Genomic DNA, 43,090 nt, shown 5'->3' with positions numbered 1-43,090 from the left:
GGGGTATGTGCGGGCGGGGATGGGGTTGCTACTGGCGGTGTTGGGGTTTCTACTGGCGGTGGTGGGGTTGATACGGGCGGTGCTGGGGTTTCTACTGGCGGTGCTGGGGTTTCTACTGGCGGTGCTGGGGTTTCTACCGGCGGTGCTGGGGTTTCCACTGGGGGCGCTTGAACTTGAATCTTGCTGGTCGCAGATTCGGTATCTACCGCAGCGGCAGTTAGGACGTAAACTCCCAGGGGTAAATCAGAGGTATCCAAGGTGAACTTGACCAATCCGTCTTCATTGGTCTCTCGGGTAATCTCCGATACTAGATCGCCAGAGGAATTCCGAATTTCTACAACAGAATCGGAGGAATCTCGCAATGTAAAAGTTACCTCTACTCCTGATTCCTGGTAGCCACTGACCACAAATTCTTTGTTAGAGCCTTGGATAATAGTTACGTCTTCCTCTGAGAAAGTCGGGGGAGCAGGGACGGGGGTATCATCAATCGGCGGGTCAGACGGAGCCGGTATCGGGGTAGGTGTTTCAGTGGGAACCGGACTCGGGGCTGGGGCCGGCGTTTCACTTCCGGTAGGAGCTGGCGAAGGCGTTGGCGTGCTCGCTAGTTCTGCGTTAGCAACTGGTGCAATCAGGGCTACGTTGTTTGTCTGTGTTCCAGTTTCCACTGCGTGGGAGGGGGAAAATGGAATCATCGTAGGGGCGATAAGTAGAACTGCGGCAATGTTGGTTTTCTTAGTCATGATAGGTGACCTGCTTTCGTAGGAGTTATGAAAGTGTGGATTGATAGGCAACCACCCTGTTTCCGCTTTGGGTAATAAGGTGAGTTGTAGTCTGAGCCAAGATGTATTTGTTGGTGAGGGCATAGCCAGGATTCTTTTCTTCAAAGACGTAAGTTGCTCCGGTCTCTGATTGCCCTATTGCGAATATTCCTTTGGGTGTTAGGGGTGAAAGGTTATCGGGCACAACTGCGGTGAGTTCTCCGGTGGAGAGTGAAAAGATATACTGCCCGTATGCGGCAAGCCTATTGTTCTGACCAAATTTCCATGTGAGGGCATCTGACGGGGCCAAGTCTGCATAGGTGCCATTGACCTGAGCAGTAATTTCTCCGTTATCAAGGGAATGGATAAGGAGTTTCACGGGTTTTTTGGGGTCAGATAATGAAGAGATATTCTCAGCCCATAGTGAGGCTGTGTAGCCATTGCCAGCTGCCACCCATTGAAGCATCCGCTCTTGGGCGTTGGGGGCTGATAACTCGACAGATCGAACAATCTCCCCTTGCGCGGTAGTCACTTCTACTGGCATATCGTAACCAATGGAGAGAAGGCCATCTTTACCTATTGACCAAGGTGTCATATCGAGTGGGTATTTGAAGTCGTGGAGCCCAGTTTTTGTAAGGGTTTGAGCTTTGTCTGACGAAGTAATCAGGAGGTTTTGGCCACCACGGGAAACAGTACTATCGGCAGGAAGGCTTACCGTGACTATTTGGCCGTCTTTACCGATGGTAGGATTCCAGGCTTTGAGGACGCTTTTTTCTGTGTTAAGCCAGATTATTGAAGGCTCACCGTCTATGTGGGTTTCGTCAATGATTGCTATTTCATCATGGGTGTTGATGCTCCTGATTTCTTGGCCGTTAGTTGGGTCGTAAAAAGTGATCTTTTGATTATCAATGATTGCGACTGCTGCTTCTGTGGCGTGGACGCGAGCTCCCTCGGGGATTGCAAGGGAATAGGAAGGCTGTTTCGAGTAACCTTCCGGCAAGTCTTTAACTTCATTGGTGATTTCGGTTGCTTCTGGTTTTTTATTTGCTGAGTCGTTGGATAGGTAGGTGAGGGTTGCTGCAGTCCCGCCACCTAAGAGAGCTAGGCCCCCTACGCCTAATGCACCTAATAGAACGGTTCTCCTACTTGGTTTCCAACGTGGCATTTCGGGCTCTAAGTATTCTTCATCGTGAACAGCTGCTTGGGGTACGGGGCTCATAAGCTCTTCAAGTAGCGGTGTAGGTGTCGAGTGCGCTAATTCACTGGGTTCTTGTGTATTTGAATCATCGGCGTCTTCAACTGTCGCAAATGCGACAGTTGGTTCATTAACTTCTGAGGCTTCGAGTTCTGCTATTTCTGACGAGGATGCCGGCTCATCGGAGGGCAGCTCGAAAGGCGCAGAAAGTTGGGCTTCAAACTCACCTGTAGAGCTGGTTTCATCAACCTCCTGAGTAGGAACAAATTCTTTGTGCAGTTCCTCATAGGGGAGAACCTTAGCGATGGAAACTGAAAATTCGTTGCCGGTATTATCGGAAACGGTCTGTGCATGTGCAAGAAAATCTCGCAAGGAACGGAAGGAAGCAGGTGTATGCCCAGGAACGTGTAGCGTCCATCTATGGACGAATAGTGACGCTAGAGGTAGTTGATTTGCCTGTGGGTTGTGTGTATCTTCACATAGGGTCATGCCTGAGTTGTAGCTGACAAGATATTGGGCAAGGACTTCTGATGAGTTGAAATCTTGGACTGAAAGAAGGAAGTCCGACTCATGAATAAGACATTGCTGATTGATGATCTCTTCAATACGTTGCCAGTTTTCTACGGGAACATCGGTCTGGTCTATACAGAGGCTCATGCGCTCAGGCTCCAGAATGATTTCTTCCAGTGCAGTTTTCATTTCAAACTTCCTTTAGGCGCTACTATTCACAGGGCTTTCGTAATCTTTTAGCGGCGGGAGAGTAATCAGGTAAGTCAGGTAAATAAAAAGAGGGTGGCGGCAGGAGTATCCTGCTACCACCCTCAGGGGCTATTAGTACCTTGAGCCTAGTAGGGGTTCTCGTTGATAACCTGGTTCGGGTCATCAACCGCTGTTTCTAGGCATTCTTTGAGGTCATCAATTTCTGTGTCCTGATAATCGATCCACCAGCTGGCGTAGGTGATATGACGAGCAGGTACTAGGTATTCCGCCTCGAATTGCTCTTCTGTATGAGTTGCCTCGGGGCCTCGTACGAGTTCTTCGAAAGCTTTCATGAGGAGTTCATTCCGGGACGTGGTTGCCCAGGCCACTTGCTTCTCAGTTCCCTCTAGCGCGGGTAGTCCTAGCTTTTCCTGGTTAGATAGTGCCTCTTCAAGGAGCTTTGCTTTAAACTCTTCAGCTCCTTCTTTTCTGTAACACCTCGAACAGATGTTACCTGAGAGCCAGTTAGCAAACCCCTTTCGTTTTCCAGCCGGCTTCTTACTTAGATCGTGTTCCTGCTTATGCCCGCAGCTATGAGTGATGGAATAGTGGGTAGGGATAGCCATGATAGCTGACCTTTCTTATTTGAATTGCTGGTTTCATTGAGCATTAGGTTGAGGGAGAGGTACGGGTAAGTCAGTGAGTGCATAAACTGCTTGGGTCAGCGCCTGGTCATTGATCCCAATGTATGACTGCGTTGTGACAATATCTGCGTGCCCAAGAAGCTCTTGGACTACACGGATGTCCTTGCACTTGGCATAGGTAGTTGTGGCAAACCAATGTCTGAGATTATGCGTAGTGTATTTTCCACCGAGGTTTTTCTTGATTCTCTTGGCTATGTAGTCGTGGTTCTTGTGGCCCTTAAACCTACCGGGGAAGTAATAGCCTGATGTTTTGAGTTCAAGGTAGGGCTTTAACGCTGGGTGAACTGGGATATGCCGAATTGTCCTTCCCTTGCCGGTGATAGTCAACCAGTTGTTTGCGTAGGAGCTGGTGTGGAGAGCCGCAATTTCTGTTCTCCTAAGACCAGCGTAGGCTCCCAGCAGCACCATGAATACTTCCTCGGTAGTTGAACTTTTTTGGATGCCTTGCTCCAGTGCTTCGTCAGGCAGGGGCCTTGCTTTTCTACGAGGTACCTTTACAGGCAGTAGGAGTGACGTGGGGTCTTTTTCTCTAAAGCCAGTGAGGTGGAGGTAGCGGAAAAATCTGCTGATTGCCGAGAGAGCATTTTTCTTGGTGACCGGCTGCCACCTTGGGTTAGCCAACCAAGTTTGTATTTCATGCGAGCCTATTGTTTGAGGGCTGCTATCTGGGTATTTCTTTCTCAGGTCATTGACCCACCGTGTTCGATTTTGAATAGTTGATTGTTGTTGCCCGGCAGCTGTCAGCCATATGGTGAAACTAGAGATGGATTCTTCCCAGAGGCTGGAGTTGGTCGTTACTTTCAAGGTACCTGTACTCTTTCAGTCGATATGCTTAGTGTCATGCCGACTGGGTGCATATTATTGACAGCTGGAGTCGAGTACGTTGTTTGGTTCGTGGGTTTAGAGGTGTGGAGCCGCTCTGAACCCGCTTATTTTTTGGGCGGCCTGCGAATATCTATTCCATATATTTTTTTGATGAATGAGCGGATATTTAGATGCCAGCGGTTATCTGATGGGGTGCTTGGGAAAGAAATTGGTGCCTTTTCTGGGTGAGCGCGATGTTTCGCTTTGTAATGGCCGTTTCTAGCTAATTTTATTGTGAAGCCGTGTTCTTTGAGTACTTTTGCTAGGTCCTTTCCGCGGGCTGGCGGTTGGGGATTTCCTTGAGGTTTCATCGTTGCTACCATTTGAGCTCTCGGGGAGGCTGATATAGAGGGATACAGTTATCGCTGAAAATAATTTGTTCCAGACCTTCTTTGGATCTGTTCGCGGTGTATTGCAGTGAGTATTGAAAGGCAACTTGGTCGGTATACAGTGAGTTGACTAGTTCTGAGGCATCGTAGGTTAGGGCCCAGGGGTATGGGCTTGCTAAAAGGGTGTCCGCAAGCTTCTCATGCTGATTGCGAGTCATGCCGTATTTGTAGAGCCGGTTCCCTTCTTTGACGTATGGGGGATCTACGAATATGAAGAGTTCGTCGTCATTTATTCCAGAGTCAGCGAGCTCCTGAACTGATTTCACCCCGTCATGGCCTATGAAACGTATGGAGTGAGAGTATTTTTTGATGTGTTTTATCTGATCTATCGTCCTTTTTATGTTCCATCGAGCGCTAACTGTGTACTGTCCGTCCTGTTTGGCTCCTCCGATGGGGGATGCCTTGGGGTCAATGATTCCTGAGCGTGAGCAGCGGTTTACCACAAGTGTTGCAGCAGCGATTTCAAGGTCATTGCCGGGCAAAGGATTAGCAAGAATACTTTGGGCTTCGCGGAATTTTATAAGCGACATGGATGAGTACTGTACTTGCAGATATTTCTCAAAATCGGTTGCGTTGCAGAGGATGTACGTCCAGAAGGTTGCAAGCGATGGGTTGGCTTCACAGAACCATAGTTCTCCGATTAGGTCTTGTTCGAGTAGCTTTAGTCCTGCCCCCAACCCTCCGCCGAAAGGTTCGAACCATATCTCGGGAGCACCATTTTGTGTGTGTAGTTTTGAGAGGTATTTACTAATTTTTGTTTTGCCACCGGGGTAGCGGAGAGGTGAAACGTGTAATTTGTACATGATATTTTACTGATTCTTATTTTGATAAAAATATGTCAGGGTCTTGGACTTCGATAATTAAGGTTGGATGAAAGTGCTCAATTTCATCTATCTTTGAATTTATTTCTTCCTCGTTGTCTGAGCTGATTATTTCAAGTAGTATTTCCTGGTTCCGCGTTTTCCCGGTTATTATTTTCATTGCATATCATGCTTGCTGTAGGTCATGACTTGTAGGGTGTCCTCTAGTGGAGCATTGGGCCCTAACTCCCTAGCTAGGCTAAACAGAGATCTTATTTCGGCAGCAGGTTCATATCCGTGCGAGAGTAGTGCTTCCTGAAGAGTATTTACGTTGTATGGGCTATATGATTTGTAGTAGAAAACGTCCTTTTTGGGGTCATTAAGGATTTCTACGCAAATTATTTTTTGCTGATTTTCGTCTAGGCGGCTGTAGAAATGCGCAGGTTCAACGGTTATTTTGGCTGTTAGTATTTTCCTTTGTTCTACAGGGCGTGTGGTGGACTGTTTGCGGGCGAAAAGGGAATCAAACATTATTGGGGTCTTTCTTACTTCACTGTTCTAATGTAGGAATCTGCACCGTGGCGATAAATCGTCAGGGTGCCGGTGCCGATACCGTCTACCCAACGGATAGGGTGATCTTTCCAATCGCTGGTGACTTCGTGTTCTAGAAGTACTCGTTCTTTGTAGGGAACGGTTGGATCAAGCCAGTAAATGGTGTCTTGGATGATGAGGAAAGGTGAATTTATGCTGCGGGCACTGTCTAGAAGATTTTTGAGTTCTGGCTTTAGCTGGTCTTCGGTAAGTCCCGGTCGGCCGTTGACCTCAACGTAGTTGCTTGATGAGCCTGCCGAGTTCGTGATGATGGGTGCAGATGAGACGGTTTCGTTGGGGTTATTTCTTTGTTCGGGGTGTGTGCAGCTAGTTGTCAGCAGGGTGAGGGCTAGTGCTAGTAGGCTGAAGGCTGTTTTGGGGTTCATGGTTCTCTCTTTCGTGCTGTGATTTGTATGGATGTGGTCAGCGGTGAAATTACGGTAGCCTGGGTAGGTACTTTTAGGCTCACATTTGGTTTTTGATGGAGTGTATTTTTTTGTGATAGAAGTGCTGATAATTGGAGCGTCGATTTACCTACAGATGTTTAGTGATAAAGCCCGTAGTGGCTTCTAGTGCGGCGAGGAGAAAGAAGATTAAGAACAGGACGATTCCTTCGAAAAGAGCGAACTTATCTGCCCCGTTATCTTCGACTATGATGTAGAAAAGTATCGCTAGCATGACTATGAGTTCAAAAAACATTTTTTCCTATCGGTTTTGTATTTTATATTGCGAGATATGAGGTGCACCGTTTTAGGTAACTGCTCTAATATCGCGGGGTCTGGGTTAGTAGAGAGAATGACTGGGTAGCCCCACCCGATAGTTGCTGGTGTGTCTAGGAGAGTGAGATATTCAGGTTTTGTGGTATCTGCTTGTCCTGTGAGGCTGTTGTAGTACCACTCATGAATTGTGGTAAAGGTTTGGGAGAGGTTTTCCAACTCGTCGCTGTGATGGGCTATTAAATATTTGGTCAAGTTGTAATTTAGACCATATCCTATCCCCCAAATACAGGGAGATTTCCAGGTGCTTCCATAGGATGTTGCTACTTGGATTGCAGAAATTATGGGGTGCAAAGGTTGCCCTTCCTCCAGATAATGGCCGGGTATGCCTAAAGTATCTCCGGACTGTTCTCTGAGGGCCTTTGAGAGTTTTTCTAAGTTAGCTTTGAGCCCGTAGGGGGTTTTGTAGCCAAGCTCGGCGCGAGATACGGTGCGTAAGTATCTTTCACGAAGGTCATCTACATTGTTGAGGTCTTGCAGAAGGAGCGGGTAGAGATAATGAGCTGCTGTAAGATGGGCTGCCGCCGTGTAGTGGTGTTTCTCGATTTCGTTGAGATCGGTGTAGCTGAGCATTACTGACCGCCGCCGTTAGTAGCAGTCGTGATGTAGAATTTTTCGAGAAGCAGAGATACCCGCAGGATACGACTGTAAATTGAGTCTTTTAATCCTTGTGTTCTGGGTTCGAGTCCCAGTGGGGGCACCACCTGCTAGGACGCTCCGTTTGGTTTGAAGCCCAACGGGGCGTTTTTCTTGTCTCCTGCAGCTATTGAGACTGAGACTGAGAGTGAACAGTGAAAAATAAAGAAAAAATGCTTTCGAGTCTGGGGCTTATAGTTTTGGCCCCCACTGTTGTTTGGTACATATATCTTTTGTTCACGGGAACCGAAACCCCTCTTCAGACCTTTGTCACGGTAGTTTCTCTTACTTCTCTTTTTGCCCTATCCTTCTTCCTGTTTGCCTTTGGGGAGAATGTAAAGATGGCTATTGTAAGCGCAATCTTAGCTGTTTTCGCTATACCGTTTGCTTTTCTCGTGGCGTCTGTTATTGGTACCCAGCAGGGAATATATTGAATATATAGGAAGTAGCCGTGTAGGTAGATGCCCTGGATTTATCTCCGGGGCATCTTCATTTGCCGCAGGAGTAAAGGATTCTCCTTGGGGTTCAAGGGAGGTTTCTTGTCGGGCGGGGCTGGTTATCCTTGGCGGTTGAATTTTTTGCGTGAGGGTAGTTTTTTGGGGCTGGCATCCTATCAATATGGACTACTGATGAATTGCCTACCGGTGAAACCGCAACTCTTGAGGTAGCTGGTGTGCTGCTCGAACCGTTACCACCGCAGCGAAAATCGGTGACTACTTAGCAGGCGTTCTTCAAGAAATATTAGGATGCAGTGACGCCCTCACGGACAGTATCTCAACTATTCTCAACAGTGGAGGGATACAATCACAGATATCCCTCCACATGTTTCTCAAATCAAGGGGAGCAGTGCTCATGACATCCAACCAGGCATACGATCAGAATCACCCAGAATACGTTTCTTTATCCGCAGCCTATCTAGGGCACCTGATGACTAGTGCTCTTCTGGCTTTCCTGGCAGGCCTTATCTACTGGTTACTCTCATTCCTCTTCCCTGCCCTTGATTTTGGGGGTCAAAGCCTCGTTGTCTTTATCAGTGCTGTGGTCCTTGGGGGTGAGCTGATTGTGGTGCTGTTGCAACGTCCCTTTATTATCAAGGCGTCTCACGGTGACCCGGGTGGATGGGGCTATGCTTTACCTGAGTTTCTAGTGCTCCCTTGTTTGGCGGGGGTGGGGGCCTTTCTGATCTCTCATGAGGCAGTGGCTGGTCTTGTGTGTGCGCTTGTGTTCTTTATTGTTTTCGGGGTTGTGGGTTTCTTGTCTAAGCCGTGGAAGCCAGGTCTGTCTCGTGCTGAGATTCGGGAAAGGTCTGAGCAGACTAAAGATATGATTGAAGCAGACTGTGCGGATGAAAAATATCGTGATCTAGAGGTTGATTCTGCGCATCGGGATTTATTTAAGAAACGATATTACGATCTGTAAAAGGACGCGGGAGCTTTCTTCCGTGTCTTTTCATGTTCCCAAGCAGAACCTTGTCTATATATAGTTTTCCCCCGAGATGCCTATCAGCCTACTTTAGTCCCCGTGTTAACCCATTGGCTTACAACTCGGGAGGTAGCGGCCTTCTCAACCAATCGCCCTCCTCCGGGGTGTAGTTCAGCTCAAGCACATCCCCGAACAGCCCCTGGTGCCATGCCACAGGGGGTGCTATCAGCAAACAGTAAGGGATACTGCAATCTCAGAGCCGGTGACCTGATTTTAGCTCGGCTAGCTCTCCAGCCATTTGCGTCAGGTCGTTTTTGGCTCTGATGTCGTCCCTGACTTTAACAAGCTCTGGATAGTTATAGAAAAATGAAAGTTTTTGTGACTTGAGACTGTCGTCCTCTGGCCTATCCAAAACAACAAAATAAGCAAATGATTCTGCAAGATCCTCAACCGGATTCTCAGCAGCATACTCAGTGATGAAGTCATCGGGGCGCTGGTCAAAAGAACCCTGGTAAGAATCAATACGATTCGCACCTATGCCCGAATCTTTCTGGCTGATACCGGGATGGTCCTTCCAGAATTTATCGTAAAAAGCACTAAGGTAGGAGTCTTTTTTTAAGGTTCCCTCTTGAACGGCATGGGCAGTATCTTGATTCTCTTCTGAACTCATCTGTTGACTATTCAGGGCAATAATGTGTGCCATTTCGTGGATGATAGTAACCGTACTGGAGGGTGTTAGCTGCTGGTTCTTATTTAGAGTGTCATCCAGATCAACGGAGATAGTCCAGGTTGTCAGGTCCTCGTTGAGATTAACCGAGGCAAGAACCCCATCTTTACCGTCGGTCACTACCTCGTATGTGCTAATCATCGATAGGTACTGCGGGGGGATGATTTGTATGATTTTTTCCCAGATGATCTTGTCCTCTCGATCGACAGCACCGTCCTGTCCAACCAGGTTAGTAGAAGATATCTGACCGTCCTTGATTGCGTATTGGGCGTAAAGATCTGGCTCCTCCTGCCCCTCATCTTCTTGGACGACGTCCTGGCTGATGTGGCTGGGGGCAGGTTGCGCTTCAGGTTCATTATGGCAGGCGCTCAAGAGCATAGATGATGCGATAATCAGCGATGTTGCCAGGGTTCTTTTCACAGAAATTCCTTTGGGTTTTGAGCATTTCAAGCTCGTAGTGTCATGGAGCAGAAGGGTAATGGGATGCTTCAAGCTAGCTAAAATGCGGAGGAAGCAATTAGAAGTACTGGCCTATGAATACCAAACTTGGACGGGCATCTTAAATCTAATGGGAGGGCGTCTGATGCCCTCTGAAAATCTTATTTCTGGTAATCCGGTGGCATCAAAACTTATATAAGCGTAGCCGCCTAGAGGGCCTAGATAGAAGTCCATCCTTGGTGATCAGGCTAAAGAGCCGGGGACGATCTCCCTGATCTTCTTTCTAGCAGGGCCTATATACTTGCTTTTGGCAGAATAAGGTCAAGCAGACATAGGGGCTCTGGCTGTGCTGTTTGTTCAAAAGCGCTCTGGTCCCCTGGTCAAGACAAGCCGCTAACCCGTGAGCGAGGAGAAAAACCTGTGGTGAATGACAAGGAAGCGAAAGCCCCCCACCTGTACGCTGTTGACCTTGATGGGACGCTGCTTGCAGAAGATAAAACCTATGACCATGCTCAGTTCGACCGGGTCATGGATCTGCTGGCGGAGCAAGGCTCCTACCTGGCTATTGCTACCGGCAACCAGATGCCCAAGATCCAGCAGTACATGGCTGGACATGAGCACCACTCCAACCTCTACTACATCGCTGAGAATGGTGCCATTATCCACAATCAGGGGAAGGACCTAGCGCTCTGGAGTTTTAGCCCGGAATTGGTTGAGCAGACGCTGAAGGCACTCCAAGCCCACCCCCAGTTCGGTCTTGTTATCTCCTGCCGAAACGGATCTTATGTCCCCCAGGAGCGGCTTGAGCCCATCGCAAGCCTGATCCTTGCCCAGATTAAGGCCAAGGGTATTCAGGTGCCAGACCTTGACGAGAGCAACCCGCTCAGTGCCCTGCGACTTTTCTACCCCAATGCTCAGCTTCTGACAGATCGGAGTCAGCTTGCTGATACCGTAGTGAAGTTGGCGCTGACAAGCTCCGGGCAAGAGGATGCTTATGAAACCCTGGCAATGGTTCAAGAAGCTCTACCTGAAGGCATCGTAGCGACCTCAAGCGGTTTTGGGGCTATTGACCTGATTCTTGAGGGCCATCACAAGGGGCACGGGCTAGAGTGGCTGGCTAACCACCTGGGGGTACCTGGGCAGCAGACAACGGCTTTTGGTGATAGCGGCAATGATCTTGAAATGTTCCGCTACGCGGGCCGGGCACTTGCAATGGCAAATAGCGATCCGGTTCTCTTAGACGAGGCCAGCCTGCAGATCGGCTCTCATAAGGAAGGCGCTGTCTTGAACTTTATTGAGGGGGAGCTGACCTCGGCAGGGTAGAACTGAGTTCCCTTATCACGCCCTGAGAAAAAAGGGCAGAAAAAAGATGTTCTATCAGCTAGGCTGGTGAACAAGATATTTACGTGAACTCAGTATCACAGCGAGGAGAACATAGCGTGGCTGGAAACCCACTCATTAACAACATGACTAAGCCTCAGGGGGATCCCCGCTTCGGGCAGTTCGGTGCCGGCGGAACCACCACCGCATCGAACCCTTATGGCCAGCAGGCTCCCTACGGCCAGCCCGTATCTGCTGAGCAGCTCAACCAGATGTACACCGCGCCTGCCGCAACCCCAGTAGACACTAATCGTATTACCATCAACGACATCATCGTCAAGACCGGCCTCAACTTTGGTCTGGTCCTTGTGGCCGCAGTTATTGCCTGGCAGTTCCCCATTCTGATGTTTGTCGGTCTGGTTGGCGGTTTGGTTCTGGGCTTCGTCAACGCCCTCAAGAAGCAGGTTTCGCCTGCTCTGGTCATGACCTACTCGGTCATGGAAGGCTTCCTGGTCGGTGGCCTCTCACTCTTCTTCGAGGCTTCCTATCCTGGCATCGTTGTTCAGGCGGTTCTGGCAACCGTCATCGTCTTCGGGACCATTCTGGCGCTCTTCTCCTCTGGCAAAATTCGTGCCACTGCTAAGCTGACCCGCTTTTTCATGGTCGCAGCTATCTCTTACACCGTTTTCTGCCTGGTCAATCTTGTGACCTCGATGTTCTTTGATTTCAATGCTCGGAGCGTTGAAGTTATGGGTATTCCTCTGGGACTGATTATCGGTCTTTTCGCTGTATTGCTGGCAACCTACTCCCTACTGCTTGATTTCACCCACGCAAGTGAAGCTATCAAGTCAGGTCTGCCCGAGCGCGAATCGTGGCGTATCGCTTTCGGCCTAGTGGTATCACTGGTCTGGCTTTACATCGAGATTCTTCGCGTAATTTACTACATTCGCTCCATGGCTGACTAAGGGTAAGACAACCAATATAGGGAAGGGCAGAAGCTGGGAAACCGGCTTCTGCCCTTCCTATCTCCAAGGGCCTGAGAGCAACCTAGGGCAGGGGCGCTCCTGAGCCTTCAAGCAGCTATTTGTACCCAGTGTGAGCGAGCTTAGTCACTCTCAGAGAAACGACATGGGTTAGTCGGTGCCACAGGTACTCAAAACATGGGAAGATGGACAGCATGAGTAACGACACCTCCCCATCATCTCGATCTAGCTCTGCTGTTAGTCAGCAGCTTCCCTTTGCCTTGCGCGTTGCCTCGGCATGGGCCTGGAGGCTGATGATTATAGCCATTGCAGCCGCAACCCTCTACTGGGCGCTAGCCAAAGTATCGCTCATCATTATTTCTGTGATGATTGCAGCTCTCTTGGCGGGATTAGTATCACCTGTGGTTTACTTCCTGCGCCGCTACAGAGTTTCAAACGGGTTAGCAACAGCTATTACCGAAATTGGTCTGATTGCCCTGGTCATTGGGCTTCTAGCCATGGTGGGGCAACAACTAACCGTAGGTTTTTCGTCTCTCTCTGACCAAGTCATAGAGGGCTGGAACCAGCTCCTAGCCCTGCTTTACAACCTACCCATTGATCTGGGGGCAGATAAGGTCAACGAATATATCAGCCAGCTCCTAGCGACCTTGCAAAACAACACCTCGAGCATTCTTAGCGGAGTGGCCAGTGTCAGCTCTACTGCAGCCGATATTGGAACCGGTATGGTGATCGTCCTCTTTACGCTGATCTTCTTCCTCTTAGAGGGGGAAAAAATCTGGCTGTTTATCGTCAAGCTCTTTCCGCGCGAGGCCCGTCGGGCAGTCAACGGGGCCGGTCGCCAGGGCTGGAGATCCCTAGTGTCTTATGTGCGGGTGCAGGTTTTTGTAGCGGCTGTGGATGCGGTGGGAATCGGTCTCTCTGCTTTCTTCTTGGGCGTCCCGCTGGCAGTGCCCCTGGGCGTCTTGGTCTTCTTGGGTTCCTTTATCCCGGTTATCGGTGCCTTACTTACCGGAGCTATTGCAGTTTTGCTGGCCCTGGTAGCCAACGGCCCCGTTAATGCTCTGGTGATGCTACTTATGGTCCTGCTGGTCCAGCAGATTGAATCTAATATTCTCCAGCCTCTGGTCATGGGTAAGGCTGTGTCTCTGCACCCGCTGGCCGTGGTCATCGCGGTACTGGCAGGATCCATGCTTTACGGCGTCATTGGCGCTCTCTTCGCTGTACCCATCCTGGCAGTTACCAACACGGTGATTCGTTACCTTGCGGGACGAGAGTGGGAGAAAGACCCCTATATTCGAGAAAGCGAGTTCCTCTATCCTCACGAGCAAAAACGGTTAGAGCGAAAAGTTATTGCCGAAAAGGTTAAGGAACGCCTCAACCGTATTAAAGAAAAAGAAGGCGAGTTCAAGGCAGAAGAAGCTGCGACAGCTAGAGCAGATACAGGTCCCATGAATCACCAAGAAGCTACCAAATAAAGGGTACAGCCGTGCAAGATACCGCAGCTGAAAAGCTCCACGTAAGCATAGATAAGATCGAAGAAGCAACCCAACTACTCAAGGGTGTTATTGAACGCACCCCGGTTGCTCACTCCCGTGCCCTCAGTGAACAGATAGGTTCCGAGGTGTTTCTCAAATGTGAGAATCTACAACGATCGGGGTCCTTCAAGGTACGCGGTGCCTATGTGCGCATGGCTAGACTGACTCAGGCTGAAAAGGCCCTTGGAGTGGTCGCTGCCTCGGCTGGAAACCACGCCCAGGGCGTAGCCCTTGCAGCCTCTCGCCTGGGGATCTCTGCCCGAATCTACATGCCGCAGGGCGCTGCACTGCCCAAGGTTGCTGCTACCCGCAGCCACGGGGCAGAGGTTATCCTGCACGGCGTTAATGTTGATGAGGCGCTGGCTGAGGCCAAACGTTTCGCTGAGGAAACGGGTGCTGTTTTTGTTCATCCTTTCGATAATGAGGATATTATCGCGGGGCAGGGTACCTTGGGCCTTGAAATTCTGGAGCAGGTTCCTGATGTCGACACTATCCTGGTAGGTGTTGGCGGTGGTGGCCTGCTGGCTGGCCTGTCTATTGCTGTGCGTGAAAAAGAAAAACAGCTCGGCAAAAAGATTCGCATTATCGGCTTGCAGGCTGAACATGCTGCAGCCTACCCACCCTCACTAGCTGCCGATGCTCTGGTGCCCCTCAAAAAGGTATCGACTATCGCTGACGGTATTGCGGTAGGCCGGCCCGGTCAGCTTCCCTTCACCATCATTAAAACCCTGGTGGACGATGTTCATACGGTATCTGAGGACGAAATTGCCCGTGCCCTTATCTTCCTGATGGAACGCAACAAATTAGTTGTTGAGCCTGCCGGTTCTGTATCGGTTGCCGCTCTGATAAGCGGGAGCCTGAAAGAAAAGTACGGTGACCTGGGCACTACCGTCTGTGTTCTTTCGGGCGGCAATATCGACCCCATGCTCATGCTTAAGGTGATTCAGCGAGGCCTGTCAGCCGCTGGGCGTTACATGACTATCAAGATGATGCTCAATGACCGCCCCGGTGAGCTCACCACTATCTCGCGCATCATTTCTGAGCGCGATGCCAATGTGACCGGTGTGGACCACACCCGTGTGGGCGGTGCCCTGTCGATGGGCGATGTGTCCATCACCATTGATATGGAGACCAAGGGCGCTGAGCACTGCAAAGAAGTAATTGCGGCGCTAGAGGCCGCCGGCTATCAGCCGATTGTGGTCTACTAAGCCAAGGGTCAGACCCTGCCGTAGCCTGCAAGGACCGCAGAAGCAGCATAGATCCTCAAAAGCCCGGGTGCTTCCCTTCAAGAAGAGAAGCCCCCGGGCTTTTATTTTGCCTCATGGCTGGCTACTAGCCCTGGAAGGGTTTAGCGGAGACGATGGTAACAGGAATCTGCTTACCGTTCGGGGCCTCGTAGGAGAGCTCTTCACCAACCTTGTGCCCGTTGATGGCGGCGCCCATGGGGGACTTCTCAGAGAAGACCTGCAGGTCGCTACCATCGACCAGGGTATCAGCGACTTCGCGGGATCCCAGCAGGAAGGTCATAGTCTTGCCGCCGATCTTGGCTTCAACGACCATGCCGGGGGTGACAACGCCGTCATCGGCTGCAGGTTTATCTGATACCTGGGCATTTTCAAGCAGTTGCTGGAGCTGCTTGATGCGGCCCTCATTCTTACCCTGCTCTTCGCGAGCGGCGTGGTAGCCGCCGTTTTCTTTGAGGTCGCCCTCATCACGGGCCGCAGAGATACGGTCGATGATTTCCTGGCGGTAGGGTCCAGAGAGGTGCTCTAGCTCAGCCTTGAGCTTGTCGTAGGCTTCGGGAGTGAGCCAAGCGCCTTCGCGTTCTGTCATTATTACTCCTTGTAATCGGTGCGGTGTTAGATTCTCTTGCACCGGCTGAATCTGAGAAAGAGACAGAGCGATAGCCTGTACTCTTTCAAGGTTTTCGTGCCTAGTCTACCCATAGACGGTGGCCGCGCCTCAACTTGAGACGAGATAGCGGACGGTTAGGGGGCTTTCCAGCAACTGTCAACGGTCGTGGTGGTAGCTTCGCCCAGTACCCGTAGCTGTACGGTTTGAACCGAAATGCCGTTGCCGTTCTGGTCCGTGTAGGGGCCCACTGCTACTTCTTTCCAACCTACGGGCGCGCCCGCTGAGTTGAGCGCTTTGACGGCGCAGATGGCGGTGTCCTCGGGGTGTTTTCTGACCTCAAAGGTTAGCTTGACCTCATCGGAACTAGTCAGGGTGAACCCCACATCACGGGCCGTTGGCTGGTCGTTGGCATCGAGCTGTACCCACAGAACGAAAGACCCACCGATGACAGCCGCTATGAGGCTGAGCATGTACCAAAAGCCCTTGGGTAAGGGCTTTCGCTGGCGGGCTGTACCGTAGCGGTCTTGGAGCTTGGTGGCGGCCATGGCCGGGCCTTTCATACGGGGTAACATGGGGTGCTATCTTCGGGTTTCTGGCAGGTAGAATTGACCAGTGTGTTCGAGTGGGTAGCACTCCTTACGATACCCCAAACACCGGCCTGTCACCTTGCCTAAGAGAGTTATCGTATGACCGTAGCAGAAATATCTACCCCAGCCTATGACCCGGCCCTGGTGGCTCCCCTGAAGGATGATTACACCGGCCTGCGTATTCTGGCTGTCCACGCCCACCCTGACGATGAATCGTCAAAGGGAGCCGCAAGTATGGCAGCTTATGTAGCTCGTGGTGCCCGTGTGATGGTTGCATCGATGACCGGTGGCGAGCGCGGAGATATCCTGAACGCTGAGGTAGAGAGCAACCCTCTTGCTCACCGTGATTTGGCGGGTGTTCGCCGTGCTGAGATGAAGCAGGCCGCTGAGGTCTTAGGGATTGAGCACCGCTGGATTGGTTTTGTCGATTCAGGGCTTCCCCAAGGTGATCCCTTGCCCCCGCTTCCCTTTGGCTCTTTTGCCAGCCTGCCGCTGGAGCAGGCTGCGGCTCCTTTGATCCGGTTGGTAAGGGACTTCAAGCCCCACCTTATTCTGACCTATGACGAGATAGGTGGCTACCCGCACCCGGACCACATCATGACCCACCGGGTGTCGATGGAGGCTTTCCAGAAGGCGGGGGAGCCCGGTGCTTACCCCGGGACCGGTCAACCTTGGCAGGTTTCTAAGATTTACTATGACCGCGCTTTTAGCCTGGACCGTATGAAGGCTTTTAACAGCTATCTTGAGGCTGAGGGTCTTGAGTCTCCTTTTGCCCAGTGGATTGCAATGTCCTTGGAAGAGGACGCTGAGGGGCACCGGCCCCCGATATCCCGGCACCAGACTACTACCCGCATTAACTGTGCTGACTTTTTTGAAAAGCGTGATCAGGCTCTGCTAGCTCATCGTTCCCAGGTGGCGCCGGACTCCATATTTTTTGTGGTATCGCCCGAGATTCAGCAGAAGATTTGGCCTTTTGAGGACTATGTGCTGGCTCATTCCCGGGTAGGCACCGAGTTACCCGAAACCTGTTTTGCGGCTGGTATCGACTTCACTGCAAGCTAAGTGCCTTACCTAGCTGTCATCGCTTGGGGCAACCTGGGCGCGTAGAATGGTTTACGGTCCTACCGGCCGTGCCCGCTTTTAACCCCTCAACGGAGGACATCATCACCGTGTCAGCACTGACTCCCTTTATTCTCCTCGCCGCTGAGGCTACCCCCACCGTTATTACAACGGTGAACCCGGACGGTTCTTTTAGGGGCTCACCCGGCATTATTGGCTTTATCGTGACTTCTATTATGGCTCTTGCCATTATCATGTTGGGTCTTGATTTGACGCGCCGTGCCCGGCGTCTGCGGTACCGCAGTGAGTACGCTATTGCGCGTGAAGCTGAGGAACGTGCTGCGGCGGAGGCAGCCGCTGCTGGGCAGCAGGGCCAGGTTGTTCCGACAGTTCGTGATGAGGCTGTTGTTGCTCAGGATCATCTACGACGCCCGCACTAGGAAAACGGTCTGATAGCTTTATCGGTCCTGTGGGAGGCGGTATCCCATGCCGGGTGCCGCCCCGTGCTATACCGGGGGATGCTTACAACTGGCTCCCTAGGCTAGCTAGTGCAATAGGCTGATAAGAACTGCAATGTAGTGCTGGATAAAACCCAGCACGGTGAATACATGGAAGAGCTCATGGAACCCAAACACCTGGGGCAGTAGGGCCGGTTTTTTGGTGGCGTAGAAGCCTGCCCCCACAATGTAGGTGAGCCCACCGGTAGCAATGAGGACGGTGGCCGTGGGGGAGACCTGCCAGAAGTCACCCAGGAAGAAGACAGCGATCAGGCCCATGATGACGTAGATCGGGGTGTAGAGCCAGCGGGGTGCCCCCGTCCAAAAGATTCTGAAGAGGGATACTGAAAGCGCGCAGCCCCAGATAACCCAGAGCAGAACGGAGCGCTGGGTGCCTGTCAGCAAGGTGAGAGCAATGGGGGTGTAGGTGCCCGCAATCAGGAGGGTGATATTGGCGTGGTCAAGCCGTTTGAGCACCATACGCGGGCCGGCGGACCAGTAGCCCCGGTGGTAGATTCCCGAGGCGCCAAAGAGCAGGACCCCAGTGAATGCAAAAATTGCGCAGGCTACACCCAGGGTGCCACCGCCAGAGAGAAGAATCAGAATAATTCCGGCGACAAAGGCGATAGGGGTAAAGCCAGCGTGAATCCAACCGCGCAGGAGCGGTTTACCGTGGGTACGGTAGAAGTCCATGATTTCTTCTTGGACCTGGGTGACTTGAGGTTCTCGATACGTATTCTCTAATGCTTCGGTTCCACCGGTCTGGGAATTGCGAACATCTGAATCCATATATTCAGTATGGCAGGTTAAGCCGGCTTGGTTTGTTACTTGCCAGAAATAGAATGCGGATCTTCAAGCTAGGTTTGTACTGGTGGGGTCAGCCGATGTGCGACACAGGGTAGAATGAGCAGGGTAGAACTCACCATGCACCGTCTTTTCAGGAGCCTTACATGAAGTTACCGCAACCTCTTTACACGGTCTATGAGCGGTCGCTAACAGCAGGGATTCCTGGCTCAAAGCTACCCCAGCACATTGGTGTGCTGGTTGACGGCAACCGCCGCTGGGCAGCTCTCTTGGGGGAGAGTACCAAGCACGGTCATGAAGCCGGTGCCGCCCGCATCATTGAGTTTCTCGGCTGGTGTACCGAGCTTAAGATTCCTATGGTGACTCTCTACATGCTTTCTACCGAGAACTTAAAACGTAGCAGCGAAGAGCTTAATGATTTGGTAGAGGTCATCGAGGGGTTCGCGCAAAAACTTGCTGCCGCTCAAATTGCGCGGATTAAGGCTGTGGGCCGTCTCGATTCTCTCCCCGAGAGTCTACGTTCCACTCTTGAAGAGGGAGAGAACCAGACCGCCTCGCTGTGCGGGCTTCAGGTAAATATCGCCGTCGGGTACGGCGGTCGTCAGGAGATTACCGACGCGGTGCGGAGCCTGCTCCGTGAAGCAGCCGAGCAGGGCGCCAGCCTTGAAGAGCTTTCCGAGAAGGTCACCATTGAAGATATCTCCCGCCACCTGTATACCAGCGGCATGCCTGACCCGGACCTGCTGATCCGCACATCGGGGGAACAACGACTTTCCGGTTTTATGACCTGGCAGTCGGCTTACTCTGAGTTCTATTTCTGTGAGGCCCTATGGCCCGATTTCCGCAGGGTAGATTTCGTGCGGGCCCTGCGTGACTACGCCCAGCGTCAACGCCGTTTCGGCTCTTAATCGAATATGGTGCACGAGCTTTATCAGTTGCTAGCCGACGCTCTGGCAGGTAGCTGGCAGTCAGGCTTAGCGGCCCTCCTGATGGGGTGGGTGGCCGGTTACTACCTTCTCTGTGCCAGTCGCCTGTGGATTATCGATGCGCGGGAGCACCGCCTGCCTGACCGGATTGTTCTGCCCATGTACGCGCTAGTCGGCCTGCCTCTACTGGGGGTTATCCTGCTGACAGCCCCCGATAGCTTTGAGACTGCCCGCCAGACTGCTTACTCCGGGGTGATCATGGGAGGCTTCTACTGGGTGATGCGCCTTGCTTCTGGCGGGGCCCTCGGCTTGGGCGACATCAAGCTTGCCGGTGTCTTGGGTCTGCTCCTGGGCTACTTCTCCCCGCTTAACCTGCTCTGGGGCAACCTGCTCATCTTCCTCCTGGGCGGCCTCTACTCCCTGGCACTGATACTCACTGGCAGAGCACAGGCCAGAACCCATATAGCCTTTGGCCCTTTCATGCTCTTAGGCACCACCATTGCCTTGCTATTCCCCGCTACCTAAATGTGCCCCCCGTCCCGGTCGCTCCCTGAAAGGAGACCCCATGCCTACCCCAGACTTCATCACCCAGCTCCGTAGCAAAGTCGGCCACGAGCTCCTGTGGCTATCGGGTGCTACCGCGGTTATCCAGCGTGAGAATGGCGATATCCTCCTGGTACGCCGCAGTGATAACGGTCAGTGGACTCCGGTGACCGGCATCGTTGACCCCGGGGAAAGCCCCGCCCTGACCTGCCTACGCGAAGCCCAGGAAGAGGCGAACGTGGTGATTGAGGTGGTTGCCCTGGGGCAGGTTAAAGCGGACCCGTCTATGACCTTTGGTAATGGGGATCGCTGCCAGTTTCTGGACCACACTTTCTATTGCCGCTATGTGTCAGGAGAAGCCACCGTCAACGACGAAGAATCAAGCGAGGTACGTTGGGTGCCGCTAGAAGACCTCACCCAGTTCTGTAGCCCGCGCATGTTAGACCGCATCGACGCGGCCCTCAAGCACCGTCAGGGCGCCCGCTTCGACCTTCTCTCCCACCCCTAAGACAGCAAAAGCCCCGACCCATACAAGGGCGCCGGGGCTTTGCTCTTAGCTAGCGGGGGAGGTTAGAAACTACCCAGCATCTTGGTGACATCGAGTGCCTGATCGAGCTGTTCTTCGGTGACCTCACCGCGCTCAACGTAGCCCAGAGCAATCACGGCTTCGCGGACGGTAGTCTTATGAGCTACCGAGTACTTAGCGATCTTTGCAGCGGCCTCGTAACCAATGAGCTTGTTCATGGGGGTCACGGTGGAGGGCGAAGCCTCCGCCAGGAATCGAGCACGCTCTACATTTGCCTCAAGCCCGTCAATCATCTTATCGGCCATCACACGCGAGGTATTGGACAGCAGACGGATCGATTGGAGCAAATTAGCGGCCATGACTGGAATACCCACATTCAGCTCAAAAGCACCGTTGGTCGATGACAGGGCGATAGTGGTGTCATTACCAATGACCTGGGCGGCAACCATAATGGCCGCCTCACAGATAACGGGGTTGACCTTACCAGGCATAATCGAGGAGCCGGGCTGAAGGTCGGGAATATGGATCTCACCCAGACCGGTATTGGGTCCCGAACCCATCCACCGAATATCGTTATTAATCTTCATGAAAGAGTAGGCGATATTGCGCAGCTGGCCAGAGGCCTCAACCAGACCGTCACGGTTGGCCTGAGCCTCAAAGTGGTTGCGTGCCTCGGTCAGGGGCAGGCCGGTTTCCTCAGCCAAGAGTTCAATCACACGCGCGGAGAAACCATCAGGTGTGTTAATGCCGGTACCGACAGCGGTGCCACCCAGAGGTACCTCAGCTACGCGGGGGAGTGAGGCATGGATACGCTCAATACCGTAACGTACCTGAGCTGCGTAACCGGAGAACTCCTGGCCTAGGGTTACGGGGGTAGCGTCCATCAGGTGAGTGCGGCCGGACTTAACAACGTCCTTGAACTCAAGAGCCTTACGCTCGAGTGACTCAGCCAGGTACTCCAGCGCAGGGACCAGATCCTTGAGCAGAGCCTCGGTAGCTGCCAGGTGGACGGAGGTTGGGAAGACATCATTGGAGGACTGAGAAGCGTTCACATGGTCGTTGGGGTGAACCTCAATATCGTTACTGGACAGGGCGCGGTTAGCCAGGGTGGCGAGTACCTCATTGGTGTTCATATTCGATGAGGTACCGGAGCCGGTCTGGAAAACATCGATGGGGAAGTGCTCATCGTAGGCACCCGAAGCTACCAGGTCAGCGGCGTCGCGGATAGCCTGGGCACGGGTAGAGTCAAGCACACCGAGCTCTTCATTGGCGCTCGCAGCTGCTTTCTTGATAAGAGCTAGAGCACGAATGTGGGCGGGCTCCAGAGTTTGACCTGAGATGGGGAAATTCTCAACGGCACGCTGGGTCTGGGCACGGTAGAGGGCGCTTTTGGGGACGCGAACCTCACCCATAGTGTCGTGTTCAATGCGGTATTCAGTGTTTTCAGTCATAGCTATAGCTTAGTACGTTTGCGTGATGCCTGTCGCATCCGAGTCGGAAGATGACAGCTGTGAAGAGCACTAAATTGTGATGAGTGGGGAGGAGGAATAGACCAGGTCGGCTTTGCCATCAGCCAGATGGTAAAAAACCCCGATGACGGCAATACTGCCATCCTCGATACCTTCTCGGATAATCCCGGACTGTTCGGCAATACGGGCTGCTGTTTGTCGGGTGTGCTCAACTACCATGTCGCTGATACTGGCATTTTCCGGCAGTTCGGGGGAGATAACTGAGGGCAGGATTCCTTCTACCAGGTTGCGGATAAAGCCCGGTGGCATAGTCCCGGATTCGAGAGCCTGCCTGGTTGCCGTAATTGCACCGCAGGCATCGTGCCCCAGTACCATGATGAGATGAATGTTGAGTTCACCGGCTGCGTATTCTAAAGAACCTAGAACGGCATCATCGAGTACCTGCCCGGCAGTACGAACCACAAAAGCATCGCCCAGACCCAAATCGAAAATAATCTCAGCTGCCAGGCGGGAGTCCCCACAGCCAAAAATAGCGGCAAAGGGGTACTGCCCATCGACCAGTTCAGCCCTACGAGTAGCGTCTTGATTGGGGTGGGAGCGTGTACCCGCCACAAAACGGGCGTTGCCTTCTACCAGGCGTTCCCAAGCCTGGATGGGGGTTTCAATGCTGGTACTCATGCTGGGCTTCTTTCCGGCGATCAATCTGTTGAAGACTAACCTAGCAGGCAGTTTCCCGCTCCCGGCAGATGAACTGCCACTTATCTTGTGGTGTGTCCTAGCGGATGCCGCTGGAGGGCGTGGGCGCGACTGTCGAGGTGGGGGAATCCATGTAACCGACTGTTGCTTCAATCAGGGCCTGGAACTCAGAGGCTTCAGCTTCTCCCTTGAAGATGAGAGTGGTTCCCTTGACCTCTCCAATGTAGAAAGTAGTCACCTTAGATTTATGGTCGGGATCAACCAAGGACCGGACTTCCCATTCGAGGGATGCTACGTTGACCCTAGCCTCCGGTACCGCATTGCCTACGGTCTGGGCTATCCAGGTGGGGTTGGTGTTGGTAGCTTGAATCAGCTCAATGAAATGGTTGGTGGGTGTGACCTGGCCGGTTGACCAATAGTTGATACCATCCGCTTGGCCGGTGACCCAGCGGGCATAGTTGTAGTGCCAGCCCTCCTGCTGGGCAGCCGCCACCGGGTAGCCTGCCTGGTCACTGGCCTCATAGGCTACAAGGGCTAGGTCTACTGAGGGGCGGTAGGGGTTCTTATTGGGCTGCGGCATGAGCCAGATAACCGGTAGCAGAAGAAGAACCATGACCACCATGGAAATCACCATATTGCGCGCTGGGGCGTTGATGCGCTGGGCCTGCTTTTCTGTGATCTGGGGCAGGACACGGTCATCACCGTTCTCCGGTGCGGTAGCTGATGGCTGGCTGTCGTTGCCAGCTAGCTGCTGGGAGTCTGTGGGGCGCTGGGGGTCAGGAGTCATGGATGAAGTCACGTCTCCTATTCTCATATACGAAGTGGCTCCTACGCCAACCGAGGTTCATCGTGTCATATAGCCGATTTAGCTGGAGCGGACGGGGTGGGGCCATGAAAGGCAGAGATGAAACGAGTAGGCTAGAAGGTATACGGCGCAGCGAAGCGTCCCAGTGCGGTGTTGCGCCTAAAAATAATTGATAAGAACTCGAAGGTGAGAAGATGTCCCCAATAAGCAAGGAAGACCGCAATCTCGCGCTCGAATTGGTGAGAGCTACAGAAGCGGCAGCCATTGCGTCCGGCCCCCTGGTAGGTGCCGGTGATAAGAACATGGCAGATGGCGCGGCCGTTGATGCCATGCGTGCCCGTTTGAAAACCGTTCAATTCAACGGAACCGTTGTCATTGGCGAGGGCGAAAAAGATGAGGCCCCCATGCTCTTTAACGGCGAGCAGGTGGGTGACGGTAGCGGAACCCGCTTTGATGTTGCGGTCGATCCGATTGACGGTACCCGCCTTACCGCTCTGGGCATGGATAACGCTCTTTCGGTCATCGCGGTAGCCGAAAGCGGAACCATGTTTGATCCCTCCGCTGTGTTCTACATGGAGAAACTGGTCACCGGCCCTGAGGCCGCCGATCTGGTTGATTTGCGCCTGCCCGTCAAGCAGAACCTGCACCTTGTTGCTAAGGCTAAGGGCACCAGCGTTAGCCAGCTGACCGTATGTGTGCTGGACCGTCCCCGCCATGCCAAGCTGGTTGAAGATATTCGCGCCACCGGTGCGCGTACCCGCATGATCCTGGACGGTGACGTTGCTGGTGCTATTGCAGCTTGCCGTGAGGGCACCGGCGTGGACCTGATGATGGGTATTGGTGGTACCCCCGAAGGTATTGTTTCGGCCTGCGCTATTAAGGCAACCGGTGGCATCATTCAGGGCCGTCTGGCTCCTACCGATGAAGCGGAGCGCCAGAAGGCACTGGACGCCGGACACGACCTCGATGCGGTTCTCACTACCGATGACCTGGTTACCACCGATAACTGCTTCTTTGCCGCAACCGGTATTACCGACGGCAAACTACTCCGCGGTGTACGCTACGGCCGCGACACCGTAACCACCCAGTCGCTGGTTATGCGCGCCAAATCAGGTACTGTACGCCTGATTGAAGCTGAACATAAGCTCTCCCGCTACTCAGAGGTTCTCTCTAGCCTGATGCAGAGCTAAATAGCCACTGAGATAAAAGATAAAGCGCTGGCCCACCGATAGGAGTATCGGTGGGCCAGCGCTTTATGTCTTAGCTTAGGTATTTACTTACCCAGCTTGGTACCAAGAGCCGCTAAGGTGCCCTTGGCCTTGGGAAGGACTCTCTCGGTAGCAAGGCTCTTGCCTTTGCCCGCAAGCTCACGGGCTGAACGGATGCCCTTGTAGGCCCTGTATCCGTTAGTAGAGACGGGCAAATCCCAGGTGCCGGGGAAAGACACTGAGGTGCCCCCAAAAGATTTCTTAAATTTGGTAAAACCAGCCCATTCGTGGTCGGGATCATCGGTGGGGGCAATACCAAAGAGATCCATGTAGCTGAGGCCGGACTCTTTAGCATCGAAAATAATGTGTGACAGGAGCGGGTTGCCTACTGTGAGCCTGCGGTGCTCAAAGGAGGTCGCTGCGTGCGCATAGGTGCGAGTGTCATCTGAGTCGTAGCAGAGTGAAGCCCCGATCGGCTCTCCGTCAGCCTTAGCGATGAACAGGTTGGCCGCCCCCGCGGGCATCAGCACCTCAGCGACCGTCCTGAGGTAGTCGTCCTGCTGGCGGTTGAAGCCCAGGCGGTTAGCGGTCTGGTCCAAGTAGCCTAGCAGAATATCGACGTCTGCTGGGTTCTGAGACTTCTCGAAAGAAACACCCTTCTTGTGGATATTTCGGTGCAGGTTGCGGTTGGTTGCTGACATCCCCTTGAGAATGTCCTCTTCTGACTGAGTCAGATCAATGACCTGGGTGTGGGCCGGCTGAATCTGGCGAGGAGAGAGCTTGAAACCCTTGGCCGCAAGGAACGCTTGGCCACTAGGCTCACCCCAGATAGCGCTGTTAGTGGGTTCAACCCGAATAAACCAGCAGTTAGCGTCAGATGCTAGGCGCTTCATATCGGCAATAGCGGCATCGAAAGCTACTTCATTGTCAGCTTCGGGGCCGTAGGGGGCATAAAGATAGCGGCCGGTTGAACCGCCTTCCAGGGTGGCCATATATCGCCAGCCCTCACCCTGACCACGGAAAACTTGGTGGCCGTTTGCTTCTTGGAACTTAGCCCAGATATCTGACTGCAGGATATTACTCATGCTCACCAGCTTACCGCCTTTAGCCACCGGCTTTCTGCTCCTAAGGTACTGAGCAGGTCCCGTTCTCGCTCAGCTCAGCGACAGGCTGGGCGCGGTAGGCCACGGTTTCAATGACAGGGACACCGTTTGCCTCTGCGGCGGCGGAGACCGCTGTGGGCTGGATACCCTGGGCTGAGTCCGCAATTACCTGCTGGATGGCGGCCTGGAGCTGGTCAAAATCGGGGTAGGTGGGGAACAAGGCGTCAAAGTAGGGAGGGCCAGCCGCAAACTGAATGAGGCCGTAATTCTTGGACTTAAGAGCCACATCGCCTAGGGCCGCCAGGCCGTTTTGGGGCAGGTTGGTCTCGATGACCTGCTCACCGGCAGCGGTGATATCGGCAAACTTGGTCAGAACGTTGGCAGGATCAAGCTGTTTGAGCATAGCGGCCTGCACACAGCGCTGGCGGGCCTGCCTGTCGTAGTCACTGGCACCCTCACGGGAACGGGCATACCAGAGCGCATGGAAACCATCAAGGTGTTGAACACCCGGCTCAATATAGCCGTCAATGGGGTTGGGCAGGCCGGTAATCTCATTGGTGCCGCCGCCAATGGGTACACGACCACCCACATCAATAGTGATACCGCCCAAGGCGTCAATGAGCTGTTCGAAGCCTGACATATCAATGAGTAGATAGTTCTCTACGGTAATTCCCAGAACCCCAGAAACAGCGTCCATGGTGGCCTCGGCCCCGGGATCGTCAGCACCGGGATAAAGGTCAGCATAGTTAGCTGTGACAGTGGGGTAGAGGGCATTGAGGATGCACTCATCACCGCAGTTAAAACCCTCGGGGTAGACCTGCCAGAGCGGTGAGTTTTCCTCAAAGATAGCGTTCTGGAGGTTACGCGGAACCGAGATAGTGATGGCCTGGCCGGTTTTGGCATCAATAGATGCAACGGTCATGGAGTCGGGGCGGCGGCCCACACGGTCGGCCCCGGCATCACCACCCATGAGAAGAATGTTGTAGCGACCGTCCTGTTCTTTAAGCTGGGTCCCACCGGCAAAGATATTGCCCAGGACCCCGCGTCCTAGCCAAGTGACGTAAGCGCCGTAGGTTAGGCCACCACCGGTCACCAGAATTGAGGTTATGACTGCCAGCGTTACCAGAGTCTTGGAGCGGCCTTCGAGTAGGCCTGGGCGGATAGCTAATAGGGTATCGACCAGAAGGAGCACCCAGCCTGCGGCCAGCAGAATCAGCAGGCCGGTGACCAGCATGAGCGACCAGGCGCTTGTCAAGAGTGAAAGAACCAGGGTGCGGCGTACCGCCCACAGCACAACCAGCAGTATAACCAGCGCCCACATGGACAGAGTGACGATGAGTGCTCTGCGCCCCAGCACCCTACGCCCGGTCAGGAGCTGGGCTGAACCGGGCAGAACCAGAGTAAGTAGAAGTAAGACCCAGGCGCGGCGTGATCGTACCCCCGCCGAGGCCTTTTCTGGGTGGCGCAGAGGATCCGTGTAGAGAGGCTCAGCAAGGTGTTGACCACGCCCCCGGGTGCCACTAATAGGCTCGGGTGCCAAGGGCTGGTTACTCTGGCGGGACATAGGGTGCCTCCCTGAAAATGATGGTTCACAAGAAGCCGGTGTGGCTGAGTAGAAAACTACTCAACCACACTAGCGAAAGAAACTGGGTGCTAACGGGGCGCGCGGTGAGAAAAGAGTTTTTATTCTGCTCACCTCTGTCGCTCTTTAGGGGGCGTAGGGTGTTTTAGGTCCCTCATCGGTAGGCTTGGTAGCGGCCTTGGGAGCCTGCTGTGAGAGCGCAGGCCGGGGAGCGGATTCATCGAGCTCGTCTTTGTACTCCTGGACCTTAGCGCGCAGGGCTGAACCCTTGTCCTGGGCGCTTTGGCGGAGCGAAGCGGCAAAATCGACCAAATCTGAGCGGACCTGGCGGGCAAAACCGTCATCGCCTGAACCCAGGATTCGAAGGGCAAGCAGGCCAGCGTTGCGGGCACCGTCGATAGAGACGGTTGCCACGGGAACCCCTGCGGGCATCTGAACGATTGAGAGCAGTGAGTCCATGCCGTCGAGGCTCTTGAGTTTGATCGGCACACCAATCACAGGCAAGGGAGTCACCGAAGCCAGCATACCGGGCAGGTGCGCGGCACCGCCGGCACCGGCAATAATCACGCGCAGGCCCCGTTCCTGGGCCTTACGGCCGTAGGCAATCATGTCTTGGGGCATACGGTGGGCGGAGACAACATCGACCTCGTAGGGGATGCCGAACTCTTCCAGAGCCTGAACGGCGGCTTCCATGACCGGCCAGTCAGAATCGGAGCCCATCACAATACCGACGATGGGGTTGCTTGAATCGTAAGGGGAAGCCATGAGCGCTCCTTGGGGTTGGTGGCCTAAAGCCGGGTTACTAAAGATTGAGCATCAGACCGAGCCCTTAGGCTAGGCCGTTGGTGAGTAGGGAGGCGGCCTGGGCTGCCTGCTGCCTCAGGTCGCTGAGTTCAGCGCGCGACCCGGTCAGGTTAATATGCCCAATCTTGCGACCGGGCTTAACCGCCTTGCCGTAGTAGTGCACTTTAGCGGCCGGGTAGGCTTTCATGAGGGCGGGATAGACTCCAAAAATATCGTCGTTGGTTCCACCCAAGAAATTCTTCATGAGCGCCACCTCGCCCTTGATCGCGGTACTACCGAGGGGATAGTTGGCTACCGCGCGGAGGTGCTGCTCAAACTGGCTGGTGACTGAGCCGTCCTGGGTCCAGTGGCCAGAGTTGTGGGGGCGCATGGCGAACTCGTTGATCAGGAAGCCGTGATCACTGCCGGGTACTTCAAAGAGCTCAACGGCCATAACGCCAGTAACACCAAGCTCGGTTGCTACCGTAACAGCGGCATCCTGGGCCTTCTGGGCTACCCGGTCACTGATGCCCGGTGCGGGGGCCATGACCTCATCGCATACGGAATTGACCTGGATAGATTCGGCTACAGCCCAGGGTTCAACCTGGCCGGCATCGTTGCGGGCTACCAGGGCAGAGAGCTCCCGACTGAAAGGGACCTTTTCTTCTGCAAGCAAGGCAGAGAAATCAGTGCGCTGGGGGAGTTGCTCAAACCAGGAGGCAGATTCTTGGGCCGCCTGCTGAGCAGAATCAAGAACCATGACCCCCTTGCCGTCGTAACCGCCACGAGGAGTCTTCAGCACAAGCGGCCACCCGATGCTGTTACCAAAAGCCAGGAGCTCATCGAGGGTTCTTACCTCGGCCCAGCGCGGGTTGGGTAGCCCCAGCCGGTCAACCGCCTTACGCATCTGAATCTTGTCCTGGGCATAGACCAGGGCGGAGGGACGCGGTTGGACGTTGATTCCCTCAGAGATTAACCGTTCCAGCAAAGCCGTGGGAACGTGCTCATGGTCAAAAGTGAGAACATCAACCTCGCGGGCAAAAGCCGCCAGAGTTTCGTAGTCGCGGTAATCACCAATCGGTGCCTGCGCGACCACCGCACGGGCACATACTCCCGAATCTTCTGCCAGAACAGTCAGGTCAAAGCCAAGTTCCGTGGCAGCAGGGGCCATCATGCGGGCCAGCTGGCCACCACCAACAACACCAATTTTGGGTCCAGTCATAGGGTAGGTCACATCCACTAGGCTACCCGTGCGCAGGGGGCTTGTAAAAGTATTCCCCACATGATGAAGCGCTTGCCTGGTATGGATGCCTGGTATGGAGATTATTCCCAGCTAATCCACCGACACATGTAAGCAAAAAACACTCTTGAGAGCTAAGCGCCTGCTCGACAGGCTGTACTATGTGAACAGATGAGTGTCTTGCTCCCCGCCGCCAGGTACGCTATTACCTACCGTTAAAAAAACAACCGGGAAGCACTGCCAAGTAAGGGAGAAAATTGAGTTCCTTGACCCAACGTGTGCAGGTACTGTGGAAAGAACACGGTACCGAGATCCTCCAATTTTTAACCGTAGGGGGCCTTGCATTCGTTCTGAATTCCGCGGTTACTTGGTTCTTGATGCATTCAATCCTTGCAGATGGACATGCCAAGGCTAAAGTAGTCGCTGGTGTAGTAGCTACGGTCTTCTCCTGGATCGTCAACCGTATGTGGACCTTTAGGCAGAAGCGAACCGGCAACAAGACCCGTGAGGCTATCGAATTTGGCATCGTCAACGCTATTGGGATTGGTGTTGAAACATCTTGTGTGCTCTTTAGCCTCTATATTCTGCATCTCACCAGCCCGATGGCATCCTTTATCTCAGGTACCATCATCGGTACAATCCTGGGTACTATCGTTCGCTACTTCCTCTACAAGTTCTGGGTTTTCTCCCAGAGCAAGAGCCACACCCAAGACAAGACGGCTGAAGAGGAACGCGCGGAGCTCATTGAAGAGGCAACCAAGATAATAACTGGTTCTCTGCCTGTTATTGAGCCGGATAAAGCTGGGCCCGTTCGTCGCCCAAAACTCGACTGATTCGTTCTTGGTCCCACTCGATGTGGGGGTCCAGAATAAGCACTGCGTACCCTGCGCTCAGCGCTACAAGTGCCTGGGTAAGAGAGCCCGTAGTCAAATCCCGGCTCTGTAGGCAGAGGGCAGCAGTCTCCTGCCCCAGCTGGTTGTCGAGGTTCAGCACTCGCTCTTCAAGTGCCAGCATAAGCTCCCTGTAACTGGTGCCCTCCCAGGCTTTCTCCTGCGGGTCGGGCTCAGGGAAGCCCATGTAGACATCGGGGTGCAAGCGTACCTCGGCTGCGTAGTCAAGAGCCCCTACCGGTAGCTCCCCGTTAAAGCGCGGTGCCAAGGGCTCACTGGCAAGAACCAGCCTATGCTCCGCATCTGCTTTGGCGCACTCCGCCGGATCAAAAGCCGCAAAAACCTGTGCTGACCGCTCCCCATCAAAGGTAATTTCTGCCCCCACGCGAAGAGCTGCAAGAGCCAGAATCAGGGACCGCCAGTGCAAGCGCTTAGGCAGGGCAAGAAGCTGATTGGCCTCCAGGTCGCACTCGTCTACCAGTAAGTTAGCGGTTTTAGCCACCCAATTGTTAAGAACCCTGCCTGAAAGCTCAATACGTTCACCCTGTACTGAATACCAGAGCAGAGCTGGAGTCTGCCGTTGCGACAGGGTATCTATGAAACGGGGGAAAGTGGGCCTAGCGCCCATATCTGCTGAGGTCATGCCCCTAACTTTATGCCACTTTGCGCTGAATCTTCTAGACGACCGCATCTTGCATATACCACAGAGAAACGCAAATTATTGAACAAAAATCTCGTGTAACGTGAGAAATTTTTATCTCAGCTTGACGAATAGGGCATGACACGCGTGTAATTAGGTGCAGGGAATTTTTTATGCACCGTTATAGACCGCCTGTGCGCCAGCAGGCCATAGACGGTTTATCGTACTCAGATTGTGTGCATATCAACCGGTAATCCAGGTTCACAAGACCGGTTACCATACATTCAGTCCTCTACCGGGATATGAAAGGGAAGACCATGGGCCTACATAGCCGCCTCACATACGGTGTCGCCGGGCAAAAGCCTGATCTGGCCCATCACCACAACATGCACTCCACCCAATACCTTGAAGACCAGGCCACCGCACTGATTAACAGCTCAGTCCCTACCGGGCGAGGTAAGTCAGGTAGGTCCTCTGCCGCGCATTCAGCCGATATTTTCTCCAGCGATGCCGATGCCCTATCGCTCTGGCAACAGGCCGCGGGCATCTACAGCACTGATGGCGATGAAGGGGAGCTGTCCTGGCAGGCAGATGCCCTGTGCGCCCAAACCGACCCCGAAGCCTTCTTCCCCGAAAAGGGCGGGTCGACCCGCGATGCTAAGCGGGTGTGTAGTGAGTGCCCCGTGCGTGAGGCATGCCTTGAATACGCCATGGACAACGATGAACGTTTCGGAATCTGGGGTGGCCTATCCGAGCGTGAACGTCGCCGTCTCCGCAAGCAAGCTATCTAAGAAAGAAAGGCTTGATTCATGGCATCAACTCGCCAGTGCTCACGCCAGACCTGCCAACGTGAGGCTATTTTCACCCTGACTTATGCCTACGCCCAATCCACCGCTGTGATTGGGCCGCTGTCGGTGCACCGTGAGCCCCACGCCTACGACCTGTGTGAGTTCCACGCTGACCGTCTGACCGCGCCCCAGGGCTGGAGCGTCGTCCGCCTAGATGAAAGTGAAGCCTGGCAGGAAGCTAGTGAACCCCTTGGGCAGTCCTTTCCTCCTCTGCGCAGTATCTAAGCGGCAGGTACTTTAAATCTTGCGCCCCGACTTTTATCTTTTGGGGCCTGGGTAGGCTTTTACCTTTTGGTGCTCCCAGCAGATTGCCAGCATTAGGGGTGGCCTGATAGAGACCTAGAAGCCTTTGATTTCAGATATGCTTTCAGGTGCACAACCTGAACAATCGCACACATATTCACCTAAGGAAGATGACCTACGTGGTAAATCCACCCTCCTCAGCTCTATCAGATCTCTTTACCCGTCGATCCTTTGTTGCCGTTGGCGCCCTGGGTACTCTAGCTCTGGCAGCTTGCTCATCACAGACTAAGCCGGTAGCAGAGGGCTCCGCATCTCCTGGAACAGCCAGCTCACCGGCTAGCACTAGCGCCGCGCCCAAGGAATTTACCGGCACCGTTGAGGTTTACCCCGCACTTGATGAGATAGAAATCAACCCCATAGAGAAGGTCAAGGTTACCTCTGCTGACTCCACCCTGACCGAGGTCACCGTCACCACCGCCGAAGGCCAAAAACTAGCTGGTGCGCTCTCTGAGGACGGTAGCAGCTGGACCTCCACCGAGAATATGCTCTTCCACAGCACCTACACCGTCAGCTGGACTGCCCAAGACGCTCAGGGAGCAAGAGGCCAAGGCGAAAGTACTTTCTCCACCGTGTCACCGGCCTACGAAGCCGATGCTCACATGAACATTGCTGACGGTGCCAGCTACGGCATCGGCCAGATTATCCAGTTCAACTTCTCAGAACCTGTCATCAATAAGGCAGAGGTAGAGAAGCGGATTACCGTTACCGGCGGCGGCGACCGAGCCGGTAAGTTCCGCTGGTACAGCGACTACATGGTGCGCTACCGCCCCGCAGATAAATGGGCCACCAACTCCACAGTGACCGTCACTATCGATATCTTCGGCCTTGACCTGGGCAAGGGCATGATCGGTAACCACACCACCACCCGCAGCTTCAAGACCTGGAACAAGCGCTACGCTCTGGCCGATAACAACACCAAAACCATCAAAATGTACGTTGACGACGTGCTGGTGCGCGAAGCTTACATCACCCTGGGCAACCCGGAGTGGCCCTCTGTTGTTGGCCAGCTCCCCATCATGGAGAAGGCTGAGAGCTACTACTTCAACCCCGGTTCCCTAGAACTCAAGAAGGGCGATGCCCACTACTATGAGCCTTTCTGGGCCTCCTGGACTTCCCGCCTGACCTCCGGTGGCGTGTTCGTTCATCAGGCTTTGCCCGGGGCCTGGTCATCGGTAGGTGCCTATAACGTCTCTCACGGTTGTATTGGGATGCTCCCCGAAGATGTCAAGTTCTTCTACGACACCTTCGGTGTCGGTGACATTGTAGAGACTATCAATACCGGCTACCTCCAGGCTGACCCCGATGACGGCTACGGCGACTGGAACATTCCTTTCGAAAATTACGATGACGAAGCATGGGTGGGTAACTGGTAAAAACCGGTTCTCTGCCCGCTCCTGAAAAACTCCCGCCTGTTTCAATCAGGCGGGAGTTTTTGTTCCCACAGCGTAAGATACTAGAGCAGAGATACTAACCCCGTGTGAGGAACCATGGCAATAGAACCTAACCACAACACCCCTGAAGGCGCAGAGACAACCCGCGAATGGGAAAAATTACTCCCCGCCGTTAAAAAGAGCGCCGGTACACCAGCTACTGTTACCCGGTCTTCGGCCCCCTCAGCGGCAGGGAAGGAAGCCGAGCAGGTCACTGACCCAGCGCCGTGGACTGCGCCTCTGGAACCGGTTGTTACAGAGCCCGCTGCTGTATCTGCTGCTCCGGTTGCCCGTGCTTCTCAGGCTAGGGACGCTGCAGAGCCGGTGGTAGGCACCGAATCTCCCCAGTTCCGGGCCCGGAAAACTCAGAAGAAAGCTACAGAAAAACCGCGTTTTCTGGTGCTCCGCCGACTGATCATCACCCTGTCCGTCCCTCTTATTACCCTGATGCTGGCTGTACGCTTTGTAGCCAGCTCTGCCTTTCTGTGGGCTGAATACCACCGCCCCGGGTTCCCCGCTGACACCTACGGCTTTGACACTGCTGAGCGCATGCGCCTGGGCTCTTACGGGCTGGACTATATCCTCAACCTGGCACCGGAATCATACCTGGCCGATATCCAGACCGGGGGAGTTGCCGCCTTCCTGCCGACCGAGGTTGAGCACATGACTGACGTCAAACGGGTCATTCTCTGCTCCCTGACCTTGGCCGCTCTGATGCTGGTGGCCGCCCTACTTTCAGCCCGCACTCTGCCCACCAAAGCACCCGGTCTGGTGCGCTCGAGCCTCTTTACCGGCAGCTTGCTGACCCTGCTACTCGCTACCGCTCTGGGCGTCTCTGGAATCCTGGGCTGGGAATCCTTCTTCACTACTTTCCACCAGGTCTTCTTCCCCCAGGGAAACTGGCAGTTCCGTATGTCTGACACCCTGATTCGTCTCTACCCGCCTCAGTTCTGGCTAGATGCCGCTCTGACCGCCGGCATTATTGTTCTGCTGGTAACGCTTGTGCTTCTGGTCAGTACCTGGCCCACCGCCCGCCGCAGGCAAGAGGCTCTCAAACGTCGTGCTGCCAACCAGAAAGCCTAGAGACCAGGCCCCTCCTAAATCCAACCGTCAAACCACATGCGCTCGCGCCACTCGGTATAGGGCACGGTCTGCGCCGTCCAAATAGGCCAGTAGTAGGTAGAGACCAGGAGAACAAAGACCACGAAGACCCCAACCAAAGCCAAGCCCAGCTTGCGTCGGCGGACGGTATCGCCAGAACGTCCTAAGGCCAGACCCAGAACACCTGCCAGCATAAGAATAAGGTAGGGCTCAAAAGAGAGCGCATAGAAGTAGAACATGGTGCGCGTAGGGTAAGCAAACCAGGGGAAGTAGCCCACCGCAAAAACCGCAAAGAGAGCACCGAACCGCCAGTCGCGGCGAATCAGAAAAATAACCAGGGAGAACACGCCAACCACAAGGAAGCTCCACCAGATAGCCGGGTTGCCAATGTTCAAGATAGCCTGCGAGCAGGAATCTACAGTACAACCGTCAGTACCCATCTTGGGGGACTCGTAGTAGTAGCTGGTAGGCCGCCCCAGAATGAGCCACTGCCAGGCCGGTGAAGCATAGGTATGCGGGGAATCCAGCCCCGAGTGGAAGGCATAGGCTGAGCGGTGGTATTCCCACAGCGAGCGCAGGGACTGCGGTAGCCACAGAACACCCTCACCAGGGTGCTCCTGCGCCCAGTGACGGTCGTAGGCATCCTGTGAGGCAAACCAGCCGCTCCAGATAGCCAGGTAGGTGACCAGACCTACCCCAATAAGCGAGAAGAAGGCCCGAATACCGTCGCGCAGGAAACCGGCCAGGTACCAGCGCCTGATACCGGCTATACGGCGGGCGTTGGCATCCCAGAAGACGGTCATCAGACCGAAGATAGCGATAAAAAAGAGGGCGTTCCACTTAACACCGACTGCTAGGCCCGCGCAGATACCGGCAATTAATCTCCAGGAGCGCAAGCCCAGTGTGGGGCCGTAGACCATGAGGCTATCCGGCGGGGTGCCCCCGTTAGCGGTGGCGGCTTCTGCCAGCCGTGAGGCTAGCCTGCGCCTGCCCTGGTAGCGGTCCAGAAGCAGGGCAACAAAGGTGGCTAGGAGCCAGAACATCAAGAAAATATCGAGCAGAGCAAACCGAGACTGCACCAGGTGAAGTCCGTCCACCGAAATCAGTAAACCGGCCAGCGAAGCCACCGTTACCGAACGGAAGAGCAGCCAACCCGCCAGCATGACCAACCCCACCGACAGGGTACCGGTAAGAGCCGCAGCAAAACGCCAACCCAGGGGATTATCGTCCCCAAAGACCGCCATGCCCAGTGCAATCATCCACTTGCCAACCGGCGGGTGAACCACATACTCCGGGGTCTCCAAAATACCGCTGGGGGCACCGGCTACAAAGCTGTCGTTAGCACCCTCAACCCAGTTGCGCTCATACCCAAAATGCAAGAGGGAATAGCCGTCTTTAGCGTAGTAGGTTTCATCGAACACAATAGCGTTCGGGTTTGAAAGGTTTACAAAACGCATCAGCCCCGCCAGGATCAGTACCAGCAGGGGAGCTAGCCACCCTCGGCGCGGGAAAGTAAGGGCTGTAACAGCCAGGCGGGCCCGCAAAGCGGACTCGCTAAAGGCTTCGGGCAGGGAAAGGACGGCGTTGGTTGGGTTTGCTTTCACCTAAGCAATGGTAATTGATTGGCCCGCCACATGGTTCGAGCCAACCTGAGATAGTAGGGTTAAAAGCTATGGAATCTTCCCCACAGCCTACAGCCCAGACCGAGACAAGCAGCGGTGCCCTCATACTGGGCGCTACCCCTATCGGCAATCTGGGCGATGCTAGCCACCGCCTGCGCCAAGCCCTGGCAACTGCAGATATCCTTGCCGTTGAAGACAGCCGCACCCTGCGTAAACTGGCCTCCGGGCTGGGCGTTACCACACAGGGGCGTGTGCTGGTCAACCACGACCACAACGAAACCGAACGGGCTAGACAGATTGTGCAGGCTGTGGCCGATGGGCAGACAGTCCTCCTCATGTCCGATGCCGGTATGCCTGCAGTTTCTGACCCCGGCTATGTAGCCGCTGCCGCTGTAGCCCAAGCAGGCCTGACCGTCACCGCTCTCCCCGGGCCCTCAGCTATGGTGACTGCCCTGGCCCTATCTGGCCTGCCGTCTGGGCGCTTTACCTTTGAGGGCTTCCTGGCGCGTAAAGGTTCTGACCGCTCCCGCAGGCTGGCCTCATTGGTAGCAGAAGAGCGCACCATGGTCTTCTACGAGTCGCCCCACAGGCTGGCTGCGACCCTCAAAGACTTTGCTAAGAACTTTGGGGAGCAACGCCGGGCGGCGGTCTGCCGGGAACTGACCAAACTTCACGAAGAGATAGCCCGAGGAACCCTGGCAGAGCTGATTGAGTGGAGCGAATCCAAGCAGATGCGCGGTGAAATCGTGATTGTGCTTGAAGGCGCGGGCGCTCCTGAGGCTGCGCAGGCTGAAGACCTGACCGACCTTGTCCTTGAAATGACCGAGGGTGGTATCCGCCTGAAAGCGGCCTGCGCCCAGGTGGCCGAAGCGCACGGGGTCTCCAAACGCGACCTCTACCAGGCAGTTCTCGATCTTAAAAACCAGGAAAGCTAAAAACCATGTGCACCAGTGACTATAGCCTGAGCCCCGAAGAACTCACCCAGTTAGCTGAGCGTTTTGCCACCCTCTTGCCCGATAGGCAGGAGCAGGGAGCTAGCATCTTTGAGAGCCCGCCCAGAATCGATGAGGGCGAAATACCCCCGGCCTACCGGGCAGAACACTACCGGGTGGAGGGCGAAGCCAGCGGCGAGGGCACCCGCCGCCGCGGTACCACCGGGGAAGACGGCCGCCGTCGTAACCTAACCTTTCCGCCCGCCCCCGCGCCCCTACCCTACGCAATCGTGGATAATCACACTCACATGGACCTGCTCGATGGAGAGGTAGCCATTACCGCCCGTGATGCTCTGGACACCGGTGAGGCTCTGGGCATTGGTGCTATCGTGCAGGTGGGTTGCGATGTTTCCAGCTCTCTCTATGCCGTGAGCATGGCCCAGGCTGACCCCCGCGTTCTAGCCGCTGTAGCCCTGCACCCCAACGAAGCACCCAAACTGGCCGAGGCCGGGCAGCTCGAATCCGCCCTGGCCGTCATCAACACCCTGGCCGCTGACCCCCGCGTCCGTGCCCTGGGCGAAACCGGGTTGGACTACTTCCGCACCGGTAAAGATGGCCGTCAGGCCCAGGAGGAATCCTTCCGTGCCCATATCCGTATGGCTAAAAAACACGGTAAGGCACTCCAGATTCATGACCGCGATGCCCACGACGATGTTGTGCGGGTTCTGCTGGATGAGGGCGCACCCGAGACGGTGATTTTCCACTGCTACTCCGGTGGGCCAGAACTGGCGCGAATCTGCAATGAGCGGGGCTGGTATATGAGCTTTGCTGGGACCGTAACCTTTAAGAACTCACGGGATATCCAGGAGTCGCTGAGCATGGCTCGCCGTGAGCTGATTCTGGCAGAAACCGATGCGCCTTTCCTGACCCCGCACCCCTTCCGGGGCCGCCCCAATGCCAGCTACATGACCAACTACACGGTGCGGTATATGGCCGCGCACCTAGACCGCGATCTCGAAGAGTTGTGCCGCGATATTAGGGCTAACTCACTGGCCGCTTACGGTAGCTGGGGTATCGAGGGCTTCTAGGGTTTTGCGCCCTTCAAGGACTGGGACTAGCAGATACAGCAAAGCCCAGAAAACTGGTAGAGAGTGAATGAGAGCCAATGAATTAGGCCATTCATTCCCTCCCCAGTTATAGCCCCCAAACCATACGGCGAAAGGCATGGAGAAAAGTAAGGTGCCGGTGGCCGCCAGGTAGAGGTAGCTACTCTGCCTGCGGGCCAGCCCGTAGAGGGTAGCAAAGATGATGAAGATAACGAACCAGACCCAGTGGTGGGTCCAGGAGATGGGGGAGAGTAGCAGCCCCAGCGCCGCAACCGCGCTGGCGGCCCCCAGGTACTGGCCCCGCCGGGCTAGGGAACGTGCTGCGAGGTAGGAAAGCACCAGAGCGGATACAGCAGAGATGACAAAGAGAACTGCTGCAATACCTGTGGGGAAGAGCATGGCCCAGGTGCCCAGTAGGTTGTAGTTGAGCGCTCCGGTGATGCTCCCTACCCGCCCGGATTCGAAGATCTTTTCAGTAAAGTATTCGCGGGCGATCTCAAAATCAACCGCGAAGCTGAGCACGATGCTGGCCAGGCCAGTGCCTACAAAACGGGCGAGTGATTTCCAGTCGCGGGTTGCCAGAAAGAGCAGACCAAAGACAGCCGGGGTGAGCTTGATGCAGGCGGTGATGGCAATCAGGATTCCGTGCCAGCGGGTGTTCTTCAGGTAGATAACGTCGGTCAGAATGAGTAGGACCAAGAAGAGGTTAATCTGCCCCAGCTCCATGTTAAAGCTGATGGGGAAGAACTTGAGCAGCAGAGGAGTGAGCCACAAACCTGCCGCCAGAGCTGGGCGCTTGCTGACTCCCATACCCCGGCAACTCAGGTAGACCAGGGTAACCAGAGCCACCACGTTGCAGATGAGGAAGATCGGCCCGGCTGTTTGGGCATTGGTCAGCAGAACAAAGGGCGTAAAGACCAGGGCGGCAAAGGGCGGGTAGGTGAAGCCGTAGACCTCCTCGGGCGGTAAGGCCCAGTCATAGAGCCTGCCGGTTTCCAGCCAGTGAGCTACCCCGCCGTAGTAGACCTGAAGGTCAAAGAAGTGCCGGGCCTGTATTTTCTCGTCCCAGAGGAAGGGATAGATACTGAGCACTGTGAGAGCCAGGGCTGTGGCTAAGGCCCATCTGCTGGTGAGCGCCCGCGCAAGGCTTACGCCGATGCTCGGTAGGGTTGGCTCAGCGGGACGATTGGGCATAGCGACCTCTGGGTGTGGGAAAGCAAGTACGGTCAATGATTTTACCGGCTTACCGGGCTAAAGGCTCCGAGCCAGTGAGCGGTGTGGCTTACCCGGGGTAAGTGGTTTCCCTGTGGAGTCTACCTGTGGGGTCTCTCTAGGTTGCGATACCGCTAGACTGGAGGGGTGACTGAACAGCAACTACTTGGCCCCCACCAAATCCGCGACCTGGCCGACCGCTTAGGCATCCGCCCCACCAAGACCCTGGGGCAGAACTTTGTGATTGACCCCAACACCATTCGTCGTATTATTGCGGCGGCCAATATCGGCCCCGACGAGACGGTGGTGGAGATTGGCCCCGGCCTGGGTTCCTTAACCCTGGGCATACTGGATGCCGCCAAGGATATGGTCGCTGTAGAGATAGACCCGCCCCTGGCCCAAGAGCTCCCAACAACTATTGCCGCTATGCGCCCCGGCTCCGAGAGCCGGATCGATGTAGTACTTTCCGATGCTATGAGAGTGACCGAGCTACCCCGCAGGCCCAGCGCCCTGGTGGCTAACCTGCCCTACAACGTCGCTGTGCCTGTTCTGCTTCACATGTTTGCGACTTTCCCCTCTATTGAACATGCTTTGGTCATGGTTCAGGATGAGGTAGCTGACCGCCTATCGGCTCAGCCCGGCTCTAAAATTTACGGTGTACCGAGTGTGAAAGCCAACTGGTTTGCTGAGGTCTCTAAGGCCGGTGTTATTGGTACCAATGTTTTCTGGCCTGCCCCCAAGATCAAGTCCGGGTTGGTATCCTTCAAACGCCGCAAAGAGTTACTGTCTGACCTGCCGCGTGAGGAAGTTTTCGCTATTGTCGATGCCGCTTTTGCTCAGCGTCGTAAGACCCTGCGGGCCGCGCTTGCGATCTGGGCGGGTTCTGCTGCTCGTGCCGGTGCTGTGCTTGAGGCCGCGGGGATTGACCCGCAAGAGCGCGGTGAAAAGCTGGATATCCACGACTACATCAAGATTGCCCAAGCGGCGCGGCAGGTACCCGCAGAGGGTTTCTCGGTCTCTACCGGTGGTGAGCAATGACCGTGCTGAGCTGTTCTGCAACTGCCCCCGGCAAGGTTAATCTGTATTTTGCAGTAGGACCTCTGCGCGCTGATGGCTACCACGAGGTAGCTTCTCTATACGCAGCGGTAGATGTTCTAGAGCGGGTAACCGTTCGTTCCGCTAAGGCCCCGGGTATTGCCCAGTCTTTGAGCGTTACTCCCGGCTCACCCGTGGCAGAGCAGGTGGCTGCTGGTACTTTTGACCCGGCCCTGGTCCCGCTGGATGCCAGTAACCTAGCCTACCGGGGCGCTTTGGCCGTGCTCCAAGAGCAGGGACTCAGGCTGCAAGATATCTCGGTGGAAGTCCACATTGAGAAGGCGGTGCCGGTGGCCGGTGGCATGGGAGGCGGCTCAGCTGATGCGGCGGCCGCCATGAAAGCTATGAACGCCTATCTGGTGCAGGCAGGCCTGGTGCAGGATTCTGTTCCCCGGGAGCGTTTGCTGGAGCTAGCGGCCTCTCTGGGGGCGGATGTGCCCTTTGCCCTGCTTGGCGGTTTAGCCGTGGGTTTGGGCCTGGGGGAGAAGCTCACCCCTCTTGAAGTGCCGGAAGCTACAGAGCAGCTTTGCTTTGGCTTCTGCCCAGCTTCGGCGGGCTTATCGACACCTGCAGTTTTCCGTGAACTGGACGCGGGCAGGGAAGCCGGGCGCTACCCGGCACCGGACCCTGTTCTGGAGGTACCTGCTACCCTGATTGACGCCTTGATCTCACAAGCTCCCTTGGCTGAGCGTCTTCCCATCATTTCGAGCTTGCTCCGCAATGACCTTGCCGCACCCGCTAGCAGTCTTCTGCCCGAACTCCAATCGACCCTGGAGCGGCTAGCCCACCAACCGGGTGTAGCTGCCAGCTTTGTGTCCGGCTCCGGGCCAACCGTTGTAAGCATCCGTGGAAGAACGAGAGCCGCAGGCTAAGAAGCGCTTGAAGTCTTAGATCCTATAAATCTGCTTCATGCTTACGTTGTAGGCGTATCTTTGAGATTACAAGGGTGATCCAAGAAGCGATAAGGAGCGGCTGGAGCACTAGGTTAATGTTTTGCGGTGTCAGGGCAATATTAAAGAAAGCTGCTGTGTTTTCTGGGGTGTCTACAAAAGAGAATGCGTTTTTAAGTCCGTCAAAAATAAACTGATAGACAGCAAGATAAATGGTTAGCCACTGGATGAAGTATTCAGATATTTCAATCTCTTTCATGTCAGGGCTATGCCGAGGAAATCTTTCAAAAAATTTTGCCCTAACCCAAAAGTGGACAATAGCTGTTATAAGAATAAGTATTGCGATCCCTAGCAAAAAGTTTCCGCCATCAAACTTATAGCTACTGAAACCCACGTTCAGCATGTCGTCTTCAAGCGGTACTGGGGCAGCCGGGTCCTGTGTACACCAGGTGTAGAGCGCAAGACCAGCCAAAAGAATTATAATCTGCCCGCTGAGAATCAAAGCTGAGGTCACTAAAATAATCAGCATATGGGCCAGAACCGTGATAAATGAATAATCATCATTGGAATCCCGAAATTTTTTGGGATTCGAGAGCCTGCCCACCAGGTAGAGCAAGGATAGTAATACTATTAACTGAATTACGAACGTCATGAAGTCATCAACCTAAACCAAAATTACTAGTAGCGGAAACCAGGGGGATAAGACCTCAAGAGATTAAGGGACGCAGTTTTCAAGAAAATGCCCTGGAGGAAAGTCCATCAACCTTTAGGGGCCCTCCAATTGGCTCCTGACCAGTACTAATTCCCCTCAACCCTATCCGCAAGTTCTAGCCAGCGCATTTCTAGTTCTTCGACCTCGTTCTGGATTGCCTCTTGCTGGGCGCTCAGCTCCGCCAGACCGGTGTAGTCAGACTGGTCGTGAACCGTCATTTTCTCATCCAGCTTCTGCCTCTGCTCGGCCAGTTTGTTGAGCTTACGGTCAATCTGGTTGATTTCCTTCTGGGCGGCCCTCAGCTCTGCGCCGCCCACCTTAGAAGCGCTTTCTGCAGACCCCTGCTTACCTAGGGGCGACGAATCAAGGGCAGTCTGGGCAGGGTGAGCCGCCGCCTGTGCCGACATGAGCAGATACTGGTCAATCCCACCGGGCAGGTGTGTGAACCTGCCGTCAAAGAGGGCGTACTGCTGGTCGGTGACTCGCTCCATTAGGTAGCGGTCGTGCGAGACTACCAGCAAGGTGCCGGGCCAGGTATCAAGAAGATCCTCCATAGCTGCCAGCATGTCCGTGTCCAGGTCGTTGGAGGGCTCATCAAGAATGAGTACGTTGGGTTCATCCAACAAAATGAGCAGCAGCTGCAGGCGGCGCTTCTGCCCACCCGAAAGATCCTTCACCGGGGTTGAAAGCTGAGCAGAGGTAAAGCCGAGCCGTTCAAGAAGCTGGCCGGGAGTCATCTCCTTACCACCGGTCACATAGGTGCTGCGCTTGCGCCCAATGATATCGGAAA

Annotated in this window: 44 protein-coding genes (1 of these 44 cut by a window edge); 21 read left to right on the top strand and 23 right to left on the bottom strand. The window is 54.5% G+C overall.

What is annotated here, in order from left to right; translation table 11 throughout:
* The 7 genes from ACN08Y_RS07955 to ACN08Y_RS07925 form a co-directional block, all read right to left on the bottom strand.
* A partial coding sequence (locus tag ACN08Y_RS07955) for a FlgD immunoglobulin-like domain containing protein (protein WP_419112336.1) occupies positions 1-740 on the bottom strand: 740 nt, incomplete at its 3' end.
* Between the two features lie 25 nt (positions 741-765).
* Positions 766-2,652 carry a hypothetical protein gene (locus tag ACN08Y_RS07950; protein WP_419112335.1) on the bottom strand — a complete coding sequence of 629 codons (1,887 nt, stop codon included), beginning with the start codon at positions 2,650-2,652 and terminating at the stop codon, positions 766-768.
* A gap of 146 nt (positions 2,653-2,798) precedes the next feature.
* Positions 2,799-3,278 carry a hypothetical protein gene (locus tag ACN08Y_RS07945; protein WP_419112334.1) on the bottom strand — a complete coding sequence of 160 codons (480 nt, stop codon included), beginning with the start codon at positions 3,276-3,278 and terminating at the stop codon, positions 2,799-2,801.
* A 33-nt stretch (positions 3,279-3,311) separates the two neighbouring features.
* Positions 3,312-4,160 carry a tyrosine-type recombinase/integrase gene (locus ACN08Y_RS07940; RefSeq protein ID WP_419112333.1) on the bottom strand — a complete coding sequence of 283 codons (849 nt, stop codon included), beginning with the start codon at positions 4,158-4,160 and terminating at the stop codon, positions 3,312-3,314.
* A gap of 376 nt (positions 4,161-4,536) precedes the next feature.
* Entirely contained in the window at positions 4,537-5,412 is an 876-nt protein-coding gene (locus ACN08Y_RS07935; RefSeq protein WP_419112331.1) for a DNA adenine methylase, read from the bottom strand.
* A gap of 542 nt (positions 5,413-5,954) precedes the next feature.
* On the bottom strand, positions 5,955-6,386 hold the full coding sequence (locus tag ACN08Y_RS07930) for a hypothetical protein (RefSeq protein ID WP_419112330.1): 432 nt from the start codon (positions 6,384-6,386) through the stop codon (positions 5,955-5,957).
* Positions 6,387-6,680: 294 nt separating this feature from the next.
* Entirely contained in the window at positions 6,681-7,349 is a 669-nt protein-coding gene (locus ACN08Y_RS07925) for a hypothetical protein (protein WP_419112329.1), read from the bottom strand.
* 218 nt (positions 7,350-7,567) lie between these two features.
* Between ACN08Y_RS07925 and ACN08Y_RS07920 the strand changes: the two genes are divergently transcribed.
* A complete protein-coding gene (locus tag ACN08Y_RS07920; protein WP_419112328.1) occupies positions 7,568-7,846 on the top strand; it encodes a hypothetical protein in 279 nt (92 codons plus the stop codon).
* Positions 7,847-8,264: 418 nt separating this feature from the next.
* A complete protein-coding gene (locus ACN08Y_RS07915) occupies positions 8,265-8,831 on the top strand; it encodes a hypothetical protein (RefSeq protein WP_419112326.1) in 567 nt (188 codons plus the stop codon).
* 256 nt (positions 8,832-9,087) lie between these two features.
* Here the strand turns inward: ACN08Y_RS07915 and ACN08Y_RS07910 are convergent, their stop codons facing one another.
* Entirely contained in the window at positions 9,088-9,981 is an 894-nt protein-coding gene (locus ACN08Y_RS07910) for a hypothetical protein (protein WP_419111266.1), read from the bottom strand.
* Positions 9,982-10,419: 438 nt separating this feature from the next.
* Between ACN08Y_RS07910 and ACN08Y_RS07905 the strand changes: the two genes are divergently transcribed.
* From ACN08Y_RS07905 to ilvA, 4 genes are all read left to right on the top strand, one after another.
* Positions 10,420-11,322 carry an HAD-IIB family hydrolase gene (locus ACN08Y_RS07905; RefSeq protein WP_419112325.1) on the top strand — a complete coding sequence of 301 codons (903 nt, stop codon included), beginning with the start codon at positions 10,420-10,422 and terminating at the stop codon, positions 11,320-11,322.
* A gap of 116 nt (positions 11,323-11,438) precedes the next feature.
* The gene (locus tag ACN08Y_RS07900) at positions 11,439-12,284 is read left to right on the top strand and encodes a Bax inhibitor-1/YccA family membrane protein (RefSeq protein WP_419104408.1); all 846 of its coding nucleotides are present in this window, start codon (positions 11,439-11,441) and stop codon (positions 12,282-12,284) included.
* A gap of 212 nt (positions 12,285-12,496) precedes the next feature.
* Complete coding sequence (locus ACN08Y_RS07895) at positions 12,497-13,777, top strand: AI-2E family transporter (RefSeq protein ID WP_419099908.1); 1,281 nt, start codon at positions 12,497-12,499, stop codon at positions 13,775-13,777.
* 11 nt (positions 13,778-13,788) lie between these two features.
* Positions 13,789-15,045: a threonine ammonia-lyase gene (gene ilvA, locus ACN08Y_RS07890; protein ID WP_419099907.1), complete on the top strand. Its 1,257-nt coding sequence runs from the start codon at positions 13,789-13,791 to the stop codon at positions 15,043-15,045.
* A gap of 124 nt (positions 15,046-15,169) precedes the next feature.
* Here the strand turns inward: ilvA and greA are convergent, their stop codons facing one another.
* Positions 15,170-15,670, bottom strand: a complete 501-nt coding sequence (gene greA, locus ACN08Y_RS07885; protein WP_419112324.1) for a transcription elongation factor GreA — start codon at positions 15,668-15,670, stop codon at positions 15,170-15,172.
* Between the two features lie 155 nt (positions 15,671-15,825).
* Complete coding sequence (locus ACN08Y_RS07880) at positions 15,826-16,263, bottom strand: DUF4307 domain-containing protein (RefSeq protein ID WP_419112323.1); 438 nt, start codon at positions 16,261-16,263, stop codon at positions 15,826-15,828.
* A gap of 114 nt (positions 16,264-16,377) precedes the next feature.
* On the opposite strand from ACN08Y_RS07880, the gene mca reads away from it, so the two are divergent.
* Both mca and ACN08Y_RS07870 read left to right on the top strand, forming a co-directional pair.
* Positions 16,378-17,340: a mycothiol conjugate amidase Mca gene (gene mca / locus ACN08Y_RS07875; protein WP_419112322.1), complete on the top strand. Its 963-nt coding sequence runs from the start codon at positions 16,378-16,380 to the stop codon at positions 17,338-17,340.
* A 107-nt stretch (positions 17,341-17,447) separates the two neighbouring features.
* The gene (locus ACN08Y_RS07870) at positions 17,448-17,777 is read left to right on the top strand and encodes a hypothetical protein (protein ID WP_419112321.1); all 330 of its coding nucleotides are present in this window, start codon (positions 17,448-17,450) and stop codon (positions 17,775-17,777) included.
* Positions 17,778-17,882: 105 nt separating this feature from the next.
* On the opposite strand, the gene trhA is transcribed toward ACN08Y_RS07870, so the two are convergent.
* Positions 17,883-18,623 (bottom strand): PAQR family membrane homeostasis protein TrhA, encoded by a 741-nt coding sequence (gene trhA / locus ACN08Y_RS07865; RefSeq protein WP_419112320.1) that lies wholly within the window; start codon positions 18,621-18,623, stop codon positions 17,883-17,885.
* Positions 18,624-18,784: 161 nt separating this feature from the next.
* On the opposite strand from trhA, the gene ACN08Y_RS07860 reads away from it, so the two are divergent.
* The 3 genes from ACN08Y_RS07860 to ACN08Y_RS07850 are packed head-to-tail and all read left to right on the top strand — an operon-like array spanning position 18,785 to position 20,615.
* On the top strand, positions 18,785-19,546 hold the full coding sequence (locus ACN08Y_RS07860; protein ID WP_419099901.1) for an isoprenyl transferase: 762 nt from the start codon (positions 18,785-18,787) through the stop codon (positions 19,544-19,546).
* Positions 19,547-19,555: 9 nt separating this feature from the next.
* Positions 19,556-20,089 (top strand): prepilin peptidase, encoded by a 534-nt coding sequence (locus ACN08Y_RS07855; RefSeq protein ID WP_419112319.1) that lies wholly within the window; start codon positions 19,556-19,558, stop codon positions 20,087-20,089.
* Between the two features lie 40 nt (positions 20,090-20,129).
* Positions 20,130-20,615 carry an NUDIX hydrolase gene (locus ACN08Y_RS07850; RefSeq protein WP_419099899.1) on the top strand — a complete coding sequence of 162 codons (486 nt, stop codon included), beginning with the start codon at positions 20,130-20,132 and terminating at the stop codon, positions 20,613-20,615.
* A 62-nt stretch (positions 20,616-20,677) separates the two neighbouring features.
* Here ACN08Y_RS07850 and ACN08Y_RS07845 read toward each other — a convergent pair whose 3' ends face one another.
* The 3 genes from ACN08Y_RS07845 to ACN08Y_RS07835 all read right to left on the bottom strand — a co-directional run bounded on the left by ACN08Y_RS07845 (position 20,678) and on the right by ACN08Y_RS07835 (position 23,597).
* On the bottom strand, positions 20,678-22,084 hold the full coding sequence (locus ACN08Y_RS07845) for a class II fumarate hydratase (RefSeq protein ID WP_419112318.1): 1,407 nt from the start codon (positions 22,082-22,084) through the stop codon (positions 20,678-20,680).
* A gap of 69 nt (positions 22,085-22,153) precedes the next feature.
* The gene (locus ACN08Y_RS07840) at positions 22,154-22,780 is read right to left on the bottom strand and encodes a carbonic anhydrase (RefSeq protein WP_419099897.1); all 627 of its coding nucleotides are present in this window, start codon (positions 22,778-22,780) and stop codon (positions 22,154-22,156) included.
* Between the two features lie 97 nt (positions 22,781-22,877).
* Complete coding sequence (locus ACN08Y_RS07835; RefSeq protein ID WP_419112317.1) at positions 22,878-23,597, bottom strand: DUF4245 domain-containing protein; 720 nt, start codon at positions 23,595-23,597, stop codon at positions 22,878-22,880.
* Positions 23,598-23,797: 200 nt separating this feature from the next.
* Here ACN08Y_RS07835 and glpX point away from each other — a divergent pair, with 200 nt between their 5' ends.
* A complete protein-coding gene (glpX, locus tag ACN08Y_RS07830; RefSeq protein ID WP_419112316.1) occupies positions 23,798-24,793 on the top strand; it encodes a class II fructose-bisphosphatase in 996 nt (331 codons plus the stop codon).
* A gap of 83 nt (positions 24,794-24,876) precedes the next feature.
* Here the strand turns inward: glpX and ACN08Y_RS07825 are convergent, their stop codons facing one another.
* The 4 genes from ACN08Y_RS07825 to ACN08Y_RS07810 form a co-directional block, all read right to left on the bottom strand.
* Positions 24,877-25,896, bottom strand: a complete 1,020-nt coding sequence (locus tag ACN08Y_RS07825) for a lipid II:glycine glycyltransferase FemX (RefSeq protein ID WP_419104419.1) — start codon at positions 25,894-25,896, stop codon at positions 24,877-24,879.
* 40 nt (positions 25,897-25,936) lie between these two features.
* Positions 25,937-27,478 (bottom strand): LCP family protein, encoded by a 1,542-nt coding sequence (locus tag ACN08Y_RS07820; RefSeq protein ID WP_419104420.1) that lies wholly within the window; start codon positions 27,476-27,478, stop codon positions 25,937-25,939.
* Positions 27,479-27,622: 144 nt separating this feature from the next.
* Positions 27,623-28,261 carry a 5-(carboxyamino)imidazole ribonucleotide mutase gene (purE, locus tag ACN08Y_RS07815; protein ID WP_419112315.1) on the bottom strand — a complete coding sequence of 213 codons (639 nt, stop codon included), beginning with the start codon at positions 28,259-28,261 and terminating at the stop codon, positions 27,623-27,625.
* Between the two features lie 64 nt (positions 28,262-28,325).
* Positions 28,326-29,501, bottom strand: coding sequence for a 5-(carboxyamino)imidazole ribonucleotide synthase (locus tag ACN08Y_RS07810; protein ID WP_419112314.1), 1,176 nt, complete (start codon positions 29,499-29,501; stop codon positions 28,326-28,328).
* 275 nt (positions 29,502-29,776) lie between these two features.
* Between ACN08Y_RS07810 and ACN08Y_RS07805 the strand changes: the two genes are divergently transcribed.
* Positions 29,777-30,352, top strand: coding sequence for a GtrA family protein (locus ACN08Y_RS07805; RefSeq protein ID WP_419112313.1), 576 nt, complete (start codon positions 29,777-29,779; stop codon positions 30,350-30,352).
* On the opposite strand, the gene ACN08Y_RS07800 is transcribed toward ACN08Y_RS07805, so the two are convergent.
* Positions 30,303-31,052 (bottom strand): TIGR03089 family protein, encoded by a 750-nt coding sequence (locus ACN08Y_RS07800; RefSeq protein WP_419112312.1) that lies wholly within the window; start codon positions 31,050-31,052, stop codon positions 30,303-30,305. The two genes, ACN08Y_RS07805 and ACN08Y_RS07800, sit on opposite strands and share 50 nt — an antisense overlap.
* Before the next feature lie 314 nt (positions 31,053-31,366).
* Here ACN08Y_RS07800 and ACN08Y_RS07795 point away from each other — a divergent pair, with 314 nt between their 5' ends.
* From ACN08Y_RS07795 to ACN08Y_RS07780, 4 genes are all read left to right on the top strand, one after another.
* Positions 31,367-31,840 (top strand): WhiB family transcriptional regulator, encoded by a 474-nt coding sequence (locus tag ACN08Y_RS07795; RefSeq protein ID WP_419112311.1) that lies wholly within the window; start codon positions 31,367-31,369, stop codon positions 31,838-31,840.
* An 18-nt stretch (positions 31,841-31,858) separates the two neighbouring features.
* Positions 31,859-32,122, top strand: coding sequence for a DUF3499 domain-containing protein (locus ACN08Y_RS07790; protein ID WP_419099887.1), 264 nt, complete (start codon positions 31,859-31,861; stop codon positions 32,120-32,122).
* A 197-nt stretch (positions 32,123-32,319) separates the two neighbouring features.
* Positions 32,320-33,573, top strand: a complete 1,254-nt coding sequence (locus ACN08Y_RS07785) for an Ig-like domain-containing protein (RefSeq protein WP_419112310.1) — start codon at positions 32,320-32,322, stop codon at positions 33,571-33,573.
* 114 nt (positions 33,574-33,687) lie between these two features.
* A complete protein-coding gene (locus ACN08Y_RS07780; protein WP_419112309.1) occupies positions 33,688-34,713 on the top strand; it encodes a TIGR01906 family membrane protein in 1,026 nt (341 codons plus the stop codon).
* A 14-nt stretch (positions 34,714-34,727) separates the two neighbouring features.
* Here the strand turns inward: ACN08Y_RS07780 and ACN08Y_RS07775 are convergent, their stop codons facing one another.
* Complete coding sequence (locus ACN08Y_RS07775; RefSeq protein ID WP_419112308.1) at positions 34,728-36,335, bottom strand: dolichyl-phosphate-mannose--protein mannosyltransferase; 1,608 nt, start codon at positions 36,333-36,335, stop codon at positions 34,728-34,730.
* A 68-nt stretch (positions 36,336-36,403) separates the two neighbouring features.
* On the opposite strand from ACN08Y_RS07775, the gene rsmI reads away from it, so the two are divergent.
* Both rsmI and ACN08Y_RS07765 read left to right on the top strand, forming a co-directional pair.
* Positions 36,404-37,288: a 16S rRNA (cytidine(1402)-2'-O)-methyltransferase gene (gene rsmI / locus ACN08Y_RS07770; RefSeq protein WP_419112307.1), complete on the top strand. Its 885-nt coding sequence runs from the start codon at positions 36,404-36,406 to the stop codon at positions 37,286-37,288.
* 5 nt (positions 37,289-37,293) lie between these two features.
* The gene (locus ACN08Y_RS07765; RefSeq protein WP_419112306.1) at positions 37,294-38,373 is read left to right on the top strand and encodes a TatD family hydrolase; all 1,080 of its coding nucleotides are present in this window, start codon (positions 37,294-37,296) and stop codon (positions 38,371-38,373) included.
* Here the strand turns inward: ACN08Y_RS07765 and ACN08Y_RS07760 are convergent.
* A complete protein-coding gene (locus tag ACN08Y_RS07760; RefSeq protein WP_419112305.1) occupies positions 38,332-39,585 on the bottom strand; it encodes a glycosyltransferase 87 family protein in 1,254 nt (417 codons plus the stop codon). The two genes, ACN08Y_RS07765 and ACN08Y_RS07760, sit on opposite strands and share 42 nt — an antisense overlap.
* Before the next feature lie 165 nt (positions 39,586-39,750).
* Here ACN08Y_RS07760 and rsmA point away from each other — a divergent pair, with 165 nt between their 5' ends.
* Positions 39,751-40,641 carry a 16S rRNA (adenine(1518)-N(6)/adenine(1519)-N(6))-dimethyltransferase RsmA gene (gene rsmA / locus ACN08Y_RS07755; protein ID WP_419112304.1) on the top strand — a complete coding sequence of 297 codons (891 nt, stop codon included), beginning with the start codon at positions 39,751-39,753 and terminating at the stop codon, positions 40,639-40,641.
* A 2-nt stretch (positions 40,642-40,643) separates the two neighbouring features.
* Positions 40,644-41,570, top strand: a complete 927-nt coding sequence (locus tag ACN08Y_RS07750) for a 4-diphosphocytidyl-2C-methyl-D-erythritol kinase (RefSeq protein WP_419112303.1) — start codon at positions 40,644-40,646, stop codon at positions 41,568-41,570.
* A gap of 22 nt (positions 41,571-41,592) precedes the next feature.
* Here the strand turns inward: ACN08Y_RS07750 and ACN08Y_RS07745 are convergent, their stop codons facing one another.
* Entirely contained in the window at positions 41,593-42,240 is a 648-nt protein-coding gene (locus tag ACN08Y_RS07745) for an SA1002 family membrane protein (protein WP_419104437.1), read from the bottom strand.
* 146 nt (positions 42,241-42,386) lie between these two features.
* On the bottom strand, positions 42,387-43,090 hold the end of the coding sequence (locus ACN08Y_RS07740; protein WP_419112302.1) for an ABC-F family ATP-binding cassette domain-containing protein. Its footprint extends 1,126 nt past the window's final position; only the last 704 of its 1,830 coding nucleotides appear in the window; its start codon lies off the right edge, out of view; the stop codon is at positions 42,387-42,389.

The sequence above is a fragment of the Rothia sp. P5764 genome (assembly GCF_048512965.1).
Lineage (GTDB): Bacteria > Actinomycetota > Actinomycetes > Actinomycetales > Micrococcaceae > Rothia.
This window is presented reverse-complemented; position numbering and strand designations above follow the sequence as displayed.

Coding starts and splice junctions, on each gene's coding strand:
- ACN08Y_RS07790 (WP_419099887.1), top strand. CDS start 31,859: ATGGCATCAACTCGCCAGTGCTCACGCCAGACCTGCCAACGTGAGGCT.
- glpX (WP_419112316.1), top strand. CDS start 23,798: ATGTCCCCAATAAGCAAGGAAGACCGCAATCTCGCGCTCGAATTGGTG.
- mca (WP_419112322.1), top strand. CDS start 16,378: ATGACCGTAGCAGAAATATCTACCCCAGCCTATGACCCGGCCCTGGTG.
- rsmI (WP_419112307.1), top strand. CDS start 36,404: ATGGAATCTTCCCCACAGCCTACAGCCCAGACCGAGACAAGCAGCGGT.
- ACN08Y_RS07780 (WP_419112309.1), top strand. CDS start 33,688: ATGGCAATAGAACCTAACCACAACACCCCTGAAGGCGCAGAGACAACC.
- ACN08Y_RS07840 (WP_419099897.1), bottom strand. CDS start 22,780: ATGAGTACCAGCATTGAAACCCCCATCCAGGCTTGGGAACGCCTGGTA.
- ACN08Y_RS07930 (WP_419112330.1), bottom strand. CDS start 6,386: ATGAACCCCAAAACAGCCTTCAGCCTACTAGCACTAGCCCTCACCCTG.
- ACN08Y_RS07825 (WP_419104419.1), bottom strand. CDS start 25,896: ATGAGTAATATCCTGCAGTCAGATATCTGGGCTAAGTTCCAAGAAGCA.
- ACN08Y_RS07745 (WP_419104437.1), bottom strand. CDS start 42,240: ATGACGTTCGTAATTCAGTTAATAGTATTACTATCCTTGCTCTACCTG.
- purE (WP_419112315.1), bottom strand. CDS start 28,261: ATGGCTTCCCCTTACGATTCAAGCAACCCCATCGTCGGTATTGTGATG.
- ACN08Y_RS07860 (WP_419099901.1), top strand. CDS start 18,785: ATGAAGTTACCGCAACCTCTTTACACGGTCTATGAGCGGTCGCTAACA.
- ACN08Y_RS07880 (WP_419112323.1), bottom strand. CDS start 16,263: ATGTTACCCCGTATGAAAGGCCCGGCCATGGCCGCCACCAAGCTCCAA.
- ACN08Y_RS07925 (WP_419112329.1), bottom strand. CDS start 7,349: ATGCTCAGCTACACCGATCTCAACGAAATCGAGAAACACCACTACACG.
- ACN08Y_RS07915 (WP_419112326.1), top strand. CDS start 8,265: ATGACATCCAACCAGGCATACGATCAGAATCACCCAGAATACGTTTCT.
- ACN08Y_RS07895 (WP_419099908.1), top strand. CDS start 12,497: ATGAGTAACGACACCTCCCCATCATCTCGATCTAGCTCTGCTGTTAGT.
- ACN08Y_RS07945 (WP_419112334.1), bottom strand. CDS start 3,278: ATGGCTATCCCTACCCACTATTCCATCACTCATAGCTGCGGGCATAAG.
- ACN08Y_RS07845 (WP_419112318.1), bottom strand. CDS start 22,084: ATGACTGAAAACACTGAATACCGCATTGAACACGACACTATGGGTGAG.
- ACN08Y_RS07950 (WP_419112335.1), bottom strand. CDS start 2,652: ATGAAAACTGCACTGGAAGAAATCATTCTGGAGCCTGAGCGCATGAGC.
- ACN08Y_RS07800 (WP_419112312.1), bottom strand. CDS start 31,052: ATGACCTCAGCAGATATGGGCGCTAGGCCCACTTTCCCCCGTTTCATA.
- ACN08Y_RS07850 (WP_419099899.1), top strand. CDS start 20,130: ATGCCTACCCCAGACTTCATCACCCAGCTCCGTAGCAAAGTCGGCCAC.
- ACN08Y_RS07810 (WP_419112314.1), bottom strand. CDS start 29,501: ATGACTGGACCCAAAATTGGTGTTGTTGGTGGTGGCCAGCTGGCCCGC.
- ACN08Y_RS07795 (WP_419112311.1), top strand. CDS start 31,367: ATGGGCCTACATAGCCGCCTCACATACGGTGTCGCCGGGCAAAAGCCT.
- ACN08Y_RS07765 (WP_419112306.1), top strand. CDS start 37,294: ATGTGCACCAGTGACTATAGCCTGAGCCCCGAAGAACTCACCCAGTTA.
- ACN08Y_RS07820 (WP_419104420.1), bottom strand. CDS start 27,478: ATGTCCCGCCAGAGTAACCAGCCCTTGGCACCCGAGCCTATTAGTGGC.
- greA (WP_419112324.1), bottom strand. CDS start 15,670: ATGACAGAACGCGAAGGCGCTTGGCTCACTCCCGAAGCCTACGACAAG.
- ACN08Y_RS07760 (WP_419112305.1), bottom strand. CDS start 39,585: ATGCCCAATCGTCCCGCTGAGCCAACCCTACCGAGCATCGGCGTAAGC.
- trhA (WP_419112320.1), bottom strand. CDS start 18,623: ATGGATTCAGATGTTCGCAATTCCCAGACCGGTGGAACCGAAGCATTA.
- ACN08Y_RS07935 (WP_419112331.1), bottom strand. CDS start 5,412: ATGTACAAATTACACGTTTCACCTCTCCGCTACCCCGGTGGCAAAACA.